This window comes from Dolichospermum circinale AWQC310F, from assembly GCF_000426925.1.
Taxonomy (GTDB): domain Bacteria; phylum Cyanobacteriota; class Cyanobacteriia; order Cyanobacteriales; family Nostocaceae; genus Dolichospermum; species Dolichospermum circinale.
Genome location: NZ_KE384696.1, coordinates 111,406 through 169,076 on the forward strand (window position 1 = coordinate 111,406; position 57,671 = coordinate 169,076).

Below are 57,671 nucleotides of genomic sequence, written 5' to 3' on the forward strand. Positions count from 1 at the left end.
GCTGTAAAACAAAAATGTTCTTCATCCTTTATTCTGATAGCACTGCGTGGCGTTAACTATACTCCTGAACTTCTGACAATCATAGGACTTACAGACGAAGCAATCAAAAACCTGATTCTTTCGTAGGGGTAATTCATGAATTACCCCTACTTTCGTGATGTTTTGCGTAAGTCCTGAATAAATCCAAAATCTAAAATCCAAAATTATCTATGATGCTTGTTTATGACCTAATTTGAGGAAAATGGTTTCTAGGTCTTCTTGGGTACAGTGAAACTCTGTGATGGGAATTCCTGTACTGACAAGCGATCGCAATAAATCCGCAGAATCTTCTGGTTTACCAGAAAAATTGACTCGCACACTATTTTTACTAGGTATTACCTCCCATTCTTCCACTAAAGGATGATTTTTAATTTCCCTCACTAATATATCTATATTGCCCAAAGTAGACACAAAAATCTGCTGTCGGGAAAGACGTTGATAAAGATGTTGGAGTGAAGAACTTTCTACTAAAAAACCTAGTTCCATAATACCCACGGATGTACACAACTCCGCTAAGTCGCTAAAAACATGGGAAGAAATTAAAATTGTCATTCCTGCTTCTTGCAAAGCTTTAATAATTTCCCGAAACTGCATCCGGGCAATGGGATCAAGTCCCGAAACAGGTTCATCTAAAAGGAGTAAAATTGGTTCATGAATAATAGTTCGGGCTAAACTTAATCGCTGTTTCATCCCCCGTGAGAGAGTAGAAATCATGGTATTGCGTTTATTACCCAGTTGAATGAGTTCTAAAACTTCGTGGAGGCGTTGGGTACGGTGTTTTCCTTGCAAACGATACAAACGGGCAAAATAATCTAAATAATCCCAAACTGTCAAATCTTCATATAATGGGTAGTCATCGGGTAAATAACCAAGACGACGTTTAAGTTTGAGATTGCTTTGATCTCCTAGAAGGCGATCGCCATTAATATAAATCTCACCTGTAGTCGGTTCTTCAGCAGTGGCTAACATCCGAATTAAGGTGGTTTTACCTGCACCATTGGGACCTATTAATCCGTAAACTTCACCCGTTTGGATTTCTAAGTCAACATCATTAACAGCAACCTGTCTTTCAAATTGCTTAGTTAGTCCGGTGGTGCGAATTGCTATTTCTTTTACCATCGTGGCTGGGTTGGGGCTTGTGTGCAATAGTTAACTTAAACTGTTTCTACAGTGGAATTAATTGGCCATTGTTTCGGAAATGGGAACAAAACAGTTGTAGGGGCGAAGCATTTGCAAAGTAGCCTGTGGTACAAACTAATAATTAATCGTCTGAATGCTTCGCCCTTACAGGAGTATAGCCAACGCCACGCTGTGCTATCAGGATTTGAGAATAAAGAATAGATAATTTTGCCTCTTGCCTATTCCCTCTTGCCCTCACTCAAACCCCCACAAATCAGTTAAATTAGCGGTATTAGGTTTATGCTGCAATTGAGTAACCAAAAAGGTTAATATGCCAAGAACACAGAAAAACGATAACTTTGTTGACAAATCCTTTACCGTTATGGCAGATATCATCCTCAAGATATTGCCAACCAACAAAAAAGCTAAAGAGGCATTTGTTTATTACCGAGATGGAATGTCCGCACAAGCAGAAGGTGAATATGCTGAAGCATTAGACTATTATACAGAAGCCTTGGAAATGGAAGAGGATCCCAATGATCGCGGTTATATTCTCTATAATATGGGGTTGATTTATGCCAGTAACGGTGATCATAATAAGGCTTTAGAGTTTTATCATCAGGCTATTGAGTTAAATCCACAATTACCCCAAGCTTTAAACAATATCGCCGTCATTTATCATTTTCAAGGTGAAAGAGCTAAGGAAAGCGGGGATCATGACGGTGGTGAAGCATTGTTTGATCAAGCAGCGGATTATTGGATTCGAGCAATTCGCATGGCTCCCAATAATTACATTGAAGCTCAAAACTGGCTAAAAACTACCGGGCGATCGCAAATTGACGTATTCTTTTAAGTTAGCCATGAGTCGGTTGTTAGTTTTATGACAACTGACCACTGACAACTGACCACTGACAATTAACAACTGATAAATTATGATTGATAGTCAACTAGTTCGTAAAGTTGCTAATCTCGCTCGTTTAGAATTGACAGCAGATGAAGAAACACAATTTACCACTCAATTAGGTAGTATTCTGGATTATATTCAACAACTAAATCAACTGGATGTTACTAATGTCGCACCAACAACCAGAGCTATTGATGTTAGCAATGTCACCAGAGAGGACATTCTCCACCCTTATCCTGAAAGAGAAGCAATCCTCAACAGTGCTCCTCAACAGGAAGGTGATTTTTTCCGAGTTCCTAAAATTCTTAATGCTGATTAGATAGGGACTAACTGGATTTTCGATTTTGGGTTGAAAATTCAATATCTAAAATTTCAGAAACCTGCAATATCAATATAAAAGAGTAGAGACGATCCGAGGAACGTCTCTACATCCCCGTAGGGACAGGGGATTAGGGGATTAGGTTTTTGGGTATGAAACTAATATAGCAGATGATCTTTTATTTGCCAAGTATTTTGACAACTTTTTTGTATACTGATGTTAAAAATCTCAGTTACCACTTGGTTATTATTCCTCTTGATTCACTAAAATCCATATTCCGCAGTTCATTACTTCATTTTCTAAGATGAAAATATTTCCGTAATTTCATTTTTTATTGTTTTTAAACATACATATTTTATAAAATATTTTCAGTTTTCATACGTAATCTTTTAACCCTTATTAAGAATAATTATTGAAAAGGCTTATACTTGATCATGAAGTGTGGAATGTGGGTAATCATTCTGCTGAAACAGCCAAACATATCCTTAAATAACTCAATACTTGCTATGTAGATGATGTACAGAAATTATAGAAAGGTGCGTTAGGCTAAAGCCATAACACACCATACTTAATTTAAATTAAAAGCATGACTAAGGATATAAACCCCTATCGGTTAAGGCTTGCGCGACCCTACCTACACCTAAAGTATAAGCAGCTAACCGCAGATTTACTCCCCTTACTTTTGACTCATGAATCACTTTACGGTAAGCTTGAACCATTAAATGTTCCATTTCTTTGTTAACTCGTTCTTCGTCCCAGAACAAGTAAGAAAGACCTTGTACCCATTCTAAATAACTTACCACTACACCTCCAGCATTGGTTAAAATATCTGGTAAGACGGTAACACCACGGGCTTCTAAAGCTCGGTTAGCTTCTAAAGTTACAGGACCATTAGCAGCTTCCGCGATAAATTGGGCTTTGATTTGATTAACATTCTCTTGAGTAATCTGGTTTTCTAATGCAGCGGGAATTAGCACATCACAGGACAGAGTTAGCAAATCTGCATTACTAATAGGTTTACCTTGGGGAAATCCCACTACACTGCGGCGGTTTTCAGTAGCATAAGCTTTAACAACGGAAATATCAAGACCCGCTTCAGAAAATATACCCCCAGCACCACTGGAAACAGCGATAATTTTCGCCCCTGCTTTATGTAGCAATTCTGCCGCAGCACCGCCTACATTACCGAAGCCTTGAATCGCTACCCGCGCTCCAGCCAAGGATTTACCATGATCTGCCAGGGATTCACGGATAATAATCATTACACCACGTCCTGTCGCCATTTCTCGTCCTAACGAACCACCAATCGATAGAGGTTTACCTGTAACTACTCCTGGGACAGAATGACCGACATTAACAGAGTAAGTATCCATCATCCACGCCATTTCTCGCGCTGATGTTCCCATGTCTGGAGCAAGTATATCTACTGATGGTCCAATGTCCTTAATTAATTCACTGATATAACGGCGGCTAATTCGTTCTAATTCCCCTACAGTGAACTTTTTAGGGTCTATGGGAATTCCCCCTTTCGCACCACCGTAGGGAATACCTAACAATGCACATTTCCAAGTCATGAGCATGGCCAGGGCGGAAACTTCCCGTAATGTCACCGCTTCATGGTAGCGAATACCACCTTTATATGGTCCTAAAATATCCGAATGTTGTACCCGGTGTCCTGTCAAAACCCGCACATCTCCATGATCCATTTTCACAGGTATAGAAACTGTGACAACCTTGCGGGGATAACTAAGTATTTCTAAGATACTTTGATCTAATTTTAATTCTTTAGCAGCCCATTGTAAATAGCTACAAGCTTGATCATACGGGCAAATATGCGCCGGAGAATCACTTTCCATAAGTGGGAGAGAGGTTGTTACCATAATATTTAGTCCTGAGTATAGTATCTTTGTCAACTGAATTCATAAGGTTAGCTTACCTTGTTTTTTGAGAAATATATGAATTTTGTAGTTTTTGTTACAATTGTATTTTTATTTGTATGATAAAGAACGGTTACTATACTGGGGAACAGGAAACAGACATAACAGACATAAATGTGATGTTGTTGGGTTTCGTCAACCCAACCTACGTTAAATGAATAAGTACCTGAGCAAAATTAATTGTACATTTGGGAAAACAAGAGAAATCTCTGTATCTCTTGTCTGTCCCCTGTCAACTGTCAACTGTCAACTATCAAATGAATATTTCTGGTGTAAAACTCCCATGTAAACCGTAGGGAATATGATGTTTTAGACGTAGTTTTGTAATTCTACCTTTTTCCAAATTCTGAGCATCTAAAATCACTATCTCTGAACGATGATTTTCTGCATTGTAAACTACAACTATAATCCAACCATCATCTTCTTGTTGAGAATGTGCGCGAGGAACAAAAATTGGTTCTCCTACAAATCCTCGCGGTGCTGTACTCCAAAGTTGTTTTTTTCCTGATTCTAAATCTACCTTAAAAATGGCTTGTAATGGTGCATTCAATGTTGATTTATGAGCCGCAGCACTGTATAAATAACGGTATGGTTTACCTAGGTGACGCGGGTGCATAGTGGGAAATTCAGTGGTACGAGTATCTATTAACTGATTTTGGACTTGATTCTTTAATAAATTGAGATGAAATCTCCATATTTGCGGAGGTGAATTTTTTTCAAAATCAGTTTTTCGATAATCGCTATTGGGTTCAACTTCCATTAATGATTCATAACAAATAGAATCAACGATAATTTCATTTTCTAGTTCAAAAGCATTAACATGATGGAAAATGAAACCCGCTTTGGTCTCTAAAATTTTGACTTTTTCAATGGGTGTATTTGTGGTGCGAGGAATAATGATGATTTTTGTGGGTTGATTTTTTTCAACTTTAATACATTCGGCTGCACCACATATTCCTAAAGCAAAAGGTATGGGGTTAAATTTAACGGGATTTTGGAAAAAGATACAGTAATTTTCTGTAATTACAAAATCATGAATAAAACAAAAACCAGGAACTTGATGATTTTTTTTGCTGGTAATTTCTCCCTGGGTATTCAATTCAAAGATGGTAATTGTGGTTAATAATCCGGGTTTTATGGCAAAGTTAACTAATATCCCACGGGGATCAATTCGTGGGTGGGCGCTAAAGGCTTCTCCCTTGGACAAGACACCGTTAAAATATTCATTTCCTAAGGTTTCTAAGCTGTGAGGATTGAGTAAATAGGGTTCGGCTGCTTCCCATAATGCTAGGAGTTTTTTACCCCAATAAATAACGTTGGTATTGGCAATATTTTTGAGTTTAAAATCGAAAATATTAGCTAACCAACCACCGGGTTTTTGTGTGCCAAAAACCCCCCGATAAAGAATTTTTTTTGCTTTTTGTTCTGCTAAATAACCTGCTGTTTGTACAAATCGGTTACGAAAATGAGCGCGGCCATTGATAAATGTAATGCGGCTGATCATGCCGTCACCATCAAAAGGATGGTGTAATCTTTCTCCATTTATATCTAATAAACCTGCTCCATTTCTAAATAATGTTCCGGCTAATTCTGGGGGTATTTCTCCTTCGATATCATCAATCCAATAGTCATATTCTTCGGGAAGGGATTCATATCCACCTTGCCAATCTTTGATGGTATAGGATTTTTCTAGAACTTGGTTATCTTGTTGGTGATCTTGGGTTTCTAATGTTTGCATTTTTTTGGTTGACTGTCCTGAAAGACTATAAAGACTATATTGATGAACTATCATCAATTTCTATTTTACCATCTGGTAGCCAATTAATAAAAAATATGGGAATTAAAGAACTCAAGTTAGTAATGATGATTAGTAACCATAATAAATCAAATTGATTTTCTGTGATTCCTAACCATTTCATCATCATAGATCCTAACCAATAGGAAACTGTTCCTCCCAAATTAAATACAGACATTATTAAGGCAAAAAATGTGGCTTCTATACCGGGAGGACAAAGCTTTGTTGCCAATACTAGGACGGGCATAAATACAATTTGCCCAATCACGGTAATAATTAAATTATCACCTAAACTAAACCAATGATCATTTATTCCTAAAAGTCTATTGGTATGAGTTACTAATAATAAGGTTGTCATTCCTAAAGCGGTGGATATAAGAATACCCCAAGTAAAGATAATTTTAAAGGAGATAGTTTTAAAGTAACGCTGAAAAGCCCACACTCCCACTAAAGAAGCAAAACTTGTTACTAATCTCACTCGTCCTAAAAATTCTGGTTGAAATTGTAGTTCCTTGGTTGTAAAATAGAAAAATGCTGATTCGGCATTTGGTGTAGCGTGCCAAACAAATATAAATACTGTTGGTAGTAAAACTGCTTTTTTTGTGATTGCTTGACGTATTTGTACTAATTGATATTTAATATGATCGTAATTGTTTTTTTTATCATCTTTGTTCAGGGGTTTTTCTGTAATTAACCAAGCGACAAATGAGGTAATTATAGGAAATAATGCTGTGATTAAAAATACTGTACGAGTGGTAAAGTATTCTAAAAGTAGGCCGCTAAAGTAAGCTGTACATAAGCCACCAATGGCTGAAATAGCCCAGCAAAGAGATTGTAAAGAACCTAATTTTTCTGCTGATTCTGATCTGGCTCTTTCCACTACTATGGAATCAACTATCACATCACTAAGAGCAACGGAAAAAGAAGAAAGGAGAATCATCATTGTTGCAGTTGAGGCACTATTAACTATTGTTCCTAAACTCAACCAAGCCGCACTTCCTATAATTCCCGATAAGAATATATAAGTTTTTCTATGGTAGCCAAATAATGGTAAAATATCAGAAATAAAACCATATAATGGCTTGATCATCCAAGGTATGGTACTGATACCGATAATTGCGGACATTTGTACTGGACTTAATAACAATTCATCTTTGAGAAAAAAGCTAACAGCTAACCGGGATAACATTAATATCCCTTGGACAAAATATATAGTCAGAATTGCAATTAACTCAGGAGTAAGTTTATTTCCTAAAAGAATTTGCTCGATTAGTGAATCTTTAAGTTTTGGCAATTTGGCAGATTCATTTAACATTGAAATCAATATTTTTTAATTTTCATTTACTTTTATATCATATCCAGATTTTCAAAATACTGTCTAAATTGACCTGAATCACATTCCACAAATCTCCGATAATATCTCCAAGGTTATAAAGTATACCAAGAACCATGTTTCCGCCCCTATTTTACCTCTTCATTGTCACAAAACCCCACCTCTAGCTTTTTCCCGGCCAGTGAGCAGGGGAAATAGATTTCCAAGAAATCTTTTCCCCTGATTGAAAACGCCCTGTTAAAAAAATGAGGGAGGAGTGGCAGCTTTTATGATTTTGGCTGTAAACCTAATTCGCAAAGTGTTTTTGCTTCGTCAAGAGAGTAATTTTGCTCTAATTCTATCTGTGGTTGTGTACACCAACCCTGCCTAAACCACTCATAGGAACGCTGTTTACTCCAAAAAGTTAAGTTTTGATCACTTTGTCTTTTATATGGACCTTCTGTGTGGGCGCTACATCCTTTGTCTTTCCAGCTTTTACCCTCTAGCCATCTTGTATCACTGTCACCTAAATCAACTAAGTAACGTCCATTAGATTTAAGTAACGTCCATTAGATTGGGAAACTGATTTGGCTACATATTTCTGACCAGTTAAATTTTTAACACAGTTGGCAAGATTAGTTTTTTGACACTGTGCTAATGCTGCATCAGGTGAAATGTTCAATTTAGTGTATTCTTTGACGCATTGAATAACTGTTGCTTCCTGGGCTTGAATGGTTGTTTCACTCAGCAAAAGAGCAATAAATAATCCTATGGCTGTGATAGTCATGAATGATTTATGAAATTTATTCATGGTGGTTTTCAAAGGTAGTAATTCGGACGACTTACCACAAATTAAAGGTAATAACCGAAAATTTACTATATTTCAATATCTTTGCCAATTTACGTATAAGTCTCAAGACTAATAAAATCATGACGATATCAGGAAAATTTTACCCAAGGTGTTGATATTTGTAAAGTAATATTACAAACCTTGGAAAAATATTGAGAAATTGCTCACCTGGCAAACATAGCTTTAAGGTAGTAGCTATAGAAGAGAATTAAGGCCAATTTATAAAATGAACAAAAATAATCTTCAAAACTATCGGTTTGCTTGTACCTTGACCTTTGGTGATATATATGGCCAAATTATTGTTTGGTTAATTACCATTACTATTAGTTTAGCATCTGCGTTAGCATTAATGGGCGCGAAACGACCTGTTTACGCTTTGGCTACGGTGGGTCTTGTGGTTCTCCTGTCTCTGCCTTTTTTACTTTTTGCCTTTGTGACAACTCTATTAAATAATATTGAATTGAATGCTGTAGAGCCGGAAACAAAGACTGAATCAACATAAACCAATGATTTGTTACCCTGTCTCTAGCAGGGCTTACGCAACTGGCATAATAGATGAAATCGTAGTCAGGAATTTAGTTCTATCTTTAGACCTGAATATCAACAAAAGATGATAACTTTTTGTGACATTTGCGTCAGCCCTAATCCAGGACGGGGAATTTTTTTATCATCTTTTATGATCTATCATCGGTGATTGACAATGCTAGAACATGATGTAATTATTGTTGGTGGTGGTTTGGCTGGATGTCGGGCTGCGCTGGAAATCGCCCGCATTGACCCTAATTTAAAGGTAGCGGTAGTTGCTAAGACTCACCCCATTCGCTCTCATTCTGTGGCTGCTCAGGGCGGTATGGCTGCATCTTTGAAAAATGTTGATGATCAAGATTCTTGGGAAGCACACGCTTTTGATACTGTTAAGGGTTCTGATTATTTAGCAGATCAAGATGCAGTCGCAATTTTAACCCAAGAGGCACCAGATGTGGTGATTGATTTAGAACATCTAGGGGTGTTGTTCTCTCGTTTACCTGACGGTCGTATTGCTCAACGGGCTTTTGGTGGCCATTCTCATAACCGTACTTGTTACGCTGCTGATAAAACCGGTCATGCGATTTTACATGAATTGGTAAATAATTTACGCCGTTATGGTGTCCAAATTTATGAAGAATGGTATGTAATGCGTCTGATTTTAGAGGACGGCCAGGCTAAGGGTGTGGTCATGTTTCATCTTGTAGATGGAGATGTTCAGGTACTACGAGCAAAGGCTGTGATGTTCGCTACAGGTGGCTATGGTCGCGTTTATAATACGACTTCTAATGATTATGCCTCCACTGGTGACGGTTTGGCAATGACCGCGATCGCTGGTTTACCTCTACAAGATATGGAATTTGTCCAATTTCATCCCACTGGTTTATACCCGGTGGGGGTGTTGATTTCCGAGGCTGTACGGGGTGAAGGAGCTTATTTAATTAACGCTCAAGGTGATCGGTTTATGGCTAATTACGCCCCTAGTCGCATGGAATTAGCCCCTCGTGATATTACCTCACGGGCGATCGCTTATGAAATCCGTGCTGGTCGTGGTGTAAATACTGATGGTAGTCCCGGTGGTGCTTTTGTTTACCTGGATTTACGCCATCTGGGTCGGGAAAAAATTATGAGTCGTGTTCCTTTTTGTTGGGAAGAAGCCCATCGTTTGGTCGGTGTGGACGCTGTAACTCAACCTATGCCGGTACGTCCCACGATTCACTATTGTATGGGTGGTATTCCTGTTAATACTGATGGTCAAGTCCGTAATAGTGCTGATGGTTTTGTTGAGGGGTTTTTTGCCGCAGGTGAGACAGCTTGTGTCTCTGTTCACGGTGCTAATCGTCTCGGTAGTAACTCTTTATTGGAATGTGTAGTTTATGGCAAGAGAACCGGAGCAGCGATCGCTAATTATGTCCAAAATCGTCAATTACCATCAGTAGATGAAGTACGGTACATCAGGGAATCCCAGCAACAAATTCAAGCTTTAATAGCACAACCTGGACAATATCGAATTAATCAAATTCGTCAATCTTTTCAAGATAATATGACTGAATATTGCGGCGTTTTTCGCACCGCAGAATTAATGGGTCAGGGTTTGGAAAAAATAGCCGAATTACAACAGCAATATTCACAAATATACTTAGATGATAAGGGAAAAAGCTGGAATACAGAATTAGTTGAAGCCTTGGAATTACAAAGTTTAATGGTAGTAGGACAAACCATTTTAGCGTCGGCCTTAAATCGTCAAGAAAGTCGTGGCGCTCATTTCCGAGAAGACTTTTCTCAAAGAGATGATATCAACTTTCTTAAACATACAATGGCCTATTACTCATCAACAGGTATTGATATTCAATATCGTCCAGTCACAATCACCATGTTCGCACCAAAAGAGCGAAAATATTAATTAAAGTTATCATTCATCTGTTTAGTACGGTAGTTGGTAATTGATGATTTACTGGTGCGAAAACATATCTTGCTTAATTTTTACATATTAATGCTAACACCCAATAATTATGGGTGTAGCATATTATAATATTTATAAGCGTAAAAAAAGCTGTTTTTGCAATAGTTAAATATCTTAGGAACTCCTAAAATGATAAAACTAACTAATTTACACCCAGCAACTAACTTTTGCAGTATATCTTTAGCTTATAACATCTCAAGCAAATTTTGTAGCCACCGAAATATGTTTATCTAAAACGCCGGTTACGTCTAATAGCAACTGCTTTACGTTTACGCTTTTCTAAAGGTGTTTCAAAGTGTCGCCGAGATTTTACATCAGCTAATATACCAGCTTGAGCAACTTGGCGTTTAAAACGACGCAAAGCCGAATCTATGCTTTCATTTTGTCCTAAAAGCACCTGAGTCATTCTTATCCTGCCCTTAATTGATTAATGATTTTCATTTTGAAAATTTTCATTCTCAACAAGCATTTTATCAAAAACTTGATTAGAAATAAACTCTTCACAAATTAGTTAGGTTTGGGTCTAAAATTCGGCAATTCTACGGACGCTAAAGATTTCCGTCCCTTGGGTGGTCGTTGGGGATAAATCAATGGTGAAGGTGATTTATTTTCAGATGTATCGGATGTATTATGATCCAAAGATTCATCATCTACAACATCTAACCAATAATCTTCCATTTCCACCTCTGTAGAAGTCATTGGTAACTCCGGCGCTGGTGATAATAGTAAATTATTCCTTGCATCATTTTCATTAGTAGCCAATGGATTAATTTCTAATTCCACATCCTGCTTAATTGTTATTTCTGTTTGTTCATTATCCTCCAGATTCAAGAGCAAATTTTTCCAAATAAATGTATCATCTTCATCAGGATGATGAATATTTACCTCTCTTGCTGTTGCTTGTGAAATTACTTCAGATAATGAACTAGCAAAAAACTGATGGGTGATATCATCCTGTGGCGGACTTTCCGGTAATATTTGAGAAGTAGATACAGTTTCTATGTTATTCGTTATGGGCTGGGAGATGAATGGTTCTTGCTCATGGCCATAGTGATCAGAAATATTTGCAGTTGGTGGAATCCAGGGATCATGTATAGAATCATCTTCAGAATCTGTAACTCCAGACCAAGGTTGAATAGGTTGAGCGTTGGGGAACAAAGATCGAGCTTTTCTAGAGAATCTAGTTTGTTTGTGAATAACATTGTATGGATGATGAATATGATCCTCTACATAATTTCCAGGACTAGGAATTGGTGTATCTAGACATTTTTCCAAGGCCGATTTAAATTGTAAAGTCTGTCGTTGTTGACGCATGAGTCTAGTTTGCAACTCACGACAAGTATTTTCCCATTGTAATAGCTGCTGGGACTCTTGACTGTAATTACTTTGTAGTAAAGAACATTCTCGTTCCAAACGCGCTAAACGTTGTTGGCTAATTTCCATAAGGGATTTATAACCCTCTATACAGAGTTCCTGACGTTGAACCGTTTGTACATATACCTCTAACTGTTGATATAGAGACTGAATTTGCTCACCGGCAGCAGAAAGCTCTTGAGATTGTTGTTTAAACATAGACTCAGTAACACTAGAGCGTGTTTTCTGCCATTGCAAAACCTTTTCCGCTTCAGCTAATTCCGTTTTTAACTGCTGTACTTGAATGTATAAATCATTATTAGCCGTGCGTAATTCTGTATTTAAATTTAGTAGTTGCTGAAATTCTAAATTGACCTGTGCGTGTTGATCAATGTCAAGTTCTACAATCAAGTCCTGTTGGTTGCTGTCTTCCAATTTTTCCATAACTACGGTTTCGTGTTTATCATCTGTACTTGGCCGATAGCGTCGCGTTCTCGAAGGCTAATGGGAGGTAAATTTGTTATAATCACTATGATTATAACCCACAAATACCTAACCGATATCATTTATTGACACAAACAAAATAGTCAATAGATATTAAATCTAGAAATTACGATTGTGAATTAGTTCCACCCTGAAAGAGCAAAGCTTGTACCGAAAACTCCCAATCTAAAATCTAAAATCTAAAATCTAAAATCTAAAATCTAAAATTTTTTGGTCAGTTGTCAATTAATTAAGGTAGCCAATGGGGATGAAAGCCGACGAGGGGTAATTGTTCTGGTTTAATATCAATGTTAGTATTATCAGGGATGGGTAGCAAGGGCATCAACCAAAGACTACTACTAGCAATCGGTTCACCATCCTCGGTTTTTAAGGTATTTGCGGGTAATGGTGTGGTATTATTGCTGATGGGAATTACTTGGTCAAATAATAAGCCTAAACCGTCAGGTGCTAAACTCGTTTGCACATTGCGTTGAGCAGCAGGTAACAGTAGTAGTGGTTTTTGCATTCCTGTTTTCAAATCAATGGCTAGTAAATAAGGCTGTTCCAGATATTGTTCCTGAGAAATAAGTTGTGTCAGTAAGCAGTAAAGAGTGGGGGATGCAGGATCAAACTGACAACTCAGAATAGAGCCTTTAGTCTTTAATAATTGCTTTTGTACACCTTGATTCGTAACCAAAAACAAATCTCGCGTATAATCGGTATTGAATTTAACCATTGCCGCCTGGGAGCCGTCTTTAGAAAAGGCCTGTACTAAGCCAAATTGGGGAAGAAAATCTAGGGGTTTGTTGCTATTACCGTCTAAAGAAACAATTGCTGTTCCCTGACCTTGGGAAACTGCTACGGCTTTGCTGTCCGGTGTAATCAAAAAATCCCCACCCGGTTGCCCTTGTAAACGTTTTGCAACGGGTTTTTCTGAATAAATATCATTGCTAGTAGGTAAATACCAGAGAGCGAAATCACCAGGGTTATCCCGTTTACCTCTTTGAATAACAATAGTTTCTCCATCTGCTGAAAGGTCAAATTTTAGATTTTGATATTCTTTGTTATCCAAAATTAAGTCAACTTTCCCTGCTGCTTTTTTCCTAGTACCAACCTGACTAGAAATACCCGTAGTAACACTATAAATTTGGGCTGAAAGTAGGTCGGGATTTTGAGAGGAGCGGGCGGAAAATACAATTTTTTCACCATTAGGGAACGGTTCAAAATCCATAACAATTAAGTCTTTAGGGGTAAGAACCTTTTTTTGTTCTTTGGTCAAATTATAAAGTACCAACTGTCCCGGAAATTCTTGATTAGTTCCAATATAAAGAATAACGCGATCGCGGGTGGTAAAACTACCATTAAAAGGCTGCATAACCCGGTTTTTTCCTTCTGCTTGGGAATATTTGTCTCTACCTTTTTCTAATTTAACTTGGTAAGTTGTGCCATAGGGGGCTGGTGTGAGCAGTGTATACACCATTCTTCTTCCTGCCCAACTAATTTTACCAGCCAAAGGTGGATCTATTTTCAGATTTTCCTCCACACTTTTGATATCCATAGGCCGACTAAAATTCAGAGAAAATGAAATATCATCCGCTCCAATTTGTTGTTTTTCCCAGGTAAAATTGCGGACAATAGGTTTGACAACATCACCTTTCCAGATGATTAACCCTATCAGCATACTTAATAGTAGCATCAGGGCGATCGCAATTCCATCTAATGGTTGAATAAATTTATAAGATCTGCTCATCTAACAATTTTGGATTTTAGATTTTGGATTTTAGATTTTGGATTTTAGATTTTGGATTTTGGATTTTGGATTTTAGATTTTGGATTTTAGGTTTTAGGACGACTATATGATTGTGTATTTAAGAAGCACAAGCAAAAGTTACAATCATCATCTACTCCTGATTAATAACTGTAAGGATTTTGAGGTTGGGGAATTTTTTTCAGAGAATTGGCCGCAATAGTTAATTGACGTTTCTCCCCAATAGTTTGAGTTGTCATTTGTCCTTCCACTTCTAACCATGTATCAGGTGGATATTGTTGACGAGACGAACTTGGTAACTGTACTGGTAATCCTACTGGATAAGCATCAGCCGCACAACAAGTGAGGATAAATCGGGCTAAAAATATATATTCTTGACTAACATTAGGTTGGTGAATCACAAATCCCTGCACCTTTACCTTTTGTCCCGTATATGCGTCCGGTTCAGGATATACATTTAGTGTTCTTACCCAGTCTACCAGCGATCGCTCCTCTGGACGAACCTGAGCGCGAAAAGCTTGGGGTTGAACACGAGTCGCACCAATTAATTCTGTTACTCCTCGGTCTAATGCTGTTTGACTAGCAAAAGCACGGGGTGTAATCATTAACCCTAAAATTGCGGCTGTTAATAGCAGGAAACTACCCCAACCAGGAGGAAATACATTAATGTGCAGTGCATTAGCCTTATCAGCTTGGTGACGGTGTTTCCACAGTTGTAAACCTTTAAAAAAACCAACAATTAACAAACCTATACCACCGACAATAGCTAACCAAAAGTAATCAGGATGAATTAACAAATAGAGTTTACCTGTTAGCCAGTATTTCAACATTAAAATACCCCAAGCTGCAATAGCGACCACATCTAACCAGGGTATGAATTTATTTGAGGCTTTGATTTGAGAATTTGACATTTTGTCAGTAATAGCTGAAGTGATAATATACGCAGAAATTACGGAATAATCAACCACATATCGAAACCAGGAAAAGCCGCACTAAAGACTAGCAACCCTAGTGATAGAAGCAGAAGACAGAGTTTGCGTAAGTCCCATGATCTCAGATTACGTGCAAATTCATGAATAAAGTGAATAAAAGCGTCAATTGTCCAGCTAAGAAAAAAAGATAGATCAGAGCTTTCGGCTTAAAAATGGATAACATTAAACCAACACCCTTAATATCAATCATTGGTCCGAATACCAAAAATGCCAATAACGACCCACTGGTAAAAGTAGAAGCAAAAGATAAAGCAAAGAAAGAATCAACCGTAGAACATATTGATACAACTCCCGCTAATACTAGCATGGCTAAAATCGAGCTAACAGGACCGGCTCCCAGACTGAGAATGAGTTCACGGGGGGCTAAAACTTGGATAGCAGCAGCTATGGCACTACCTAATACCATAACTCCACCTAATTCCCGCAATTCTTGGACAATATTATCTAATACAGACTGGAGTTTCTCTGGTAAAGGTTTACTAAAGTTAGGAATTGCAGCCACTTCACTGTAATAATCATCTATGCGTTTTGGTTTTCCCGTTGTTCCACCCAGAATATAAGTTCCCGATTGCAATAAACTAGGCCTACTGGTTTGCAGTTGTAATTGGGATTGTCTTCCCCCCCGTGTCGTTTTTGCTTGAGTAGGGGGATTAAATTTAAGGTAACGAGCTATACTTGGTTGCAGAAAGGGAATTAAGTCTGATTGAAAACTGAAAATAAAACCAATAATAGTAGCAATGGCCAGAGAAAATACCACCCTTAACACCACTATTTCTGGTTGATCACGAAATGCAGTCCAAGTTGACCAAATCACAATTGGGTTAATCGTCGGTGCGGCTAATAAAAAGCCCATTGCCACCGGTGTAGGTACTCCCTGCATCAACAGTCTCCTGGCCACAGGCACATTACCGCACTCACAAACTGGAAACAAAAGACCCATTGTGCTGCCGAATAAAGCCCCCAGTAGGGGATTTTTGGGCATTTTTTCAACCAATTTACTCTCATCAATAAAAAACAGTAGTACACTGGAGAAAAATACACCCAGCAGTAAAAAGGGCATGGCCTCAACTAGTAGACTGAGAAATAATGTAAAACCATTGTTCAGTTGATTCGTCATGCGTTGCAGTCAACAGCGGTTGGTGAGTTTTAGGGTTTTGTTTTGTCATATTACCCGATGGGGTAGCATCTGCCCAGGGTAGTCACCCCCCAGACGGGGATCAATAAATTAATAATAATAGCAGGGAATAGGCGATATGGAATAGAGTTGAAATTTTGAACTTGGTGATGTTATCATCCGGTTCTGAATAATCCCAAAAATTTAAAAAATACCTGGTTTAAAAATACCTGCGGAATGTGCGCTCAAAGTTTGTCCCTTTGCGTCTTGGCTCGAAACAAGATCCATACCGCCATTATGTAACACCGAAATTCTTTTACCTGAGCTTTTTACTGCGTTGGTGCATGAATCAAAGAAGGTATTAGGACTTACGCAAGTGTCACACCAAAAATCTGTTGTCGGGTGCGTCAGATATCAAAAATCTGCTTATTTGCAGGATTTATGCAGTAGTAAAGCACCCTACCAATGTGTCAGTTACGTAAGTTCTGGGTATATGAATTTGTCTGACCCAGAGGCGCAAAGGGAGAAAAAGTAAAAAAAGTAAGAGTTTGAAAATCAGCAATGTCGCAGTATCTTATCGTCTGACCAAGAAATTAAAGTACAAGTTGGGGATATGGGACAGGAGTCACAAATATCTGAAAATAAAAATCTAGTCTTCAGGACACTCTTTAACCTTGTTAGATACCCACTTTTTACAACCTAGACCCAAAAAACCCCCTCTTTCTTCACAATATCCTTTATCAACCTCTTGTTTTTCTCTAGGAATTTCTGACACTGTAGAACTTTGACGGACAGATGCAAAAAATTGTCCTCTCTCCACTACTGAATTATCTTGTTTAATCTCATATTCAAATTCATTTTTGTAATTTTGTCTGACAACAAATACACGATCACTATGCCTAGTTCCAGCACTTACTCTGGTGAACTCAGAGGATCTACCTTTACTATAATCCCGATCAGTGTACGGAAAATTATCAGGAGATATACCTCGTGAAACGTTTCTGATAATTACTCTTCTACCTTTTTTCGGCGGTTCACTTGAGGATGTAAACCAGGCTGTAGTGTCACCTATATAAGTTCGAGTGCTAGGACATTCACCCACATACTTATACAAAGGCAAAACTATTTGATTAAGTTCTGATTGTCCCTCAACTTCAAAACCAATTTCTGGCTGGGTAGAAGCAGATTGTCCCCAACTGGGAAAGGATTGCATTAATACTAATGGAGTGGATAATGCCAAGATTTTGATCAAATAGGATAGGCACGAGATTCTTTTTGACATTTTTTTTCACCGAATTTAAAGATAAAATCAGGAATTTATAGCCTATTTAGTCAATAAGCTGAAGTTATTGAACTCATAGACTAGTTGTTGAGTGGAAATCATCAGGATATACGCCTGCATTAGTTACAAAGCGACAATCATAAGGGGATTGATTATATCTTGCAACTATCTAAATAGGCAACAAATTTGCCCCAGACTGGTCCGTCTAAAAATGCTCTGGGAAGATGCCCTTTAGGAGCTTCTAAAGAATATTTAAGCTGATCACCATATAAGTATCTGCCTCGATAACGCCAGCCCAAATCAGTAGCAAAATCTTCAAAATGTTCGTTTGTTGGTTCAAATTTAGTACCAAATAAACTCTTCCATGTTTGTGCTTGTACTGAAAACCCAAAGCGTCCTTGGCTCTTATTTTGCCAAGCTCGATTAATAGCACTTAAATTTTCACAGGATAATCGAGAAATTGTTTTATCATTCAGCGATCCAGAAGCTTGGCTAATTTGTAACATTAAAGACTTTGTTTCTTGATCAGCCCCTTGCCAATTACCTTCAGATAATAATTGTTCCAATTTACCAGTAATGGAAAGGTCTACAGTATTACCTTTGGTTGCTATAAGGTCTACAGTTTTGCCTTTGCTTGGTATTTCTACTTCTTTCTTTGGCGCAATTCCAGTCCAAATAGGAGGTTTCTGATTAGTGATAATGTAAAAGGTATTAATGGGAATTGCGGCATTAAATCCTGTTTTTCCCTCAGCGGATGCTCCTGTTTCTTTTTGTCCAGGTGCTGGTTTTTTTACGGGTATGATTGGTTTCCGGTTGACTCTAGTTTCTGAACCTGTGGGATCACTCTTATCTCCTCCACTTAAATCAGCTTGTCCGTGAATACCGATAACTTTACCAGAATCATCAAACACTGGTCCGCCACTATTACCAGTTTTTGTAGCTGCATCATATACTAAGGTATAACCGTTCTTCACCCCGCGAGCAAAGGTAACTACTTTACCTCGTGTAACAGTATATGTTCTCTCCGTCCCCTGTTTGCCAAAAATAGTGGGAAAGCCGGCAACTTTAATATCTGCCTCAAGTTTTACCTCTTCAGAATTGCCTAAAGTGGCGACGGGATAATTTTCCTCTGCTTCAAATGTTACTGTAGCTAAATCCGGGTCATTGTCATTTTTCTGTAATACTTGACGGTCTTTAATAGGATAATCTTTACCGATGTGAGTACGAATTGTGTAAGTAATGTCTGTACTACAGATAACTTTTTTCCTTCCTATTATTGCATCACAAACGACATGATTAGCGGTTAAAACTGTGTAAGTTTTTCCTTTTTTGTCAATAATCACACCTGATCCACCGGGAGAAATATCATTTTGGGTATTGATTTGTACTGTAGTTTTTTCTAGGCTGTCCTGAACTCTTTCTGCTGCCACTGGTTTCAAAGATGTGACAGAGAAAAGTATGGAAATTGTGACTGAGAAGATAGAGTAATTATTTTTCAGTAGCTGGTAGGATAAATTCATATCTACACCTTTAATCACCTGAATACAAAGGTATCACACTTATTGTAGAAGATCAACAAGTCAGGTAATTTATTCCCTGTCTGATAGTTAAAATTCCTGAAAACTGGCTGCTTTTAGCAAAAAGATGATCTTTACTGATGAGGATTTCGCTAATTTATGAGACACAAGCGTGGGAAAGGAAATTTATCTATGAGCTTGGAATACTTACTTGATCTAATGCTATACTAGCTCCTCAAAAACAATATCCTCATAAACCGACTCAATGGGAAAACTTAAATCAATACTTCGTAGCTCGATATTATCCCCCGACTGATAATTAAAAATCTCCCAATTACCGCGATCATTTTTGCGGTATAAATCAATCGCTATTTTCTCAGCATCAACCAAAACATAATCTTGCAAACTAGGATTGCGACGATACAATCTAAATTTATCCCCTCGGTCATAATTGGCTGTACTCGGAGATAAAACCTCAACAATTAAACAGGGATATTGAATTGCTTGGGTTGCAGTGCGATCGCTATCTTCGCACGTAACGCTCACATCAGGATAAACATAATCGTTCGTTTCCAAAATATTTACACGACAATCGGAATTACCAACCTGACAACCACCACCCCGTAAATGACCTTTAACAATAAAAATAATATTACTAGCAATTCGTCCATGATTTTGAGTTCCCCCACTCATAGCGTAAACTTCACCATTAAGATACTCATGGCGAAGCAATTGTTTCTCTTCCCAGACAAAATATTCTTCGGGTGTTAACTTAGGAAACTTATCTTTTACAGCAATCATTTTTTGTTACCCCATCTGTAATAGACGCAAAGTAAAATCGTATTACCTACTTTTCCCTGACTTTTCTTAGCAGCTACTCAGCAGACCCCCCGCCCATTGTTGCTGTTAGGCGATCGCTAGTAATATTTCTGATTTTTAGGACAAAATACAACATCAATAATAGAAAAAATCCGAATCAACCGATTGTGACACCAGGGGTGGGGAATGTGGGTTTAATCATCATCCAAACTACTCAAAAACAGGCGACCAAATTTCCGAAATTGCCACTTCCCAACCAGGTAATAAATCAGGAAGAGTTAAAATATCACCATCTTTGAAAATTACTGTTTTTCCATGAGAAGAAACCTCTACAGTTCTTGTTTTGGGATTAATTAAAATTCCAACTTTTGCACCTAAATTCATAAAATCTTCAATCTTTTTTCTCAGTTTATCTAAAGAATCAGTTTTAGATTTTACTTCAACTACTAAATCAGGAACTAATTCTGCATAATCTTCCGTTGATTTTCTGAGGCGATGAGCACAAACAAAAGATACATCAGGCGCACGTAAATCAGAATTTGGTAATTTAAACCCCGCACTAGAACCAACTACACGCCCTAGTTTACGAGGTCTTACCCAGTTACCCAAAATTCGTGCAAACTCAGTACCTACTTCTTCCGATTCATAACCTGACGGACTCATAATAATGATACTCCCATCTACTAATTCCAGGCGATAGTCAGGATATGCTATCTGTATTTCTTCTAATTCTTTGACTGTAAAAGACATGATCGTTTTCTCCTGAAATACTACGGAAATACTGTCATATTAGGCATTCCTGAATTGAGGTATGAAAATCAAATATTCTAGTTCTTAAACTCTTACTCTCTGCGTCCTTCGCGCCTCTGCGTGAGAAAAAATCATACCTTCATTCACCAACGCCTCATATTATTCATCATGCCAAATTTCTTCCTTCACCCTCACAGGCAATTTCGCTAAATCTGGCAACTCCACCGCCTCCACATCTGTGATTTTATCTTTAATATTAATAGGTATATTCACTGGTTGACGTTCTTCCATCCAGCAACTAGCCACAGGTAAAGTTTCTTCTAACTCGTCTAAAGGACGAGGAATAACCATAACTGCATTTAACTCACCAATGCGTTCCGCTTCAAACATTCCTGCCTCTACTGCTACAGCTACATTAGCCACCGAACCACGAATGATGGCCGTACACAAACCAGCACCAATCTTTTCATAGGAGGCTAAATGTACATCAGCAGCTTTCAGCATGGCATCACAAGCTCCCACCATGGCTGGAAAGCCACGAGTTTCCACCAGTCCAATGGCTTGATTACTCAAACGGCTGTATCTACCATCTTCCATGAATTTAGTTAGGCGGTTAATCGGTAAAACTATATCTAAATTAGGATAGGGACGGGGAATAACCAAACTAGATACCAACTGTCCAAACTGTTCAGCAGTTTGTACACCTGCTTCTACAGCCAAGCGCACATCAGCAATACCACCTCGGACAATAGCGGTACAGTGACCACTACCAATTTTCTCATAACCAACTAAGTGGACTCCAGCCGACTTTAACATCATGTCAGCCGTGCCAACTATAGCGGGGAAACTGAGAGTTGAGACTAAACCTAAAGCAGTATCTTTGAGGCTGTCACGGCGACGTTCTGCATGAATATTGCTCAAAGCACTTTCATTATATGTTTCCATCTGCATTTTCCAGGATAAGGTTCGTATAGCGTCTTCAATCACAGAAGAATGAAAACTAGCATTTGAATATGGACTTGGGTTCACACTTCATACTTAACACTTAACCTGAAGAATTTTCAGAGTTTTGATTGCCCAAAGATTGTCTATGGGGGAATAATGTACTCAGCAGCCTATTTATGCTACCTTGTCCATAAATTTGTGTACCAAAAATATTGTGAGTTTCAAGATTCGACTCACTGGGTTTTAAGTTGTCAGAGCATTCTTCTGTAGACTGCGGAAGCTTAGTTTCTTCAGATGTAGAATCACTTATTACAGCGGTTTCTTCTACCGGAGGAGACTGGCTTTTCGGTGTGGGTGAAGGTGGAGATACGGGTGTAGATTGGTGTTTAAATTCCAGAAAAGCCGCCACCGAGAGTTGAGTTGAGGAAATTACTTGTTCCTGTTTCTCTGGTTTCTCTGGCTGAGAATTAGAAGACTCCGGTTCTTCTGCTGACGCTTCAACAACCTGCCGACTAGTATCCCCCAAAATTGAACCAGAGGCAATCACTTGTCCTGGCGCTACGGAATAGTTAAAAACTGTTGTTGCTGCACCAATACAGGCATTAGCCCCAATTTTACCTTGACCAACCATCAAAAAACCGGCTCCCAGGTTTGCTCCTGCTTCTATTTCTAGGATACCCTCGCTTACTTGGAGAATTGACCCCATACCCAGACATACCCCAGCGCCAATCACAATTCTACTGTTAGTAGCTGCTTGGAGAATTATTCCCGGAGCTAATACCGCACTGGGATGAATAATCACGTCGCCATAAATATGTGTATCAAATCTATCGCTCAATTGTAGCAGCGATATTGACATGAAATTTATTACCTCGGAAGCCGGAAATGGACGATATATTAGCTAATAGGTAATGGGTAATGGGTAATTGGTAATTGTTGCCTCCTGCCCTTTCCCTTTTCCCTACTCCTATGGACGCTGAATAATTGCTTCTAATACGCGGCGTTTTGCTTTGGGGTCTGTACCCACTAAACGCACATACTCGCCTGGATATTCAGAAACATACCCTTCTAAGGCTGCGATCGCTTCTCGTTCAGATGTAGTCTGAATTTGACCCGCAACTGTCCAAGTACCTGTGCGGAAGCGGCGCTGATCTACGTGTTCAACCGCAATTTTTGCACCACTAGACAACAATTGGCGCAATTGATCTACTGTTTCCGCGCTTAGACGGCTGCTGGTGACTGTCGCTGTTGCTGTTGCAGAATTTGTACTTGTAAATGATTTGCTGCTACCAGAAGAGGCTACGAGTCCGTTTGGTCTTTGGATAATTGCTTCCAATACGCGACGTTTGGCTTTGGTGTCAATGCCAATTAAACGCACATAATCACCTTTATGGGACTCTATACACTCTTCTAAAGCAGAAATAACTGCTTGAGTAGATGTAGATTGAATTGGTTCACAACTATTCCAAGAACCTGTACGGAAACGTCGTTCATCTACGTGTTCTGTGCCAATCTTGTAACCACTGGCCAAAAGTTGACGAATTTGATCTAAGGTTTCCGCACTCAATTTCCCACTACCAACGGCATTACCATTACCATTGTAACTGCCAGCAGATGCAGTAGCAGGAGCTTTAAAGCTAGATGTACCAGCAACTACACCATCAGGACGTTGAACGATTGTTTCTAATACCCGTCTTCTGTTGTTATCAATACCAAATAGACGCACATATTCACCGCTATGGTCTCGCAAACAGGATTCTATAGCCGAAACTGCCTCACCTAAAGACCGGGTTTCAATGGCTTGACAACTCTGCCAAGAACCCGTACGGAAACGTCTTTGGTCTACGTGTTCTGTGCCAATTTTAAATCCTTGTTCTAGTAGATAACGTAATTGATCTACTGTTTCTGTACTTAAGCTATAGCTGGCCACGTCACTGCTCCTTTCTAACTCTTCAATTTCAATGCTTGTATAAGATTTATATGCTGCAAGATTAAGTTCATCCCGAATGGGCGCAATACACTTGCTATCTGCGGCGCAGTGATAACCAGCCCGCAAAGCCTGATTAATTCCGACTACATGGTGAGCAAATTCTTGATCCTGCACCTGGACATCTGGTAATCTATCCGCTTGCTGCTGAGTAGTAATTATTGACCCAGAGGCTACGTATTTACCCGGTGGAATTTCCACATCTTGAATTAAGGCGTGCATCATAATAATGCACCCTGCACCCACTCTGGCATTAAATACCGTAGAACGAAAGCCAATAAAACAACTATCGCCAACGTAAGCAGGTCCATGAATTAGCGCCATGTGGGTAATGGAAGCACTTTTGCCAATCCATACTGAGTATTTCTGGCCATCATCACCAATAACTCGGCCTTGCTCCAACCCATGAATAACTACACCATCTTGAATATTAGTATTTTCACTAACACAAAAAGGTGTACCTTCATCTGCTCTAATGGAAGTTCCTGGAGCAATTATGACATTTGCACCTATATTGACATCACCAATTAGGTTACAAGAAGAGTGTACAAATGCAGTTTTATCGATATTGGGTTCGGCTAAACTCCTTGACCACGGGGTTGGGGGTGCCGCCGTGCTGCGGACTACCATTGCGAGATTCCTCCTGAAATAAGCTTTTTGTCAGTTGTCAGTTGTCAGTTGTCAGTTGTCAGTTGTCAGTTGTCAGTTGTTAGTTGTCAGTTGTCACCTATTACCTGTCACCTGTTACCTATTACCTGTCACCTGTCACCTGTCACTTATTACCTGTTCCTGACTATCTATACTGGTCTTTTTTGCTGTAAATGACACGATCTTCAACATAAATGGTATCTATAATTGCCACCACTGCTGCATCTAAGGGTCGTTGTTCATTGCCCAGCACTTGACGAGCAGCACTGCCGCGACTGACAAGTACCCACTCATTCACTCCTGCCCCCACACTATTATCGGCTGCTACCTCGTATACTGGCAGGAGATTGCCATTTTCATCTACCAATTGCAACATCAGCAGTTTCACACCCCGCAGACTGGGATCTTTTTGGGTGCTAGTTACTGTGCCACGAACTCTGGCAATTTGCATGATTAATTATGGTCTTCTACCGAAAGGGCGAATTGTGTTTACACCTTCCCGGAATTGTTCTACATCTTCTGTATATCGAATTGGTAGGACATATTCCAAGTTTTCGTGAGGACGCGCAATGATGTGTGTAGATAGGACTTGTCCACCGTTAACACGCTTCACTGATTCTACTCCAGCACCTACTGAAGCTTGAACCTCGGAAACGTCACCACGGACGATAACTGTCACCCGACCACTACCGATCTTTTCATATCCTACCAAGGTAACACGCGCAGCTTTCACCATCGCATCAGCAGCTTCTACTACTGCGGGAAAGCCTAATGTTTCTACCATTCCTACTGCAATTGACATTTTTTTGTCCTTAAATTAAATTTTTACCTGTACCAGATTTAATTTCAAACCACCAGTCTCGTTAATGATTTTCGTTTAAATGGTCAGCCTTTCCACAACTAGACTAAGCGCGAAACTGTTCTACTGCTTCTGTATAACGAATTGGCAAGACGTATTCTAAGTTCTCGTGGGGACGGGCAATGATGTGTGTAGACACTACTTCACCACCGTTGACTCTTTTGGCTGCTTCAATACCAGCCGCAACTGAAGCTTGCACTTCAGAAACATCTCCCCTCACAATCACTGTAACGCGAGCGCTGCCAATTTTTTCATATCCTACTAAAGTTACACGGGCAGCTTTTACCATGGCATCAGCAGCTTCTACTACTGCGGGAAAGCCTTTAGTTTCAATCATTCCAACTGCAATTGGCATCGCAGAACTCCTCAAAAATTAATCGTTTTAGAACTAGCGGTGGAAATTTTGTCCGGGGATGCTCACTTTCCAAAATACCGCCATATTTAAGCTTATGAAACCTTAGCATCCTTGGCAACATAAATTACTATAATAGTTTGTCATAAAATATATTTAAAAAACTTAACAAAACTTTATACTGTCCTTTGTGGTCTTCAAATTCACTGATCCCTAGAGTGACAGCTTATGCTTTATAATTTCTTTATCACTTTTAGAACCACTACAGTTTACAGCCTAAGCTAATTCTTTGATAAGGAGGACTGGCATAGGCTAGGTATGTGATAGATGGGCTATTGGCTAGATCTTTTACTTGGCTATTTTCATAAATACTGGGTGAAAATTCGCAAATTTTACAAATGTACATGAAAAACTAATTTAAAACAGCAGGAAAGGAAAAATGTTCTTTAATAAGAGAATATATAAAATATGACAGCATTATTTAATGACTCGATCAAAGGCTATTTTCAAGCAAATATGCCTAAGATATTTAGCTAAAAAAGTTAAGAAAACATAGATTTTCTCGGAAAATTTTGTTTTTGAGCAAAGGATTATTTAAAGGCTGTTTAAGAGAATGGAAACTCAGTTGTCAAGGAAGATTTTAAATGAATGAATTTCTATTTTTAACAAGTTGGTTCGTGCCTCTTTATAGTTTACTAGGGGCAATTTTAACTTTGCCTTGGAGTATAGGAATTATCCAACGCACAGGACCTAGACCTGCTGTATACTTGAACTTGCTGACTACCATCTTAGGTTTTATTCACAGTCTATTAGTATTTAAAGATGTTTGGAATCGAGAGCCAGAACATCTACTAATAACTTGGTTTCAAGCTGCTGATTTCCAATTATCCTTCGCTTTAGAAATTTCTGTGGTCAGTGTGGGAGCAACTGTTTTAATTACCGCACTAAGTCTATTAGCACAAATTTATGCCCTAGGCTACATGGAAAAAGACTGGTCTTTAGCCCGATTTTTTGGTTTATTAGGATTTTTTGAAGCCGCTTTGATTGGTTTAGCAATTAGTGATTCCCTCTTTCTCAGTTATGCTTTGCTGGAGGTTCTCACTCTTTCTACCTATTTACTCGTAGGATTTTGGTATGCTCAACCTTTGGTAGTTACAGCAGCACGAGATGCCTTTTTGACGAAACGGGTAGGCGACCTATTACTATTAATGTCCGTTGTCACCCTTTCTACTCTGGCTGGTAGCTTAAATTTTTCGGATTTGTATGAATGGGCGCAAACTGCTGATTTAAACCCAGTTACATCCACTTTACTCGGCTTGGGTCTAATTGCCGGTCCTGCTGGTAAGTGCGCCCAATTCCCACTGCATCTGTGGTTAGATGAAGCTATGGAAGGTCCAAACCCAGCTTCGGTTATGCGAAACTCTTTGGTGGTAGGTGGAGGCGCTTATATTCTCTACAAGATTCAACCATTATTATCTTTATCCCCTATTGCTTTGGATACTTTAGTGGTGGTGGGAATAATGACAGCAGTGGGCGCAACATTGGTATCTATCGCTCAAATTGATATTAAGCGATCGCTCTCCCATTCTACTAGTGCCTATATGGGATTAGTGTTTTTGGCAGTGGGTTTAGAACAGGGCGGGGTGGCCTTAATGTTACTCCTAAGTCATGCTATGGCCAAAGCCCTATTATTCATGAGTTCTGGTTCTGTTATCTATACCACCCAAACCCAAGACTTAACAGAAATGGGGGGTTTATGGTCAAAAATGCCAGCTACAACCACAGCCTTTGTTGTCGGTTCAGCAGGTATGGTGACACTACTACCATTAGGCAGTTTCTGGGCAATGTTAGCATGGGCTGATGGACTAGTCAAGGTTAGCCCCTGGGTAATTGTGGTTTTAATCTTAGTTAATGGCCTTACAGCTTTGAATTTAACTAGGGTATTCCGCTTAGTTTTCTGGGGAAAATCTCAACCAAAAACCCACCGCGCCCCAGAAGTCGCCTGGCCAATGGCATTACCAATGGTGACTTTAACTATACTAACATTATTGTTACCATTAATGCTACAACAATGGTATTTATTACCTAGCTGGGAAAGTTTAGATGGGTATATAGTTGCTTCTCTATTCGCTTCCACTCTGGCTGGAGTAACTCTTGGCGCTACCATTTATCTTCACAAAGCTTGGTCAAGATCCAGAATTTTAATCTGGAGATTTTTACAAGACTTATTAGGCTATGATTTTTACATAGACCGCATTTACCGCTTAACGATTGTAAGTGCTGTAGCGCTGTTATCCAAGATATCCGCGTGGAGCGATCGCTTTTTGGTAGACGGTTTAGTCAACTTAGTCGGCTTTGCGGCAATTTTTAGCGGACAAAGTTTGAAATACAGCATTTCTGGTCAATCCCAAGGCTATATGCTGACAATTATCTTCGTTATTAGCATCCTGGGTTTTTTCATTAGTTTCTCCTTGGGTTTATTCGATAAATTGCCTTTTTAAGTCAATTGTCAGTTGTCCGTTGTCGGTTGTCGGTTGTCAGTTGTCAATTGTCAGTTGCAAAAGAATATTTCTCTCCTGTCTTCCCTGTTCCCTGTTCCCTGTTCCCTGTTCCCTCTTCCCTCTTCCCCTATGCTCAGTACATTGATTTTACTGCCGTTAATTGCTGCGGCTTTCTTTGGTTTTTATCCTTCTACTATTTCTGGTAAACTCGCCCGCATCATAGCTTTAGTTTTTAGCGTTGTTATTTTTCTATGGAGTATTTTCATAGCCATTCAGTTTAACCCCGGAGACGTTACTCAACAATTTGCAGAATCTCTACTGTGGGTAGATGCCATTGGCTTAAATTACAATCTGGGTATAGATGGTTTATCCCTGCCGTTATTACTTCTGAATGGACTATTAACTTGTATTGCTATTTATAGTAGTGATGAATCTCAACAACGTCCTAGATTTTACTATTCCTTAATTTTTCTCTTAACCACTGGGGTAATTGGAGCATTTTTAGCACAGGATTTATTATTATTTTTCCTGTTTTATGAGTTGGAATTAATACCCCTGTATTTGCTAATTGCTATTTGGGGAGGTGCAAGACGAGGTTATGCAGCCACGAAATTTCTCATTTATACCGCTTTTTCGGGAATCGTCATTTTAGCTAGTTTCCTGGGTATAGTTTGGTTAAGTGGTTCTTCCAGTTTTGCACTCTCGACCTTAAATAGTCAAAATCTGCCCTTAGCTACCCAAATTTTACTCCTTGTAGGCATTTTGGTCGGTTTTGGCATTAAAATCCCCCTCTTTCCCTTCCATACTTGGCTACCAGATGCCCACGTTGAAGCTTCTACACCCATATCTGTTCTCTTGGCTGGCATACTATTGAAGTTAGGGACCTATGGCCTACTGCGATTTGGCATGAATTTGTTACCAGATGCTTGGGCTTATTTAGCCCCTTACTTAGCTACATGGGCAGTAATTAGTGTCTTATTTGGCGCTTCTTGTGCGATCGCCCAAACGGATATGAAAAAAATGGTGGCTTATAGTTCTATTGGACACATGGGCTATGTCTTGTTAGCCGCCGCCGCATCTACTCCTCTAAGCGTATTAGGGGCAGTTCTGCAAATGATTAGTCACGGATTAATATCCGCTATGTTATTCCTGCTAGTAGGAGTTGTCTATAAAAAAACTGGTAGCCGGGATTTAAACGTGGTTCGAGGACTACTCAACCCAGAACGCGGTTTACCCCTGATTGGTAGTTTAATGATTATGGGAGTCATGGCTAGTGCAGGTATACCCGGAATGGTGGGATTTATTGCCGAATTTATCGTTTTTCGCAGCAGTTTTGCAGTTTTCCCCCTCCAAACATTGTTGGGAATGTTAGGAAATGGTTTAACTGCCGTTTATTTCTTAAATCTTGTCAATCGTGCCTTTTTTGGACGGTTATCAGAGGAACTTTACAACCTACCTCGTGTTTACTGGAGCGATCGCCTTCCTGCTATTATTTTAGCTGTATTTATCGTCATTTTCGGCATTCAACCCACCTGGCTGGCACATTACACCGAAACCACAATTACCACCATGGTAAACACCAATAATCTAGTACACAACAGTGAGCATAAAATAGCTATTCAAAATAGTTAAAAGGCCTATGATTCAGCCTTTTAACTGGTAGAGTTCTAATTCAATTACAGGAGAAACACTAATGGTGAAAACTGAAAAAAAGCCCGCTTACAACCCCCTATCTGAATATCTTGAACGCTTACAAAATGGTGGTGCATTACTCAAAGATAGCCCCGAAAACGTTTTAGAAGTTGTTGGCATTCTCAAAAGTTATGGTATAGTTTTAGATGCTTATTCTAAAAACCTCATTTACATCGCTGAACATCAATTTTTAGTGTTTTTTCCCTTCTTTAAATATTTTGATGGTGATGTTTCTTTAGCTAAATTAATCCGTCATTTATGGCATGATCGGATTAATTTTGAATATGCTGAATATTGCATGAAAACCATGATGTGGCATGGTGGAGGCGGTTTAGACGCATATTTAGATACTCAGGAATTTCAAGATAGAGCAAAAACCGTTATTGCTGCTAAATTTAAATATAATCCCCTGCTGTTGGGATTAAATCAACTATTTCCTGAATTTTTAACGGAACAGTTACGAGTTTCAGCTTATTACACTGGTTTAGGTCAATTTTGGCGAATTATGGCTGATATGTTTCTGAATTTATCAGACCGCTATGACAATGGCGAAATTAAATCTATTCCCCAAGTTGTAGAACATATTAAACTAGCTTTAGTGGCAGATGCAATTAAACCAATTACATACAGCGTCAAAATTGGTGGTAAAGTCTATGATATTATTCCTAAATCAGTTGGTTTAACCTTCCTTGCAGATACCGCAATTCCCTATGTAGAATCAGTATTTTTTAGAGGAACACCATTTTTAGGAACAGTTTCTTTAAACGCCCAAGCATATCAAGTTCCTCCAGATCAATCTCGATTCCAATATGGTGCATTATACGCCGATCCTTTACCTATTGGTGGTGCAGGGATTCCGCCAACTTTATTAATGCAGGATATGCGTCATTATTTGCCAGAATATTTACATAGTATTTATCGTCGCAGTCTCAGGAGTGAAGATGATTTACGAGTACAAATTTGTATGAGTTTCCAAAAATCCATGTTTTGCGTCACCACGGCCGCAATTTTAGGACTTTTACCTTATCCATTAGATACTCAAGATCCATCTGAAAAAAAAGCCATTCAAGTTTATTTAGAAAAGTGGCTGTCAAGATTAGAAAACTCCCGGTTATTAGAAGTCAATAAATAGGCTAATATAACTACCCTATCATATTGCCAAAAAATAATTTTTGCGGATTTAAAAGAAAGAAATCTCTTGACACGAAGCTAGGACTGTGTTATCATAGTACCGACGAGGAAGAACTATCTTCGCTGCATAAGCAATTTTAAATACCATTAAATAAAACAAGACTAATTGAGAGTTAGTTATAGATGACTCTTCTGGTTGTTGTCTGTGTCTGGAGTGGTTAGTTAAAAACCGCTTCAGGACTAAAATTGGTGTAGCATCAGCAGTTGCCACAAATACGTAGTATGAGTTATCATACTAATATTGTCTTTAAAAGTATTATTACCAGCTTGGATTTTTAAATTCCAGATTGGATCTGAATAACAGTCACTTATTGATAGGACTGGTTTTTGCGTCATGAGCTATTGTATCAACCCGCACTGTCCCAAACCCATTGACCTAGCAAATGCAAATAATCCTATTTGTCGTAACTGTGGGTCACAATTACTGCTGCAAAATCGCTATCGGGTACTTAAACAACTAGGACAAGGTGGTTTTGGGAACACCTTTGAAATTGACGACGGTGGAGAAACCAAAGTTTTAAAAGTGCTGACTGAAAATAATCCCAAAGCCGTGGAATTGTTTCAACAAGAAGCTAAGGTTTTGAGTCAATTAAACAGTGCAGGTATTCCCAAAGTCGAAGCAGATGGTTATTTTACGGTTTTACCTAAAAATAGTTCTGTACCATTGCATTGCTTGGTAATGGAGAAAATCGAAGGAGTAAATTTAGAGCAATGGATGGAATTTCGTAATTATCAAACTATTTCTGAAAAAGAAGCTCTTAATTGGTTAAAACAAATAATAGAAATTCTGGCTTTAGTCCACGCTCAAAAATATTTTCATCGTGATATTAAACCTCAGAATATCATGCTGCGACCAAGTGGGCAACTTGTGTTAATTGACTTTGGTGCAGTGCGACAAATCACGACTACAATTTTAGTGGGAAATTCCCATACTAGAATTATTTCTCAAGGTTATTCATCACCAGAACAACAAAATGGTTATTCTGTACAACAGTCAGATTTTTTTGCCTTGGGACGGACTTTTATATTTTTGCTCACAGGTAAAGAACCACAGGATAAAGCTATTTATGATCCTCTGACTAATGAGTTACATTGGCGAAAATATGCAGTTAATATTTCTCCGCTTTTAGCAGATTTAATTGATAATTTAATTGCCCATAAAGCAAATCAGCGTCCTGAAAATACGAGAGTTATTTTCCAGAGATTGCAGAAAATTGAAAAGGCTTTAAATCAACCGCACATTTTCGGAAATACCACCAATATTCAATCAAAAAGTAGTTTTTTACCGACGGTTTCTGTTAGTCCAGGTAAACCCGTACAACTTGCAGCTAAACTAAATCAGAAAAATCGCAAAAAGAGGAGAAGAATTAGACATCAGTGAAAATTCTTTAGCTGTTAACTTAGGTTTAACTTATTCTACTATTCAAGGAATTATTGCAGGTAAACTTAAAATGACAGCAGATATAGATTTACGTCTTTGTCGCTATTTTAGACTTTCAGATGGTTATTTTTAAGATTACACAATGCTTATGAAATAATGGCAGCAAAAAGAAATTTAGGAGAAATTTTAAATCAAATTATTCCTTATTAAAACCGAGGTTCTATCATGACTTTATCTTATATAGTATTATAAGGTAATAAAAACCAATAAATTCTAGAAAAATTACTGCCTAAAAATTTAATTCAAGATGTGAAAATAGTAGTAGGTGACAGTCAGTATGAAGTAAGATCATTAGCAAGTTCCCTCATTGCTACTAGACATATTCCTGTAATCTTAATTTTAGATGCTAATACAGATAACGAATCTCAAATATTTGAAAGAAGGGATTTAGTTAATTATTTATTACGTCGTGCTGCGGCTAAAACCCCTTTTCAAGTATCTTTATCTATTCCCGAAATAGAAATTATATTTCTCCAAAATAAACCATTAATTGAAAAAATAGCACAACGTCAATTTAATGATTTAGAATGGCAACTAGCGCAAAGTAAACCTAAAGAATTTTTAGAGACAGTTTTAGGTAAAGAACAATCAATCAATGAGAAAATATTTAGTAATATCAATGATGAAGAAATTAAGATATTACAAGAACATCCGTTAATACAAGAAATAATGATTTTCTTATCATCCCTTAATGTATCTTCTGTTGCAATTAACTAACCATATAACTAACCATATATTTGTAGGTTGGGTTGACGCAAGGAAACCCAACAACACCAACTATAATCAATCGTTTTTTCTAGTAATGGCAGAAAATGACAAAACCTGCCATAATATAGAAAATAACATTCACGGAAATCACCTCATGAAAAGTATGAATATTTCCTTACCTGACACCATGCGAGCTTACGTAGAACAACTGGTAGCACAAGGTGGTTACAGCAGTGTTAGTGAATACTTTCGGGAATTAGTACGACAAGACCAAAAACAAAGAGCAAAAGAACAACTACAAACCATGCTTTTAGAAGGATTAAATTCTGGAGAAGCTACAGAAATGACAGCACAAGAATGGGAAGATATTCGTCAAGCAGTCAGAGACAAAATTAACAACCGTCAAGGTGCAATTTAGCTGTGATGTTTGAAATTAAAAAAAGACCTCAAGTTATCCGTGACTTGATAGATTTAGCAACCTACATAGCAGAAGATAATTTAGATGTTTCTGACCGCTTTTTAATAGCAGCAGAAACAACATTTAAACAATTAGCTAAAACTCCAGCTATGGGAAAAATTTGTCAATTTTCTCATCCTAATTTAACAGATATTCGACAACAATCAATTAAAGGATTTAGAAAATATCTGATTTTCTATCGCATTTTTGAATCAGAAATTGATATTTTGCGAGTTATTCATAGTGCAAGAGATATCGGAACAATATTAGATGAGGATTTACAATTATGAACGTAGGTTGGGTTGACACAAGGAAACCCAACAATAATCAATAACACCGTAACGTAGAATTAATGATAATAAATAATTAAAAGTAATGATTGTTTCCTTAATTAAGTTTAGGGTGCGTTACGCTGTCGCTAACACACCCTACGGATCTAAACCTCCACAAAAGTGGGAATATTTACCATTATATTCTCCCTTTTCTCCCGAATTTCCCTGGAAAAATGCTTATCTATTAAATCTGCAACCTGTTCGGCTTTAACTTTACTATAACGAGTTTTATCAGGCATAACTAAATTGGGACCAGCTTTACAGTTTTTCATACAGCCAGTACCTTTAATAGCGACTGAATTTTCTAAACCATGATTTGTTAATTCTGACTCCAAAGCTTGACACAAAGCTTTACCACCGCGTTTCATACAATCAGATTTTTGACAAACTAAAATTGTTTGCACTTTGTCCGGTTTCGTCTTAGCTAGATTTTGGGCTGTAACTGTTCCCATATCAGCACTTGCAGCCATAACTCGTTCCGCTACCAATGTTACCTGATCTTTTTTGGCGTTGTATTGTTTTGTTCCCACAACTTGTAACCAAGTCCCTTGAAGTAAACGCAAATCAAAAGCACTCCGTAAATGTTTGGCTAATTTTATATAACATTCACCTTCGGAAGTCCATAATAACAAGCCTTTTAGCTTATATCCATCCTTGATGACAAAATCCAAAAATCTGCCCTCAAAACAAAATTCTGTTACTTCTGAATTAGTATATATACTCATTTTTCCCTATCTAACTAAAATTTTTGGTAACGAATACGCCAACTATTTTCAATGTTTTCAATCAAGTCTTGACGAGAAGCACTGAATTGTTGAATTACACTCCAGAGTTGAATAGCTGCGGTGGGGTTATTTATTTCTACCATTAAAGGCTGGTTAGTCTCACAAACACAAATTACATCTAATTCTTGTAAGCGTTGATAAACCTGCCAACGGTCTGCCCAATCTATATCAATAACGTGCTTTTTGTCTGTTTCCGAGCTAGAAGATTTCAAGTAGATAGCCCCCAAAATGCCATAAAATTGCAGTTAAACTAGAAACTCACAGCCTAAATTTACAACTTAGTGGGAGTTTAGCCTCTTTCTCTAGAATACACTAAGTGCAAAATATTGTCATTAATTTTGAGAAAAAATCTCATCTTTTTAAATTGAGGGATATGCACATTTTGCGATTTAAGTCAATATATATAGCTACAAAGGCAGATATATTACAAAAATTGATGATTGCAATTACTAATAATGTCAAAGTTTTTAATATTTAGTAGCCTTATTTTTATTTTAAAAATGCTAAGATGTTAAAAGTAAGCAGTTAAAAACTATAACTCTTAAAAAGAGAGGAAAACCATGTCTGATACGCAAACTATATTACACAACTTTGGTCAGGTTTATGACAATTTTGTATTATTAGATCACAGTGTAACCGCACCAGTTGTTGAAGGATTCAATGTCGTATTAGCTAGTTTTCAGGCATTGTATCTACAATATCAAAAACATCATTTTGTAGTTGAAGGTGCAGAATTTAATTCCCTGCATGAATTTTTCAATTCCAGCTACAAAGAAGTACAAGATCACATTCATGAAATCGGCGAACGTTTAAATGGTTTGGGTGGAATACCAGCAGCGAGTTTTAGTAAATTAGCTGAACTATGCTGTTTTGAAACAGAAGCAGATGGTGTATTTTCGGCGCGAAAGATGGTAGAAAATGATTTAGTAGCCGAACAAGCATTAATTGGTGTAATTCGCCGTCAAGCTTCACAGGCTGAGAGTTTGGGCGATAGAGGTACAAGGTATTTGTACGAGAAAATCCTCTTAAAAACCGAAGAAAGAGCGTATCATTTAGCTCACTTCTTAGCAAAAGATAGTTTAACCTTGGGTTTTGTCCAACGGGCTGAAAAATAAACTTTTCGTAATCTCAACTCAACTAAACTTCAATAGTAAAAATTTTTAGTAATTGAGAACTTTACAAAATTAATCCTTTTGGCAGAAAAGTGTAAATTATCCTTTCTGCCATTTTTTATAATGGCATATTTTCCATATTTAGCTAATTAAAAATTTTCTCATTTATCCATGTAAATATAAATGCAAATTTTCAAATATTTGACATATATCTAAAAATAACTTATTGATAATCTATTTAAAAAAATAATTAAGCAAATAAAAATATTTTGCAACAAATTGATCATTATAACTTATAACCAATAAATAAACACCTAACCTCTCTGCGTCTTTGCGCCTCTGCGAGAGAAAAAAATATGAAAACTAGTCAGAAAAATCCTCCATATCCATAATTCTTTCCCCTGTTAGCAATCGCTACCCGGAAAAGTTGATAATGAATGGCATGATGGGGGGTAAAGACCCTTAAAATAGTCCAAGATTTGTATTTTTGTCATCTAAGGTAAAAACTATGCCCCGTCGTCAAGACCTCAAAAAAATTCTCCTGTTAGGTTCAGGACCCATTATCATTGGCCAAGCCTGTGAATTTGATTATTCTGGAACTCAAGCCTGTAAAGCCTTGCGAGAAGAAGGCTATGAAGTAGTGCTGGTAAATTCCAACCCAGCGACAATTATGACTGACCCCGAAACAGCGAACCGCACTTATATTGAACCGCTGACACCGGAAATAGTGGAAAAAGTTATCGCCAAAGAAAGACCAGATGCTTTATTACCAACTATGGGCGGACAAACCGCGTTGAATTTAGCTGTGGCCTTGGCAAAGAATGGCGTTTTGGAAAAGTACAATGTCGAGTTAATTGGTGCGAAATTACCAGCCATTGAAAAAGCCGAAGATAGGAAACTGTTTAACGAGGCTATGGCGAAAATTGGCGTAGCAGTGTGTCCCAGCGGTACAGCTTCTACTTTAGAAGAATCTAAAGCGATCGCTTTAGAAATTGGTACATATCCCCTAATTATTCGTCCAGCCTTTACAATGGGGGGGACGGGGGGCGGTATCGCCTATAATCAAGAAGAATTTGAAGAAATGGCCCAGGTGGGTATTGACGCTAGTCCGGTTTCCCAAATTCTTATTGACCAGTCTTTATTGGGCTGGAAGGAGTATGAATTAGAGGTAATGCGAGATCTAGCCGATAATGTTGTTATTATCTGTTCTATTGAAAATCTCGACCCCATGGGGATTCATACAGGAGATTCTATCACGGTTGCCCCCGCTCAAACTCTCACCGATAAGGAATATCAACGGCTGCGGGACATGGCCATTAAAATTATCCGGGAAATTGGTGTAGAAACCGGTGGTTCTAATATCCAGTTTGCAATAAATCCCGAAAATGGTGATGTAGTCGTAATTGAAATGAATCCCCGTGTATCTAGAAGTTCGGCTTTATCTTCCAAAGCTACGGGTTTTCCTATCGCCAAAATTGCGGCTAAGTTAGCGGTGGGTTATACTTTAAATGAACTACAAAACGATATTACCAAGAAAACTCCCGCTTGTTTTGAACCGACCATTGACTATGTTGTCACAAAAATTCCCCGTTTTGCATTTGAAAAATTCCCCGGTTCTGACTCGGTACTCACGACACAAATGAAGTCAGTGGGTGAAGCCATGGCCATTGGCCGCACATTTAATGAATCTTTTCAAAAGGCTTTGCGGTCCCTGGAAACAGGCCGCGCTGGTTGGGGTGCTAATAAGGCCGAAAAATTGCCCAGCGGTGAACAAATTCGCTCCCAGTTGCGGACACCAAACCCAGAAAGGATATTTTCTGTACGTCATGCTATGCAATTGGGAATTAGTAATGAGGAAATTTACGAATTAACAGCTATTGACCCCTGGTTTTTAGATAAATTACAAGAACTGCTAGAAATAGAAAAGTTTCTCAAACGCACTCCCTTAAAGCAGTTGACAAAAGAACAGATGTATGCAGTCAAAAGAAATGGCTTTAGCGATCGCCAAATAGCATATTGTACTAAAACTAAGGAGGACGAAGTTCGCGCCTATCGCAAATACTTAGAAGTTATCCCTGTTTACAAAACCGTTGATACCTGCGCGGCGGAATTTGAGGCGCTGACTCCATACTATTATTCTACTTACGAAGAAGAAACGGAAGTATTACCCAGCGATAAACCCAAGGTGATGATTTTGGGAGGTGGTCCCAACCGTATTGGACAAGGGATTGAGTTTGATTATTGTTGTTGTCATGCTGCGTATTCTTTACATGATGCCGGGTATGAAACTATTATGGTCAATTCTAACCCAGAAACGGTTTCTACAGACTATGATACCAGCGATCGCCTCTATTTTGAACCGTTAACAAAAGAAGACGTTCTCAATATCATCGAAGCGGAAAATCCCCAGGGGATAATAGTCCAATTTGGTGGTCAAACACCATTAAAATTAGCTGTACCATTGCAAGAGTATTTACAAGGAACAGGGAATAGTATTAATACAAAGATTTGGGGAACATCACCTGATTCTATTGACATGGCGGAAAACCGAGAACGGTTTGAAAAGATTCTTCAAGAATTAAATATCGCTCAACCACCCAATGGTATGGCTAGAAGTTATGAAGATGCTTTAATTGTTGCCAAGCGTATTGGATATCCAGTGGTGGTACGTCCTAGTTATGTACTAGGAGGACGAGCAATGGAAATCGTTTATTCTGATACTGAATTAGAAAGGTATATGACCTTTGCAGTTCAAGTAGAACCAGAACACCCCATTTTAATTGATAAATTCCTGGAAAACGCCATTGAAGTAGATGTAGATGCGATCGCAGATCACACTGGTAACGTTGTTATTGGTGGCATCATGGAACATATCGAACAAGCGGGTATTCACTCAGGTGATTCCGCTTGTACCTTACCTTCTATATCCCTATCTCCAGCAGTGCTAAACCAAATCCGTTTATGGACAGTACAACTAGCACAAGCTCTATCCGTAGTGGGATTAATGAACATTCAGTTCGCCATAGTTGGTAATAATAGTTATTCTCCCCAGGTGTATATTCTGGAAGCTAACCCCAGAGCATCACGGACTGTTCCTTTTGTATCTAAAGCTACAGGCGTACAATTAGCCAAACTCGCATCCTTAGTTATGTCGGGTAAAACCTTAGAGGAATTAAAATTCACCAAAGAAGTCATTCCCTCACATATAGCCGTTAAAGAAGCCGTTTTACCATTTAGTAAATTTCCGGGTACAGATACCATATTAGGTCCAGAAATGCGCTCAACAGGGGAAGTAATGGGCATTGATAGGGATTTCGGCCGCGCTTTTGCTAAAGCAGAATTAGGTGCAGGGGAAAAACTACCGCTTCAGGGAACTGTATTTGTGTCTATGAGTGATAGAGATAAACCTTTAGCCGCTGATGTGATTAAAGAGTTTATTAAATTAGGCTTTACAATTATGGCCACCCAAGGTACACGCCAAATTCTGCAAAAAGCAGAGTTAGATGTGACATCAATTCTTAAACTCCATGAAGGTCGTCCCCATGTCCTTGATGCTATCAAAAATGGAAACATTCAACTCATTATTAACACACCCTCTGGAGAAGAAGCCCATGCAGATTCTAAGTTAATTCGTCGCACAGCTTTAGGTTATAAGATTCCCATTATTACCACCATTGCTGGCGCTAGGGCTACAGTCGCTGCTATCCGTTCTCTGCAAAATACTACTTTAGATGTCAAAGTTATCCAGGAATACTGTCATCAAAGTTAATGTCAATTGTCAGTTATTTTTTGAGGATTTCAGCCCCAGTGACGAGATAATGAACCACATTCTAGAAATAGAAGCGTTCAGCGAGGGTGTTGTCAAAGGATAGGACAGGAAGGAAAAAAGTAGGTTTCAACCGGATTTTACCTTTACCTCAGTCCTATTTTCTTAACCACTAAGCATTGACATAAACATTAAGCAATTATTACAAGAGAATAATTATGGTTATTATTGAGATATTTTAACAAATATGAGGAAGGAATTTTTTTGGGAAAAATTTGGCTCAAATCCTTTAAATGTAAGATGTTCAGCAACTTGAGATTTTGAGGTGATGTCAGTTGGCTGGGAAAGTGCGGATTTTGCGGTAGTCAAATTATTCTCATAAATGTTACAATTCTTAACAACGCTAAAAACGCAAAAAATATCTGACTTGCTACCCTGTATCTAAGCCCTAGATACTTGTAAAAACCAGGATATAATTGTAGTATTTAGCAGTAAGATACCTAATTTCCCAAAAGATGAGCAACAGTCTTTGACTAGGCGCTTTTGTTGTCAACCATCATCAGGGTTTCTAGTCCAATTAGGTAGCAACCTCCCAATATGATGATTCGGTTCACGAGTCTATCAACACACAGCACACAATAGTGTAACCCACCATTACCAAAGAGTAGCGCCATGAAGACCGCTAAAACAGCCACCGACCTCGTGCGGACTTACCTGCGTGAGATTGGCCGTGTGCCACTCCTCACCCACGAAGAAGAGATTTTTTATGGTAAACAGGTGCAACGATCTACTGCCTTGCATGAGATCCGGGAAGGTCTTGCTACCCGGTTGGGTCATCCACCAAGTTTAGAAGCATGGGCAGCAGCATCTGATTTAGAAGTATCAGAATTAAATCAGGCCATTTCCCAAGGTGAAATAGCTAAACGGAAAATGGTAGAGGCCAATCTCCGATTAGTTGTTTCCATTGCCAAAAAGTACATTAAGCGCAATGTTGATTTACTTGACCTCATTCAAGAGGGCAGTATTGGTATGCAAAGAGGTGTAGAAAAGTTTGACCCCACTAAAGGCTATAGATTTTCTACTTATGCTTATTGGTGGATTCGTCAAGCTATTACCCGTGCTATTGCGGAAAAAGCCCGGACCATTCGCCTACCTATTCATATTACCGAAAAACTCAATAAAATTAAAAAAGCCCAGCGTCAACTATCCCAAGGTCTGGGACGTGCGCCTACAATAGCTGAATTATCCCAAGAATTAGACCTCACACCTAAACAGGTGCGAGAATATCTAGAAAAGGCTCGTCTGCCATTATCTCTAGATTTGCGTTTAGGAGATAATTATGATACTGAACTTGGGGAAATGTTAGAAGATACAGGTGCAACACCGGAAGATTTTGTCATGCAAACTTCCCTATCTTATGACTTAGAGCGGATGATGTCAGAACTCACCCCCCAACAACAGGATGTAATTAGTCTCCGCTTTGGACTAAAAGATGGACAATCCTTGACTTTGGCTAAAATTGGTGAAGTTCTGAATATTAGCAGGGAACGGGTTCGTCAAATTGAACGCGAAGCTTTAAGTAAACTTCGCAAATCTAAAGCCACTATGAATGAATATCTTGCCAGTTAGTCCCTTGTTTTCTGCTTTATGGGTGGATTTTCCCCACCCATACTAACCATACTCATAGGTGAAAAAAACCCCCATTTCTAGTACGGTTAAACCGACTACCTCAAAAGGAATAATCTGCTATATTAGTTAATATCATCTGTATAATAGTCAACTAAATCAAAGCAACAATACTATCAGTTATTTCAGTCACAAACCCCATTCTTAGCAGTGACACTATAGGAGGTCAAGCGTGAGTAATCAATCTAACCGAGTATCAGAATTTTTTAATAGTGAGTCGGAAACCAGTAATTTATTATGGCAATACGTTAAATCATTAAGTCCAGATACAATTACTCAATTATCCAAACCCAGTTCCCACGAAGTTTTACAGGTCATGGAACGTAATATTATTGGACTTTTAGGAAATCTACCTTCTGAACAGTTCGGTATTACTATTTCTACCAGTCGAGAAAGTTTGGGTCGCTTATTAGCATCTGCGATGATCAGTGGTTATTTTCTACGGAATGCAGAACAAAGAATGGGTTTTGATATGGTCGTACAAGCAACAGAAGCGAATAATAGCGTTGAATAATATTATTGTAGCTTAGGAAAATTATCAAAACAAAGATCAACTCGGTAGAGATATAATTAATCTACCGAGTTTTTTGATTATTTATTGGTAGTTGATAAGTAATACAGCACTACAAGAGTGTTATGAGGTACATATCTAGCCTGCACCACAAGAGTTTCATGATTCAACTTTGTACCTCATCAAAGCGGAAAACGCTGTATTGTATTAAGTAGGTGAACAGAAAAAAACCGACATAAGTAACGAAAATTCAAGTTGCCCAAAACCTGTTCCCTGTCCCCTGTTCCCTGTTCCCTTGTCATAACGACATTTAACGCCAACCTACTTATATGACTGAAACCAATTTTTCTATTCCTCATAAAATTATTGGTGTTGCTGTTATTTGGAATGACCAAAAACAGATTTTAATTGACCGTCGGCTTCCCCAAGGTACAATGGGTGGTTTATGGGAATTTCCAGGAGGAAAAATCGAAATTGGTGAAACTATTCAAGAATGTATTAAACGCGAAATATCGGAAGAGTTGGGAATAGAAATTGCAGTTGGAGAACATTTAATTACTATTGATCATACTTATGCTCATTTACGGGTGACTTTAACGGTACATCATTCTCGACATTTAACAGGTATTCCCCAAACTATAGAATGTGATGAAATTCGCTGGGTAAGTTTGGACGAATTAGATAATTTTAATTTCCCAGAAGCGAATGGGGAAATTATCACAGCTTTAAGGAAATATCAATTTTAACAAAAACCTGTTCCCTGGCATTTTTGACATTTGGAGGATCTGCGTGAACCATAAGGTTAGATTCTCCCTGTACCTTGACAGGAAGAACATTCAATTTTCTCGTTTTTGTGAGTAGACAAAACCCCACTATACTGATCTCAATTGACGTACACCCACGTATTCCCTATATTTGCACTGAGAGAATTTTGATTTTGCCTGGGATTCCCTCAAATTGCCCTAAGATTGCCCTGAAATAAACGGTAAATTAGCGATCGCAGCCAAGCACTAGGTCGTATAATTAGATCAGGAAAATTAGCACCTGTATTGAAATTGTGAGACTTTCAACTGAATCACCTATTATTACTTCATCAATTTTGCGGTGTGAAGAAGTCATAGCTATCTTGCGTCCTCAGCATGACGCGATTCGGGCGTTTCACGTTGCATCACTGTTTTTATTTGGTTCAGTGGCACGAAATGAAGCTACGCCTAGTAGTGATATTGACTTGTTGGTTGAATTTTCTAAACCCGTCGGGATGTTTACCTTTGCGCGGCTACAAATTTATCTGGAAAAATTGTTAGGTTGTGCGATTGATTTAGGTACGCCGGACTCCCTCAAGCCTTATTTAAACGATGTTGTCATAGCTGAGGCGAAACGTGTCTTCTAGAAGTTTGCAACAGAGATTACGGGATATTCTCGAACAGGCTGAAGAGATTTTAGTTTTTGCCGATGGTTTGGACTTTGAGGCTTTTTGTGCTGATGCCAGGACTGTCAAAGCGATTCTATATGATTTAGCGGTTATTGGTGAGGCTGCACGCAGTCTTCTTCCAGATATTCTTGACATATATCCCAATCTACCTTGGCAAGAAATGCGTGCTTTAAGAAATCTCGCAATTCATGAATATTTTCGAGTAAGTTTGTCTATTGTTTGGACAACAATCAATGAAGATTTGCCACCGTTAATTGAGCAAATTCGTGAGTTGATTAATAGAGTTTAAGGAGGGTATTTTGATGAATTGGGCTGAGTTTATAAAAGAAATTGCACGTCAAAAATTACATAAAGAGGCGCATCGGTTGACTTTTCTTGAAATATTTGGAGACAACGAATCACCAACAATAGATAAAACAATAATGCTAAATTAGTTGAGGCGATCCCTGTACGTGGAGATATTTATGGTTTTAATTAATTAAAAATTTAGACTTTTATGGTATAATGGCATTGCTAAAAATGCTTTTTCAACAAAAGCAACATTTATTTTTAAAATGAAAAGTAACAATCTATTAACACTATTTATTTGTTACTAATAATTTTCTACAATGGTTAAAAAGACTTTTATTAAAGGTGTAGGTAAAAAATGTCTAAAACCGTTGCTGACGTGATGAGTCGTGATCCTATACTCGTCCGTCCTCAAACTCCATTAAAAGAAGCTATCCAGATTTTAGCAGAAAAACGAATTAGTGGTTTACCTGTAATTGATGATGCGGGTAAATTAGTGGGGATTATATCAGAAACAGACTTGATGTGGCAAGAAACTGGTGTAACCCCACCCGCTTATATTATGATTTTGGATAGTGTGATTTATTTACAAAATCCCGGTACTTATGAACGAGATTTACATAAGGCTTTAGGACAAACTGTAGGAGAAGTTATGAGTAAAAATCCCGTGGCTATTTCTCCTCAGAAATCATTAAAAGAAGCAGCACAATTGATACAAAATCACAAGGTTCAGCGTCTCCCTGTTCTTGATAATGGGGGTAACGTCATTGGTATTCTCACTCGTGGTGATATTATTCGTGCTATGGCTGCTGAGTAGGAAGCACAGAAGAGAAATATTTTTAAGCAACAACTGACAACTAACCACTGACCACTGACAACTAACCACTGACAACTAACCACTGACAACTGACCACTGACAACTGACCACTGACAACTAACCACTGACAACTAACCACTGACAACTGACCACTGACAACTAACCACTGACAACTAACCACTGACAACTGACCACTGACAACTGACCACTGACAACTGACCACTGACAACTGACCACTGACAACTGACCACTGACAACTGACCACTGACAACTGACCACTGACCACTGACATAGGATAATTAAATGGCTGTTTCTGCTGATACTATCAAAACATCACTAGATTCTGACAATTTGGGCGATCGCTTACGTGCGGTTAATCAAATCCGCGAAATAGAACCACATATCGGTTTAGAATTAATACAGATTGCTATAGGTGATAGCAGTGCGCGGGTACGTTATGCTGCTGTCAGTCAAATGGATACCCTGGGAAAACAAGATTTACCATTATCCTTGACAATATTACGGGGTTTACTTTATGATCCCGAAGCAGATGTCCAAGCAGCCGCAGCAGACTGTTTAGGTGCGCTAAAATTACATGATGCTTTTGAGGACTTACAAAAGCTTTACCAAGAAACATCAGAATGGTTAGTCCAGTTTAGCATCATTGCCACATTAGGAGAATTAGGAGATATCCGAGCCTTTGAATTACTTACCCAAGCACTCACTTCCGATAATGGCTTAATTCAAACTGCGGCCATTAGTTCTTTTGGTGAGTTGGGAGATACAAAAGCAGTTCCTCTCCTGATTCCATACTGCACTAATCCAGATTGGCAAGTACGTTACAGAGTTGTTCAAGCTTTAACTCGCTTAGGCAATGATGAAGCTAAATCTATTTTAGCAACTTTAGTGAATGATGAAGTAGAGGCTATTGCTAATGAAGCTAAAAAAGCCTTACAGTTAGTTTAGCCTAGTAGTTGCGTTTATTCGATAAAGCGCAACTGCTGAACTCATCTTTCTAAATAACTTGATTTTTGATTGATATAAAAAACTTGGTCATTTAGACACCTGGTGAAAATTAAAAAATTAAATATGTGTTATCTGTAACTCTTGTAGAAACCTTCCATGGAACGTCTCTACATTTTTTGTTTTATTTTTAGAGAAAATTTCCCTTAACCTCCATATACCTGCGGCCAAGTTGTCAGTAAAAATACTATAACTGCGCTGATAGCTAGGACACCTTGAATCAAATTTCCCACCACCGTTCCCACAGTAATTCCGATACCAGCTTTTACAGCAGGCCATAATCGTCTTTGGTAAAGCAACTCACCCACAATTGCACCAAATAATGGTCCAAATAGAATACCTAATAATGGTCCACCAAAGGGTAAAGCAGGTAATAATCCAAAAAATCCCATTAATAAACCCACAAAAGCGCCAATTTGTCCCCACCTACTAGCACCGGCTTGTTTTGCACCAATGTAACCAGCAAGGAAATCAACTCCCGTACTTAGAAGTAAAACAATGATTGTCACAATCAGGGGAATTTTAATAGCAGCAAAGGAATGACTGACGATTCCCCAGATGATAATAGATATTAAAATCAGGCTGCTTCCAGGGATAGCAGGAACTACAGCACCAATAATTCCCACCAACATTATAGCCAATAATAGCCAATAAATAATCTGCATAATTAATTTAGGAGTTGGAAGTTAGGAGTCAGAAGGAAGAAAAAAATTACTCATTACTAAAAATGACAGCTAAATTAGCTATGCAAAAACCATTTATTTTGACTTATAAAAATGTGATGATCGAAAACCTGGGTTGAGAACAGGGTCTCTTGAGAGGGGGAGAGTCTCAAAATTACCCACTTCTCCATCATAAATATACATCTTAATTACTTCTTCGCGCTTTTGGTTCTGCGCGTCTTAGTGGGAAACCTTGATCAAAAATAAAGCATAATTAACCATTATCAAACCAAGAAAAAACATTATGAACACACAGCCCCTCCCCCTCCGCGTCGGAGTTCTCGGTTTTGGTGGACTTGGCCAAGCAGCGGCCAAACTCCTTTCCAGTAAACAGGAAATGATTCTCGTCGCAGCCGCAGACCAAAAAGGTTACGCTTACTCTAGAGCAGGCTTAAACACCCAAAGTTGTATCACAACCTACCAAAATCAAGGTACAGTAGGTTATTTAGAATCCTTTGGGACTTTAAGTGACAACAGTATTCAAGATCTAATCGCCACCAGTCAGCCCGTAGATGGTTATTTTCTGGCTTTACCCAACCTTCCTAATGATTTTATCCCTTCAGTAGCTAAACAGTTCATTCAAGCCGGTTGGCGCGGTGTCCTGGTTGATGCTATAAAACGCACCAGTGCCGTAGAACAACTTTTGGCTATGAAAGATGAACTACAAGCAGCGGGAATTACTTATATGACTGGCTGTGGTGCTACTCCCGGACTCTTAACCGCAGCGGCCGCTTTAGCTGCCCAAAGTTACGCTGAAATCCACAAAGTAGAAATTACCTTTGGTGTAGGAATTGCTAACTGGGAAGCTTACCGTGCTACTGTGCGGGAAGATATTGGCCACATACCCGGTTATACGGTAGAAACTGCTAGAGCCATGACAGACCCAGAGGTAGAAGCACTACTAGATAAAACCAATGGTGTGTTAACTTTAGCGAACATGGAACACGCCGATGATGTGATGTTAGAAATAGCGGGTATTTGTTCACGGGATAGAGTCACCGTTGGTGGTGTTGTTGATACCCGCAATCCGCAAAAACCTCTCAGTACAAATGTGAAAATTACCGGACGCACCTTTGAGGGAAAAATATCCACTCACACCTTCACCTTAGGGGATGAAACCAGTATGGCGGCGAATGTGTGTGGTCCAGCCTTTGGTTATCTTAAAGCTGGTCAAGAATTGCATAATAGGGGCATTTCTGGCTTATTTACCGCAGCGGAAATTATGCCAAAGTTTGTCAAATAGACATCTGGTGAAAAATATTGTAGAGACGTTCCATGGAACGTCTCTACAAGGGTTGTAAGTCACGCACATTTAATTACCTCCAGATGTCTAATAGGTGATTGGTAAAAAACAAAATCCCTGACTTCTTTAAGGAGTCCGGGATCTTCTCCAGATACAGCACTTCCCGGTGTTATGAGGTACATATTTAGCGGGCAAGATGCCCGCAATACAAGAGTTTCATCATTCAACTTTGTACCTCATAAGAGCAGAAACCGCTGTATTTAGCCCAAGTCCTAACCTATACTATCATATACCTTGAACATAGGCAGATACATAGCCAGCAAAATTGTCCCTACCATTCCCCCCACGACCACAATCATCAGTGGTTCTAAAATACTAGTGAGTGCTTTTACGGCCTGTTCGACTTCATCTTCATAAAAATCAGCAATTTTCATCAACATTGCATCTAGTTGACCTGTTTCTTCACCGATAGTCATCATCTGAATTGCCATAGCTGGAAAAACGGCTTTTTTGAGTAAAGCAATACTAATCATACCCCCCTGTTGCACCTCTTCACGAGCAGCGTCAATAGCATTAGCAACAACCTGATTTCCTGACGTATCCCGCACAATTTCTAAAGAGGTTAAAATGGGTACTCCAGAGCGGGTTAAAGCCCCAAAAGTGCGACTAAAACGAGCAATGGATGATTTTTGAATCAAATCACCAAACAAAGGTATTTTTAGGGAAATAGTGTCAATACTTAACTTGCCAACTGGGGTTTTATAATACTGCTGATAGAGAAACCACAATGCAAATAAAGCCCCAATTACTAATAGAGATAAATAACTTCGTAATACTTCACTACAAATGAGCAAAAATTGCGTCAGTGCCGGTAATTCTGCTCCCAAATCTTTAAAGATATTTGCAAAAATGGGAATGAGAAAAACTGTCATCCCTACAAAAATAGCAGTTGCTAAAAAACCCACAACTGCTGGGTAAGCCAAAGCTGATTTAATTTGGTTTTGTAACCTGGCCATGTCTTCTAATAATTTAGAGAGACGATTTAAGACCTCATCTAATACACCACCAATTTCTCCAGCGTCTACCATACTCACATACAAACCATCAAAACAATCAGGATGTTTACTCATGGCATCTGAGAGGTTAACGCCAGATTGAACATCAGCACTAATTTCCATCAAAGCCGCTTTGAGTTTAGGATTATTACACTGTTCAGATAGTACACCCAAGCTTCTAACTATCGCCACACCTGCATTTACTAAAGCAGCAAATTGACGAGAAAAAACCGCTCTATCTTTAACAGAAACCTTAACAAAGGAATTCTGAATTTTCTTTATATCCAACCGAGAAGCCAGGGTTTGAAATTCTTTGATATTCTGGATAACAAAACCTTGATTTCTCAAATTGAGCCGGGCTTCAGTCAAGGAATTAGCGATAAATTTTTCGCTTCTGGATTTTCCTTGGGAGTCACGAATACGAGCAACGTAAGTAGGCATAATACTAATTGAGTTATTTGTTGGTTGTTAGTTGTCATTGAAAAAATCATCTTCTCATATTACCCATTACCTATTCCCATTACCCATTTACAGCACTTCCCGATGTTATGAGGTACAAGAACCCCACCCCCAACCCCCTCCAATATCAAAAGTTTATCCTTTTCTTCCCCCCGCTGCGGGGGGATTGAGGGGGGTGCGAGGAGGGGGCTTAAGATGTACCTCATAAGAGCGGAAACCCCTGTATTTTAATTTACTTTAGCTCCTGCTGGGGCTGTTGCGCCAATTAGACGGTGCAATTCATCTGGTTTAGAGGTTTTAGACATTGCTGCTTGGAAAGAAATAGCTCCAGCTTTATATAAATCAGCTAAAACTTTCTCTAAAGTTTGCATTCCCAATTTACCTCCAGTTTGAATAGCTGAGTAAATTTGTGCTGTTTTTCCTTCTCGAATCAAGTTAGAAATAGCCGGAGTAATAATCATAATTTCTTGGGCCATTACTCGTCCATATTCACCTGGTTTAGGATTTTTTGTAGGTACTAAAGTTTGACTAAAAACTGCTATTAAAGAGTTGGACAACTGTACCCGCACCTGAGTTTGTTTTTCTGCTGGGAAAACGTCAATAATCCGGTCAACGGTTTGTGAAGCAGAACTAGTATGTAATGTACCAAATACTAAATGACCTGTTTCTGCTGCGGTAATTGCCAGAGAAATGGTTTCTAAATCTCGCATTTCTCCGACTAAAATAATATCAGGATCTTCCCGTAAAGCTGCTCTTAAAGCATTAGCAAAACTTTTAGTATCTTCTCCTAATTGGCGTTGATGAACCACACTTTTAATTGGTTCATAAACAAATTCAATGGGGTCTTCAACTGTTATAATGTGTTCCGCCCTAGTGCGGTTAATTAAGTCAATCATGGCCGCTAGGGTAGTGGTTTTTCCCGAACCTGTCGGACCTGTAACCAGAATTAGCCCTCTGGGTTTATTTGACATTTCCCGAACGACATCTGGTAAACCTAATGTATCAAAGTTGGGGATTTTAGAACTTAAAGCCCGTAAACAAGCAGCATAAGCACCACGTTCTTTATAGACATTCACCCGGAAACGAGCCAACCCCCTGACACCGTAAGAACAATCTAATTCCCATGTCTGTTCTAAGGTTTTGCGCTGAGTATTATTAAGCATACTGAAAATTAGCCTTTGACACTCATCCGCTGTGAGGCTGTGGTCGCCAATGGGTGTAAGATGGCCACTGATGCGGAAATAGGGCGGTAAACCAGCGGATAAGTGCAAATCTGACCCGCCCATATCAATCAGTTGTTCCATCAATTCTTCAATCATGATTTCCATACTTTGACTTTGCTCCTATTAAAAATTAAAAACCTCAAACTAAAACCCCACACTGACTGTACTTAATTCGTAAATCGAGGTGTCGTACAGTAAGGACAATCTAACCATTGTGGTTGTAATTCTGCGCTACAAGTACGACAAGTCAGACCACTTTTCCGTTTAGCCTTTAATTCAGCCTCTACAGCACTATCTGTAAATGTTACCCGTTCTACTTCCTCTAAAGTAGTTATACCTTGACGAACTAAATCTAAACTGTAAGCGAGTAAAGTTTTCATACCCTCTTCCACAGCCAGTTCTTTAATCCGTTCTGTGGACGCTTCTTTGTTAATCAGAGTTTGTAAGTTTTCAGTAATTCGCATCACTTCGTAAACACCACAACGCCCCTTATAACCCACACCATGACATTTTGGACAAATATTTGCACTATGGGCAGGTATTTCTTCTGGTGGTATGGTATTAGCTTTATAGAAAGTGGTGGAAATTTCTTGGGAAACTGATAAACCATAACGAGCTAGTTCTTGGCTAGTAGGAGTATAGGGAATGCGACATTCAGAACAAACACGACGGACTAGACGTTGTGCTAAAACACCAATTAGAGAACTGGAAATCATGAACGGTTCAATCCCCATTTCTCCTAAACGAGCGATCGCTCCGGGTGCATCATTAGTGTGTAAAGTAGTTAATACCAAGTGACCTGTTAATGCTGCTTCAATGGCCGTTTTCGCTGTTTCCCTATCCCGTGTTTCCCCCACCAATAGCACATCTGGATCTTGACGCAAAAAAGCCCGCAAAGCCGTAGAAAAATCTAACCCCTTTTGACGAATTACTTGGACTTGAGTAATCCCCGGTAAACTGTACTCAATAGGATCTTCCACAGTACTGATATTAATCCCCGGATCATTCTTTTCCGATAGTGCTGAATACAACGAAGTAGTTTTACCCGAACCTGTCGGTCCTGTCACCAGAATCAATCCGAATGGCTTGCTCACCATATCTTTGACGATATTTAAGGTTTCTGCATCAGTAATTAACTTATCCAAACCCAATTGGGTGGAAGAGTTATCTAAAATCCGAATCACCACTTTTTCTCCGTACCGACTAGGTAGGGTACTGACCCGGAAATCCACCTTTCGTCCTTCAAAAATACGGCGAATACGTCCATCTTGAGGTAAACGTCTCTCAGCAATGTCTAAATTAGAGATAATTTTAAACCGAGCTATGACTGCCGAAATAATTCTTTTCGGCATATTTTCAAAGGCCTCACGTAATACCCCATCCTTGCGGAAACGAACTCGCAGATGTTCTTCTTGAGGTTCGACGTGAATATCAGAAACACCCTCATTTAAAGCCTTGAGCAAAATCCGATTCACAAGTTTAATAATTGGTGCATCCTCAGCCCCCTTCACTGCTGAACTCAGATCAAGATCCTGCTCAGAACTTTTATCTAATTCTAGAGTGCCTAAATTATCTAAATCCTCTTTAACATCATATGTTTTTTGCTGATCTAATATCTTTTGTTGTACAGCTTGTTGATCTAAATATTGATTAATGATTTGCTGGTAATCTTCTAGGGTAATTACCATGCGCCGCCAGGACAAGCCTTGAGAACGAAATATTCGGTTTAGTTCATCACCAGCTTCCAAGTTATCTGGATTAACCATCGCTACCAAAATCTGCGGTGGGTTTTCATAATCATTTCTTGACCATGGGACTAACTGATACCGACGACAAATCTCAACAGGAATCAGGGTCTGAATTAAACTACTGATCTGTTTGATCTCAATTTCCTGAACTTCTAAATCCAAAGGCTCAACGCCGTATAAAATTTTCAGTTCAAATAAATTTTGTTTTCTGTATTCCCTGGAAAACTCAGGTGATAGTTTTCGCCCAGTGATAGACTCCAATACTTCCGTTAGTTGTCGGCCAGACTTGCGGCTTTCAATCACAGCCCGCTTCATCTGCTCATTATTGATATAGCCAGATTGTATCAGTTTACTGCCAAAAGCCGAAAACTCAGTTCTTGGAGTCAGCGCGGTACTGCGTTCTTGCGATGATGAGTAAGTCATAAATAATTGGCCAGGGTTGAAAATAGTTGCTTAAAATCTAGTTATATCTATAGATATAACCTGGTATGATTAGCAATCAGGCTGCTCTTTACCTAATTTAATCAGCAAAACCAAATTTTTGTGGAGTCCTGATGGCTGATACCTAGAAAAGTAATTCACTTGAGCTTTGTGCTTCAGTCCAACAAAGCGAAAAATGACACAGCTATTGGTCAGTTATTTCTCTATGCTTGTACTCTGTTTCATTTACATTATCTTTTGTGATTTTTTGTGACTAGAACTCGTGAACCTTTAGTTAGTTTAGCACTGTATCACGCCTTTAAGTGGTCGGTGGTTAGCCCCTTGCTACACACATACTTCCGGGGCAAAATTTATGGCGCAGAAAATGTCCCCCAAAGCGGTGCTGTGATCATAGTTAGTAATCATGCTAGTTATTTTGACCCCCCTATAGTTTCCAGTTGTGTCCGTCGTCCAGTCGCTTATATGGCCAAGGAAGAATTATTTAAAGTTCCTGTTTTAGCACAAGCAATTAAATTATACGGTGCTTACCCCGTTAGTCGCGGTAGTGCTGACCGCAATGCTATCCGTGCGGCTCTAGAATATTTAGAGAATGGTTGGGCTGTGGGTGTATTTTTAGAAGGTACACGCACTCCAGATGGTCGCATAAGTGACCCAAAAAGAGGCGCAGCCCTCCTAGCAGCTAAGGCCAAAGCTCCTTTTTTACCAGTGTGTTTATGGGGAAGTGAACAAATTTTACAACCTGGTTCTTCTTTACCTCGTCCAGTGCCTTTAACTATTAGAATTGGTCAATTAATTGACGCTCCCACTTCTACTAATAAGGAAGAATTGGAAAGAGTGACTCAACAATGTGCAACGGTAATTAATGAAATGCACGATTTGGGCAGGTAAAATTTAAAAAGGAGATGCACTATAGCATTTCCTTTCTCAGTCAGATACAAGAATCAGCTAGTAGGGTGCGTTACTTTATCACTAACGCACCATTTTAAGTTGTAGGTTGGGTTAAGCGCAACGCAACCCAACAGCACATCTTGAATATTATTATCAATGTTGGGTTTCACTTCGTTCTACCCAACCTACACAATTTATAATTTGTATAAGTTTAGCTTCGTAATGACCAAAGCTAACCTGTTTTTTTTACACACCTCTAAATATTTGAGTTATGTAACTGATTTAGCAGTTGTAATGCTTACCGCAGCTATATTTATGATGGGTTTCCAAACTATCTACACCTGTTGGTATACCTAATCTATTTAAAGATGCTAAACAATATCCTAGAATGAAGCTACCACCAAAAATCACAATTGCAGATCACTTTAAAGATTTAGAAGATCAAAGAGTGCAGAGAACAAAAAGGCATAAATTAATAGATATAGTTACCATTGCGATTTGTGCAGTAATATGTGGAGTAGTAGGTTGTTATATTGTAAAATCAAATTAGTAACTAAAAAAGTGGAAAGTGGGAAATCATGTCGGAATTACGAGAAAAATTACAGCAAAATCTTGATGAAGCAGAATGGGAATGGTTAATTCCCCATGTTCAAAAAGATGTAGTGGTTCTGGTAGCAGAAAATTTAGACTTACTAGATGTGGGAGAAGCGATCGCTAGTGATAATATTCTTTCAGTACAACATTGGATAGATGAACAATTATTAGCTAAACCTACAGTAGACCAAGTGGGAGAATGGAATTTACACCGCAACAAACGATTTAATGCTCTGATCATTGAACCCTATGTGTTAGTAAAAGAAATAATTACTCCCATTTCGTAAATTATTAATTTAATTCTAATTAAAACCATAAGTTTTAATTTACTGTTAATGTAGTTAACTTATGCCAGTTTTTGAAATATAGACAACATAAAATCAGTTTTTTCTTCAGCTTGGCTAAACTTGACAAGTTAAACCTAAACTAATAATGGTTAGGAATACCCATAACTGATATCTTCTCCCTTGATAAAAGTTGGAAAATTAGTGATCTCTTTGTGATTTCTTCAAGAGAAGATCACTTTTCTTTTCTTCTTTAAATCGGACTTTCAAAACCCCCTGGAATCGTAACCAGGGTAAAAATTACCGGATACCACTTTTCGCACATCCTCCTATGATTTAATTCTCTACAAAAATCAATTTTAATTACTAATCAACTCTACAGCATCTCGGCCATCAATATCTTGTAAATAAACTTTGACAATTTCTTCTTTTGCTGTTGGTAATTTTTTCCCCACGAAATCTGGATGAATTGGTAACTCTCGATGACCTCTATCTACTAATGCAGCTAAACGAATCACTTCTGGTCTACCATATTCATTGACTGCATTTAAAGCAGCACGAATAGTTCTTCCTTTAAAAATGACATCATCTACAAGTACCACAGTTTTACCAGTCAAATCAAAAGGAATATCCGTTTTCTCTGGAGTTCTCAAGCCAATTTTATCAAGATCATCACGATAAAATGTAATATCCAAAGCACCTACAGCAACAGTAATATTTTCCAGAATTTCTATTTGTCGTGCTAATGAATAAGCTAAAGGAACTCCTCTAGTGCGAATACCCAGAAGTAACAACTGAGATAAATCTCGCGTTCTTTCCACAATCTGAGAAGCCATACGAGTTAATGTCCGACGCAGTTCTTCTGATGAAAGGATTTCAACTATTTTAGTAGACATAAAATTAGTAAATGGTAAATGGTAAATGGTAAATGGTAAATGGTAAATGGTAATTAGTAATTGGTAATTGGTAATTTTTGATCATCTCGTTCCTATACTCTGGATGGGAATGAGATACTGGAAGATAACTAAGAGGATGTTTTAAAAGTGGTATCCCGTAATTTTCATTACATTTTTACCCCACGAAAGTCCCCCTTTATGAAGGGGGGAAACAAGAAAATCCAGTTCCCTCCCTTTAACAAGGGGAGGGTTAGGGAGGGGTCAAAAATATTTGATACATCAATCATGACTTTTCACACACCCTTTAAGCTATTAAAAATATTGCTATTGCTAGTCCTAACCACAATAAAAACGCATATCGAGTTAAATTTAAGGCTTGATCAATAGAATCTGGTGTAATGGGATAAATAGGATCTCCTAAAAGTGGTTTATGTTTAGCTACCCCACCATACCAATTTACACCTCCCATTTGTACACCTAAAATTGCAGCATAAGCGCATTCACTCCAACCAGAATTAGGACTAGGGTCTTTAATTGCGTCGCGGCGGCATATTCGCCAAACATTGACAGGTTTGGTGGATAATAATGATAAAGTTATCACTGTTAGGCGACAGGGCAACCAAGTGAAACCGTCTTCCCACCGCGCACTAAACCAACCAATGTAAGTATAAGGTGCTTGCTTATAACCGATCATTGAATCTAAAGTGCTACTAGCTTTATATGCTAATGCCAAAGGAACAGGACCGATAACAGGGATAAATGTACCAATAATAGTATAAAAAAGAGGAGCCATTACTCCATCCGTAGCATTTTCCGTAACAGTTTCCAAAACTGCTCGGAGAATTTCCACTGGGGAAAGATTAGCTGTATCTCTCCCCACATAATTGCTGAGAATTTGTCGTGCTTGAGCTAATTCTCCCTTACTTAAAGGTTGTAGAACTTCCATAGCTGCATTTCTTAAACTTTTGAGAGCGAAACAACTAGCTAGAAGAATGCTTTGTACAGTAATTCCTAAAAATGGATGTACCCCCTGGGCGATTTTAACCATGATCCACCCTACCAACCCACTGCCAATCATAACACTAATCCCCAGTACAATGCCCGCGAGACGCTGAGAAAAAGGATTTTGACAATATTTGAGGGAGATATTATTCAAACGAGAAATTACCCAGCCTATCACCCGGACTGGATGCGGCCAACCCCAAGGATCACCTATTAAGTAATCTAACAATGCAGCTAAAATCAAAACGGCAGCAGATATCATTTATTATTCCTTCTTTCCCTATTGCGACCCCTGTTAAAACTAACGACTAAACCACAAAATTGACTTCTTCACCAAGAGATGCTTGCCAACTGCGAGCATCATAATAAAGGTCAGCCAGGGTAATATTGTATAAAGCTTCTTTGAGCTTTTGATTGAGCCTGTTCCAGAGAGAGGATGTTACCCAATCCGCCGTTTGAGAAGGTGTAGGATGATTGAGAGGTAAATTAGTGATATTTTCACCAACAGCCTCCAAGATTTGTCCAATAGATATTTGTGCAGGTTTTCTGGCCAACTTGTATCCACCAACGCTACCACGAATTGAAGTTACTAAACCAGCCCGACGCATTTCTATAAGTAGCTTTTCCAGATAGGGAGCGGGAATATCTTGACGTTTAGCGATCGCTTTAACCGATTCAGGACCATATTTTGGCTGTAAACTCAAATCTAGCAGAGCCTTCACACTGTAGTGTCCTCTAGTCGTTAGTTTCATCTATAGTATTCCTAAGTATTGCCATTTAATCATGAAAATGACTGATCAACAAGCAGAAAAGGGGAAGGGAAAATCCCAGAAAACAATCATCTAGTTAACAAGATATTTTTAGGACTGAGCCAAAATATCTCTCAAAGCCGGATTTCTTCGTGTTCTTCGCTCCTTCGTGGTTGATTATTCATTAACCTGTGTGTAGTTACTGATCTTTCTTAGAGAATTTCTCAAAAATATTGATGATAGTACAACAATTTTGTCCATGAGTGTAATATACTTGGCTAGACTGATGGAAAAATTAAAGGAATCCTTTCCTATTAGTTCAATGTCAGCTAAAATAAAATTCACTTAACAACTTCAACAATTCGTTTTCGACCCAAGTTAATGCCTAAACAGAAAAAAATTGAACCCCTAGTTGGCGAAGAACTGATCACAAAAGTCAGAGAGCTAGAAACCCTCAGCAAAGACGAAAAAGCTAAAGAGTGTGGCTACTATACTGTTACAAAAAATGGTGTAGAGCGTGTTAATATGATGAAATTCTTGAATGCCCTAATTGATGCAGAGGGTATTCAATTAGATAGTTCCCCAGGTGTTAATGGGCGTGGTGGTCGCAGTGCCAGCTATAGAATTAGTGTGCAATCAAATGGCAACTTGCTCATTGGTTCAGCCTACACAAAACAGATGAATCTTAAACCTGGAGATGAGTTTATTATCACCTTGGGCAAAAAACACATTCGACTGCGGCAAGTAGATGCAGAATCTCTAGAAGATGCGGAAGTAGAAGCTACAGTTTAGTTCAGTTCTGAGTTGTCAGTTGTCAGTGGTTGAGTTTTACTGTTGATTAACCCCTGACGGCTGCACACTGATCTTCAATGTCCCTGTTTCTCTATACCTCTATATTGTTAACAGGTAGAACTGGTAAATAGCTATGGAGTGCTTTAGTAATTGCTGTAATATTACAAGTTAATTCCAGTTCCCTAAATTCTAGTAAACCCA

Annotated in this window: 57 protein-coding genes and 1 pseudogene (1 of these 58 running past the window's edge); 26 read left to right on the forward strand and 32 right to left on the reverse strand. The window is 38.6% G+C overall.

Annotated features, from left to right (window positions below):
- Positions 1-207 precede the first annotated feature (207 nt).
- Positions 208-1,158 carry an ABC transporter ATP-binding protein gene (locus ACIR310F_RS0115880; RefSeq protein ID WP_028084677.1) on the reverse strand — a complete coding sequence of 317 codons (951 nt, stop codon included), beginning with the start codon at positions 1,156-1,158 and terminating at the stop codon, positions 208-210.
- Between the two features lie 331 nt (positions 1,159-1,489).
- On the opposite strand from ACIR310F_RS0115880, the gene ACIR310F_RS0115885 reads away from it, so the two are divergent.
- Positions 1,490-2,011 (forward strand): photosystem I assembly protein Ycf3, encoded by a 522-nt coding sequence (locus tag ACIR310F_RS0115885; RefSeq protein WP_028084678.1) that lies wholly within the window; start codon positions 1,490-1,492, stop codon positions 2,009-2,011.
- 79 nt (positions 2,012-2,090) lie between these two features.
- Positions 2,091-2,381 (forward strand): Asp-tRNA(Asn)/Glu-tRNA(Gln) amidotransferase subunit GatC, encoded by a 291-nt coding sequence (gene gatC / locus ACIR310F_RS0115890; protein ID WP_028084679.1) that lies wholly within the window; start codon positions 2,091-2,093, stop codon positions 2,379-2,381.
- Positions 2,382-2,971: 590 nt separating this feature from the next.
- Here the strand turns inward: gatC and ACIR310F_RS0115895 are convergent.
- The 4 genes from ACIR310F_RS0115895 to ACIR310F_RS0115910 form a co-directional block, all read right to left on the reverse strand.
- On the reverse strand, positions 2,972-4,261 hold the full coding sequence (locus ACIR310F_RS0115895) for a Glu/Leu/Phe/Val family dehydrogenase (RefSeq protein ID WP_028084680.1): 1,290 nt from the start codon (positions 4,259-4,261) through the stop codon (positions 2,972-2,974).
- Between the two features lie 310 nt (positions 4,262-4,571).
- Complete coding sequence (locus ACIR310F_RS0115900; protein WP_028084681.1) at positions 4,572-6,056, reverse strand: carotenoid oxygenase family protein; 1,485 nt, start codon at positions 6,054-6,056, stop codon at positions 4,572-4,574.
- A gap of 34 nt (positions 6,057-6,090) precedes the next feature.
- Positions 6,091-7,428: a folate/biopterin family MFS transporter gene (locus tag ACIR310F_RS0115905; RefSeq protein WP_028084682.1), complete on the reverse strand. Its 1,338-nt coding sequence runs from the start codon at positions 7,426-7,428 to the stop codon at positions 6,091-6,093.
- Between the two features lie 532 nt (positions 7,429-7,960).
- The gene (locus tag ACIR310F_RS0115910; RefSeq protein WP_155963866.1) at positions 7,961-8,236 is read right to left on the reverse strand and encodes a hypothetical protein; all 276 of its coding nucleotides are present in this window, start codon (positions 8,234-8,236) and stop codon (positions 7,961-7,963) included.
- A gap of 265 nt (positions 8,237-8,501) precedes the next feature.
- On the opposite strand from ACIR310F_RS0115910, the gene ACIR310F_RS22800 reads away from it, so the two are divergent.
- Positions 8,502-8,777 (forward strand): hypothetical protein, encoded by a 276-nt coding sequence (locus ACIR310F_RS22800; RefSeq protein ID WP_051289692.1) that lies wholly within the window; start codon positions 8,502-8,504, stop codon positions 8,775-8,777.
- A 198-nt stretch (positions 8,778-8,975) separates the two neighbouring features.
- Positions 8,976-10,703: a succinate dehydrogenase/fumarate reductase flavoprotein subunit gene (locus ACIR310F_RS0115920; RefSeq protein ID WP_028084684.1), complete on the forward strand. Its 1,728-nt coding sequence runs from the start codon at positions 8,976-8,978 to the stop codon at positions 10,701-10,703.
- 286 nt (positions 10,704-10,989) lie between these two features.
- Here ACIR310F_RS0115920 and rpsU read toward each other — a convergent pair whose 3' ends face one another.
- The 12 genes from rpsU to ACIR310F_RS0115980 form a co-directional block, all read right to left on the reverse strand.
- A complete protein-coding gene (gene rpsU, locus ACIR310F_RS0115925) occupies positions 10,990-11,169 on the reverse strand; it encodes a 30S ribosomal protein S21 (RefSeq protein WP_028084685.1) in 180 nt (59 codons plus the stop codon).
- A gap of 101 nt (positions 11,170-11,270) precedes the next feature.
- On the reverse strand, positions 11,271-12,560 hold the full coding sequence (locus ACIR310F_RS22805; protein ID WP_051289694.1) for a hypothetical protein: 1,290 nt from the start codon (positions 12,558-12,560) through the stop codon (positions 11,271-11,273).
- 289 nt (positions 12,561-12,849) lie between these two features.
- On the reverse strand, positions 12,850-14,349 hold the full coding sequence (locus ACIR310F_RS0115935) for an Ig-like domain-containing domain (RefSeq protein WP_028084686.1): 1,500 nt from the start codon (positions 14,347-14,349) through the stop codon (positions 12,850-12,852).
- 161 nt (positions 14,350-14,510) lie between these two features.
- Positions 14,511-15,278 carry a TIGR03943 family putative permease subunit gene (locus ACIR310F_RS0115940; RefSeq protein ID WP_028084687.1) on the reverse strand — a complete coding sequence of 256 codons (768 nt, stop codon included), beginning with the start codon at positions 15,276-15,278 and terminating at the stop codon, positions 14,511-14,513.
- Between the two features lie 142 nt (positions 15,279-15,420).
- Entirely contained in the window at positions 15,421-16,476 is a 1,056-nt protein-coding gene (locus ACIR310F_RS0115945) for a permease (RefSeq protein WP_028084688.1), read from the reverse strand.
- A gap of 646 nt (positions 16,477-17,122) precedes the next feature.
- Complete coding sequence (locus ACIR310F_RS0115950; protein WP_155963868.1) at positions 17,123-17,713, reverse strand: hypothetical protein; 591 nt, start codon at positions 17,711-17,713, stop codon at positions 17,123-17,125.
- A gap of 194 nt (positions 17,714-17,907) precedes the next feature.
- A complete protein-coding gene (locus ACIR310F_RS23755) occupies positions 17,908-19,275 on the reverse strand; it encodes a GUN4 domain-containing protein (protein WP_081677609.1) in 1,368 nt (455 codons plus the stop codon).
- Positions 19,276-19,494: 219 nt separating this feature from the next.
- Positions 19,495-20,073 carry a Uma2 family endonuclease gene (locus tag ACIR310F_RS0115960; RefSeq protein ID WP_028084690.1) on the reverse strand — a complete coding sequence of 193 codons (579 nt, stop codon included), beginning with the start codon at positions 20,071-20,073 and terminating at the stop codon, positions 19,495-19,497.
- A 228-nt stretch (positions 20,074-20,301) separates the two neighbouring features.
- Positions 20,302-20,841, reverse strand: a complete 540-nt coding sequence (locus ACIR310F_RS0115965) for a Uma2 family endonuclease (RefSeq protein ID WP_028084691.1) — start codon at positions 20,839-20,841, stop codon at positions 20,302-20,304.
- Between the two features lie 159 nt (positions 20,842-21,000).
- On the reverse strand, positions 21,001-21,786 hold the full coding sequence (locus ACIR310F_RS0115970) for a BMC domain-containing protein (protein ID WP_028084692.1): 786 nt from the start codon (positions 21,784-21,786) through the stop codon (positions 21,001-21,003).
- Positions 21,787-21,886: 100 nt separating this feature from the next.
- Positions 21,887-22,645: an LbetaH domain-containing protein gene (locus ACIR310F_RS0115975; RefSeq protein WP_028084693.1), complete on the reverse strand. Its 759-nt coding sequence runs from the start codon at positions 22,643-22,645 to the stop codon at positions 21,887-21,889.
- Positions 22,646-22,753: 108 nt separating this feature from the next.
- Entirely contained in the window at positions 22,754-24,403 is a 1,650-nt protein-coding gene (locus ACIR310F_RS0115980) for a ribulose bisphosphate carboxylase small subunit (protein WP_028084694.1), read from the reverse strand.
- A gap of 34 nt (positions 24,404-24,437) precedes the next feature.
- Here ACIR310F_RS0115980 and ACIR310F_RS27400 point away from each other — a divergent pair, with 34 nt between their 5' ends.
- Positions 24,438-24,566 (forward strand): hypothetical protein, encoded by a 129-nt coding sequence (locus ACIR310F_RS27400; protein ID WP_269208379.1) that lies wholly within the window; start codon positions 24,438-24,440, stop codon positions 24,564-24,566.
- Here ACIR310F_RS27400 and ACIR310F_RS0115985 read toward each other — a convergent pair whose 3' ends face one another.
- From ACIR310F_RS0115985 to ACIR310F_RS0115995, 3 genes are all read right to left on the reverse strand, one after another.
- Entirely contained in the window at positions 24,567-24,872 is a 306-nt protein-coding gene (locus ACIR310F_RS0115985) for a EutN/CcmL family microcompartment protein (RefSeq protein ID WP_028084695.1), read from the reverse strand. It abuts the gene before it with no gap.
- A gap of 6 nt (positions 24,873-24,878) precedes the next feature.
- Positions 24,879-25,223, reverse strand: coding sequence for a carbon dioxide-concentrating mechanism protein CcmK (locus ACIR310F_RS0115990; RefSeq protein WP_015080435.1), 345 nt, complete (start codon positions 25,221-25,223; stop codon positions 24,879-24,881).
- 103 nt (positions 25,224-25,326) lie between these two features.
- Positions 25,327-25,635: a carbon dioxide-concentrating mechanism protein CcmK gene (locus ACIR310F_RS0115995; RefSeq protein ID WP_027401081.1), complete on the reverse strand. Its 309-nt coding sequence runs from the start codon at positions 25,633-25,635 to the stop codon at positions 25,327-25,329.
- 641 nt (positions 25,636-26,276) lie between these two features.
- Here ACIR310F_RS0115995 and ACIR310F_RS0116000 point away from each other — a divergent pair.
- From ACIR310F_RS0116000 to ACIR310F_RS0116010, 3 genes are all read left to right on the forward strand, one after another.
- Positions 26,277-28,133 carry an NAD(P)H-quinone oxidoreductase subunit F gene (locus ACIR310F_RS0116000; RefSeq protein WP_028084696.1) on the forward strand — a complete coding sequence of 619 codons (1,857 nt, stop codon included), beginning with the start codon at positions 26,277-26,279 and terminating at the stop codon, positions 28,131-28,133.
- A gap of 129 nt (positions 28,134-28,262) precedes the next feature.
- Positions 28,263-29,765, forward strand: a complete 1,503-nt coding sequence (locus ACIR310F_RS0116005) for an NADH-quinone oxidoreductase subunit M (protein ID WP_028084697.1) — start codon at positions 28,263-28,265, stop codon at positions 29,763-29,765.
- 61 nt (positions 29,766-29,826) lie between these two features.
- Positions 29,827-30,957 (forward strand): CO2 hydration protein, encoded by a 1,131-nt coding sequence (locus ACIR310F_RS0116010; RefSeq protein ID WP_028084698.1) that lies wholly within the window; start codon positions 29,827-29,829, stop codon positions 30,955-30,957.
- 48 nt (positions 30,958-31,005) lie between these two features.
- Here the strand turns inward: ACIR310F_RS0116010 and ACIR310F_RS25735 are convergent, their stop codons facing one another.
- Entirely contained in the window at positions 31,006-31,227 is a 222-nt protein-coding gene (locus ACIR310F_RS25735) for a hypothetical protein (protein ID WP_155963870.1), read from the reverse strand.
- A 123-nt stretch (positions 31,228-31,350) separates the two neighbouring features.
- Here ACIR310F_RS25735 and ACIR310F_RS22815 point away from each other — a divergent pair, with 123 nt between their 5' ends.
- From ACIR310F_RS22815 to ACIR310F_RS0116030, 4 genes are all read left to right on the forward strand, one after another.
- Entirely contained in the window at positions 31,351-32,397 is a 1,047-nt protein-coding gene (locus ACIR310F_RS22815) for a serine/threonine-protein kinase (protein WP_231387568.1), read from the forward strand.
- Positions 32,398-32,706: 309 nt separating this feature from the next.
- Positions 32,707-33,174 (forward strand): hypothetical protein, encoded by a 468-nt coding sequence (locus tag ACIR310F_RS22820; RefSeq protein ID WP_231387570.1) that lies wholly within the window; start codon positions 32,707-32,709, stop codon positions 33,172-33,174.
- A gap of 85 nt (positions 33,175-33,259) precedes the next feature.
- Entirely contained in the window at positions 33,260-33,583 is a 324-nt protein-coding gene (locus ACIR310F_RS0116025; RefSeq protein ID WP_228036400.1) for a type II toxin-antitoxin system ParD family antitoxin, read from the forward strand.
- 5 nt (positions 33,584-33,588) lie between these two features.
- The gene (locus ACIR310F_RS0116030; RefSeq protein ID WP_035368182.1) at positions 33,589-33,912 is read left to right on the forward strand and encodes a type II toxin-antitoxin system RelE/ParE family toxin; all 324 of its coding nucleotides are present in this window, start codon (positions 33,589-33,591) and stop codon (positions 33,910-33,912) included.
- A 146-nt stretch (positions 33,913-34,058) separates the two neighbouring features.
- Here ACIR310F_RS0116030 and ACIR310F_RS0116035 read toward each other — a convergent pair whose 3' ends face one another.
- Positions 34,059-34,679, reverse strand: coding sequence for a (2Fe-2S) ferredoxin domain-containing protein (locus ACIR310F_RS0116035; RefSeq protein WP_028084701.1), 621 nt, complete (start codon positions 34,677-34,679; stop codon positions 34,059-34,061).
- Positions 34,680-34,693: 14 nt separating this feature from the next.
- Positions 34,694-34,951: an Asr1405/Asl0597 family protein gene (locus ACIR310F_RS0116040; protein ID WP_028084702.1), complete on the reverse strand. Its 258-nt coding sequence runs from the start codon at positions 34,949-34,951 to the stop codon at positions 34,694-34,696.
- Positions 34,952-35,299: 348 nt separating this feature from the next.
- On the opposite strand from ACIR310F_RS0116040, the gene dpsA reads away from it, so the two are divergent.
- The 8 genes from dpsA (at position 35,300) to ACIR310F_RS0116085 (ending at position 44,351) form a co-directional block, all read left to right on the forward strand.
- Positions 35,300-35,854 carry a DNA starvation/stress protection protein DpsA gene (gene dpsA, locus ACIR310F_RS0116045; protein ID WP_028084703.1) on the forward strand — a complete coding sequence of 185 codons (555 nt, stop codon included), beginning with the start codon at positions 35,300-35,302 and terminating at the stop codon, positions 35,852-35,854.
- A 505-nt stretch (positions 35,855-36,359) separates the two neighbouring features.
- Entirely contained in the window at positions 36,360-39,620 is a 3,261-nt protein-coding gene (gene carB / locus ACIR310F_RS0116050; protein WP_028084704.1) for a carbamoyl-phosphate synthase large subunit, read from the forward strand.
- A 669-nt stretch (positions 39,621-40,289) separates the two neighbouring features.
- Positions 40,290-41,246: an RNA polymerase sigma factor, RpoD/SigA family gene (locus ACIR310F_RS0116055; protein ID WP_028084705.1), complete on the forward strand. Its 957-nt coding sequence runs from the start codon at positions 40,290-40,292 to the stop codon at positions 41,244-41,246.
- A gap of 229 nt (positions 41,247-41,475) precedes the next feature.
- The gene (locus ACIR310F_RS0116060; protein ID WP_028084706.1) at positions 41,476-41,817 is read left to right on the forward strand and encodes a DUF760 domain-containing protein; all 342 of its coding nucleotides are present in this window, start codon (positions 41,476-41,478) and stop codon (positions 41,815-41,817) included.
- A gap of 326 nt (positions 41,818-42,143) precedes the next feature.
- Complete coding sequence (mutT, locus tag ACIR310F_RS0116065; protein WP_028084707.1) at positions 42,144-42,560, forward strand: 8-oxo-dGTP diphosphatase MutT; 417 nt, start codon at positions 42,144-42,146, stop codon at positions 42,558-42,560.
- A 311-nt stretch (positions 42,561-42,871) separates the two neighbouring features.
- Entirely contained in the window at positions 42,872-43,204 is a 333-nt protein-coding gene (locus ACIR310F_RS0116070) for a nucleotidyltransferase family protein (protein ID WP_231387571.1), read from the forward strand.
- Entirely contained in the window at positions 43,194-43,535 is a 342-nt protein-coding gene (locus tag ACIR310F_RS0116075) for a HepT-like ribonuclease domain-containing protein (RefSeq protein ID WP_028084709.1), read from the forward strand. The genes ACIR310F_RS0116070 and ACIR310F_RS0116075 overlap by 11 nt, the downstream gene beginning before the upstream one ends.
- 357 nt (positions 43,536-43,892) lie before the next feature.
- Positions 43,893-44,351 carry a CBS domain-containing protein gene (locus ACIR310F_RS0116085; RefSeq protein ID WP_028084710.1) on the forward strand — a complete coding sequence of 153 codons (459 nt, stop codon included), beginning with the start codon at positions 43,893-43,895 and terminating at the stop codon, positions 44,349-44,351.
- 61 nt (positions 44,352-44,412) lie between these two features.
- On the opposite strand, the gene ACIR310F_RS22825 is transcribed toward ACIR310F_RS0116085, so the two are convergent.
- Positions 44,413-44,643, reverse strand: a complete 231-nt coding sequence (locus ACIR310F_RS22825; RefSeq protein ID WP_071604837.1) for a hypothetical protein — start codon at positions 44,641-44,643, stop codon at positions 44,413-44,415.
- Positions 44,644-44,654: 11 nt separating this feature from the next.
- Between ACIR310F_RS22825 and nblB the strand changes: the two genes are divergently transcribed.
- Positions 44,655-45,317, forward strand: a complete 663-nt coding sequence (nblB, locus tag ACIR310F_RS0116095; protein ID WP_028084711.1) for a phycobilisome degradation protein NblB — start codon at positions 44,655-44,657, stop codon at positions 45,315-45,317.
- A gap of 203 nt (positions 45,318-45,520) precedes the next feature.
- On the opposite strand, the gene ACIR310F_RS0116100 is transcribed toward nblB, so the two are convergent.
- Entirely contained in the window at positions 45,521-46,039 is a 519-nt protein-coding gene (locus ACIR310F_RS0116100; protein WP_028084712.1) for a DUF456 domain-containing protein, read from the reverse strand.
- 301 nt (positions 46,040-46,340) lie between these two features.
- Between ACIR310F_RS0116100 and bioU the strand changes: the two genes are divergently transcribed.
- Entirely contained in the window at positions 46,341-47,339 is a 999-nt protein-coding gene (gene bioU / locus ACIR310F_RS0116105; RefSeq protein ID WP_028084713.1) for a (S)-8-amino-7-oxononanoate synthase BioU, read from the forward strand.
- A gap of 272 nt (positions 47,340-47,611) precedes the next feature.
- On the opposite strand, the gene ACIR310F_RS0116110 is transcribed toward bioU, so the two are convergent.
- From ACIR310F_RS0116110 to ACIR310F_RS0116120, 3 genes are all read right to left on the reverse strand, one after another.
- Complete coding sequence (locus ACIR310F_RS0116110; RefSeq protein ID WP_028084714.1) at positions 47,612-48,835, reverse strand: type II secretion system F family protein; 1,224 nt, start codon at positions 48,833-48,835, stop codon at positions 47,612-47,614.
- 245 nt (positions 48,836-49,080) lie between these two features.
- Positions 49,081-50,181, reverse strand: coding sequence for a type IV pilus twitching motility protein PilT (locus ACIR310F_RS0116115; RefSeq protein WP_028084715.1), 1,101 nt, complete (start codon positions 50,179-50,181; stop codon positions 49,081-49,083).
- Between the two features lie 62 nt (positions 50,182-50,243).
- Positions 50,244-52,247, reverse strand: a complete 2,004-nt coding sequence (locus ACIR310F_RS0116120) for a GspE/PulE family protein (RefSeq protein WP_028084716.1) — start codon at positions 52,245-52,247, stop codon at positions 50,244-50,246.
- Positions 52,248-52,514: 267 nt separating this feature from the next.
- Here ACIR310F_RS0116120 and ACIR310F_RS0116125 point away from each other — a divergent pair, with 267 nt between their 5' ends.
- The 3 genes and pseudogenes from ACIR310F_RS0116125 to ACIR310F_RS0116135 all read left to right on the forward strand — a co-directional run bounded on the left by ACIR310F_RS0116125 (position 52,515) and on the right by ACIR310F_RS0116135 (position 54,034).
- The gene (locus ACIR310F_RS0116125) at positions 52,515-53,153 is read left to right on the forward strand and encodes a lysophospholipid acyltransferase family protein (protein ID WP_028084717.1); all 639 of its coding nucleotides are present in this window, start codon (positions 52,515-52,517) and stop codon (positions 53,151-53,153) included.
- A gap of 388 nt (positions 53,154-53,541) precedes the next feature.
- A pseudogene (locus ACIR310F_RS24445) lies at positions 53,542-53,673 on the forward strand (transposase family protein); the annotation flags it as partial.
- 58 nt (positions 53,674-53,731) lie between these two features.
- On the forward strand, positions 53,732-54,034 hold the full coding sequence (locus ACIR310F_RS0116135; protein ID WP_028084718.1) for a DUF2288 domain-containing protein: 303 nt from the start codon (positions 53,732-53,734) through the stop codon (positions 54,032-54,034).
- Between the two features lie 356 nt (positions 54,035-54,390).
- Here ACIR310F_RS0116135 and pyrR read toward each other — a convergent pair whose 3' ends face one another.
- The 3 genes from pyrR to ACIR310F_RS0116150 all read right to left on the reverse strand — a co-directional run bounded on the left by pyrR (position 54,391) and on the right by ACIR310F_RS0116150 (position 56,681).
- Positions 54,391-54,927, reverse strand: a complete 537-nt coding sequence (gene pyrR / locus ACIR310F_RS0116140) for a bifunctional pyr operon transcriptional regulator/uracil phosphoribosyltransferase PyrR (RefSeq protein ID WP_028084719.1) — start codon at positions 54,925-54,927, stop codon at positions 54,391-54,393.
- Positions 54,928-55,231: 304 nt separating this feature from the next.
- Complete coding sequence (gene cbiB, locus ACIR310F_RS0116145; RefSeq protein WP_028084720.1) at positions 55,232-56,191, reverse strand: adenosylcobinamide-phosphate synthase CbiB; 960 nt, start codon at positions 56,189-56,191, stop codon at positions 55,232-55,234.
- 46 nt (positions 56,192-56,237) lie between these two features.
- The gene (locus ACIR310F_RS0116150; protein WP_028084721.1) at positions 56,238-56,681 is read right to left on the reverse strand and encodes an Rrf2 family transcriptional regulator; all 444 of its coding nucleotides are present in this window, start codon (positions 56,679-56,681) and stop codon (positions 56,238-56,240) included.
- A 378-nt stretch (positions 56,682-57,059) separates the two neighbouring features.
- On the opposite strand from ACIR310F_RS0116150, the gene ACIR310F_RS0116155 reads away from it, so the two are divergent.
- The gene (locus ACIR310F_RS0116155) at positions 57,060-57,470 is read left to right on the forward strand and encodes an AbrB family transcriptional regulator (protein WP_028084722.1); all 411 of its coding nucleotides are present in this window, start codon (positions 57,060-57,062) and stop codon (positions 57,468-57,470) included.
- Positions 57,471-57,561: 91 nt separating this feature from the next.
- Here ACIR310F_RS0116155 and ACIR310F_RS0116160 read toward each other — a convergent pair whose 3' ends face one another.
- Positions 57,562-57,671, reverse strand: partial view of a chloride channel protein gene (locus tag ACIR310F_RS0116160; protein WP_028084723.1) — the 3' end only. Its footprint extends 1,789 nt past the window's final position; only the last 110 of its 1,899 coding nucleotides appear in the window; its start codon lies off the right edge, out of view — the gene reads right to left on this strand; its stop codon occupies positions 57,562-57,564.

Coding starts and splice junctions, on each gene's coding strand:
- ACIR310F_RS0116150 (WP_028084721.1), bottom strand. CDS start 56,681: ATGAAACTAACGACTAGAGGACACTACAGTGTGAAGGCTCTGCTAGAT.
- ACIR310F_RS0116005 (WP_028084697.1), top strand. CDS start 28,263: ATGCTCAGTACATTGATTTTACTGCCGTTAATTGCTGCGGCTTTCTTT.
- ACIR310F_RS22825 (WP_071604837.1), bottom strand. CDS start 44,643: ATGTCAGTGGTCAGTGGTCAGTTGTCAGTGGTCAGTTGTCAGTGGTCA.
- ACIR310F_RS0115970 (WP_028084692.1), bottom strand. CDS start 21,786: ATGGAAACATATAATGAAAGTGCTTTGAGCAATATTCATGCAGAACGT.
- ACIR310F_RS22805 (WP_051289694.1), bottom strand. CDS start 12,560: ATGGAAAAATTGGAAGACAGCAACCAACAGGACTTGATTGTAGAACTT.
- ACIR310F_RS0116110 (WP_028084714.1), bottom strand. CDS start 48,835: ATGCCTACTTACGTTGCTCGTATTCGTGACTCCCAAGGAAAATCCAGA.
- mutT (WP_028084707.1), top strand. CDS start 42,144: ATGACTGAAACCAATTTTTCTATTCCTCATAAAATTATTGGTGTTGCT.
- ACIR310F_RS0115885 (WP_028084678.1), top strand. CDS start 1,490: ATGCCAAGAACACAGAAAAACGATAACTTTGTTGACAAATCCTTTACC.
- ACIR310F_RS0116100 (WP_028084712.1), bottom strand. CDS start 46,039: ATGCAGATTATTTATTGGCTATTATTGGCTATAATGTTGGTGGGAATT.
- nblB (WP_028084711.1), top strand. CDS start 44,655: ATGGCTGTTTCTGCTGATACTATCAAAACATCACTAGATTCTGACAAT.
- bioU (WP_028084713.1), top strand. CDS start 46,341: ATGAACACACAGCCCCTCCCCCTCCGCGTCGGAGTTCTCGGTTTTGGT.
- ACIR310F_RS22800 (WP_051289692.1), top strand. CDS start 8,502: ATGAACAAAAATAATCTTCAAAACTATCGGTTTGCTTGTACCTTGACC.
- ACIR310F_RS0115960 (WP_028084690.1), bottom strand. CDS start 20,073: ATGATTGCTGTAAAAGATAAGTTTCCTAAGTTAACACCCGAAGAATAT.
- carB (WP_028084704.1), top strand. CDS start 36,360: ATGCCCCGTCGTCAAGACCTCAAAAAAATTCTCCTGTTAGGTTCAGGA.
- ACIR310F_RS0115975 (WP_028084693.1), bottom strand. CDS start 22,645: ATGTCAATATCGCTGCTACAATTGAGCGATAGATTTGATACACATATT.
- ACIR310F_RS0115980 (WP_028084694.1), bottom strand. CDS start 24,403: ATGGTAGTCCGCAGCACGGCGGCACCCCCAACCCCGTGGTCAAGGAGT.
- ACIR310F_RS0116120 (WP_028084716.1), bottom strand. CDS start 52,247: ATGACTTACTCATCATCGCAAGAACGCAGTACCGCGCTGACTCCAAGA.
- ACIR310F_RS0116055 (WP_028084705.1), top strand. CDS start 40,290: ATGAAGACCGCTAAAACAGCCACCGACCTCGTGCGGACTTACCTGCGT.
- ACIR310F_RS0116155 (WP_028084722.1), top strand. CDS start 57,060: ATGCCTAAACAGAAAAAAATTGAACCCCTAGTTGGCGAAGAACTGATC.
- ACIR310F_RS0115990 (WP_015080435.1), bottom strand. CDS start 25,223: ATGTCAATTGCAGTAGGAATGGTAGAAACATTAGGCTTTCCCGCAGTA.
- gatC (WP_028084679.1), top strand. CDS start 2,091: ATGATTGATAGTCAACTAGTTCGTAAAGTTGCTAATCTCGCTCGTTTA.
- ACIR310F_RS0116085 (WP_028084710.1), top strand. CDS start 43,893: ATGTCTAAAACCGTTGCTGACGTGATGAGTCGTGATCCTATACTCGTC.
- ACIR310F_RS0115935 (WP_028084686.1), bottom strand. CDS start 14,349: ATGAGCAGATCTTATAAATTTATTCAACCATTAGATGGAATTGCGATC.
- ACIR310F_RS0115940 (WP_028084687.1), bottom strand. CDS start 15,278: ATGTCAAATTCTCAAATCAAAGCCTCAAATAAATTCATACCCTGGTTA.
- ACIR310F_RS0116035 (WP_028084701.1), bottom strand. CDS start 34,679: ATGAGTATATATACTAATTCAGAAGTAACAGAATTTTGTTTTGAGGGC.
- ACIR310F_RS0115900 (WP_028084681.1), bottom strand. CDS start 6,056: ATGCAAACATTAGAAACCCAAGATCACCAACAAGATAACCAAGTTCTA.
- ACIR310F_RS22815 (WP_231387568.1), top strand. CDS start 31,351: ATGAGCTATTGTATCAACCCGCACTGTCCCAAACCCATTGACCTAGCA.
- ACIR310F_RS0115905 (WP_028084682.1), bottom strand. CDS start 7,428: ATGTTAAATGAATCTGCCAAATTGCCAAAACTTAAAGATTCACTAATC.
- dpsA (WP_028084703.1), top strand. CDS start 35,300: ATGTCTGATACGCAAACTATATTACACAACTTTGGTCAGGTTTATGAC.
- ACIR310F_RS0115995 (WP_027401081.1), bottom strand. CDS start 25,635: ATGCCAATTGCAGTTGGAATGATTGAAACTAAAGGCTTTCCCGCAGTA.
- ACIR310F_RS0116010 (WP_028084698.1), top strand. CDS start 29,827: ATGGTGAAAACTGAAAAAAAGCCCGCTTACAACCCCCTATCTGAATAT.
- rpsU (WP_028084685.1), bottom strand. CDS start 11,169: ATGACTCAGGTGCTTTTAGGACAAAATGAAAGCATAGATTCGGCTTTG.
- ACIR310F_RS0115965 (WP_028084691.1), bottom strand. CDS start 20,841: ATGTCTTTTACAGTCAAAGAATTAGAAGAAATACAGATAGCATATCCT.
- ACIR310F_RS0116135 (WP_028084718.1), top strand. CDS start 53,732: ATGTCGGAATTACGAGAAAAATTACAGCAAAATCTTGATGAAGCAGAA.
- pyrR (WP_028084719.1), bottom strand. CDS start 54,927: ATGTCTACTAAAATAGTTGAAATCCTTTCATCAGAAGAACTGCGTCGG.
- ACIR310F_RS0116025 (WP_228036400.1), top strand. CDS start 33,260: ATGGCAGAAAATGACAAAACCTGCCATAATATAGAAAATAACATTCAC.
- ACIR310F_RS0116115 (WP_028084715.1), bottom strand. CDS start 50,181: ATGGAAATCATGATTGAAGAATTGATGGAACAACTGATTGATATGGGC.
- ACIR310F_RS0116000 (WP_028084696.1), top strand. CDS start 26,277: ATGAATGAATTTCTATTTTTAACAAGTTGGTTCGTGCCTCTTTATAGT.
- ACIR310F_RS0115920 (WP_028084684.1), top strand. CDS start 8,976: ATGCTAGAACATGATGTAATTATTGTTGGTGGTGGTTTGGCTGGATGT.
- ACIR310F_RS23755 (WP_081677609.1), bottom strand. CDS start 19,275: ATGAATTTATCCTACCAGCTACTGAAAAATAATTACTCTATCTTCTCA.
- cbiB (WP_028084720.1), bottom strand. CDS start 56,191: ATGATATCTGCTGCCGTTTTGATTTTAGCTGCATTGTTAGATTACTTA.
- ACIR310F_RS0115945 (WP_028084688.1), bottom strand. CDS start 16,476: ATGACGAATCAACTGAACAATGGTTTTACATTATTTCTCAGTCTACTA.
- ACIR310F_RS0115895 (WP_028084680.1), bottom strand. CDS start 4,261: ATGGTAACAACCTCTCTCCCACTTATGGAAAGTGATTCTCCGGCGCAT.
- ACIR310F_RS0115985 (WP_028084695.1), bottom strand. CDS start 24,872: ATGCAAATTGCCAGAGTTCGTGGCACAGTAACTAGCACCCAAAAAGAT.
- ACIR310F_RS0116030 (WP_035368182.1), top strand. CDS start 33,589: ATGTTTGAAATTAAAAAAAGACCTCAAGTTATCCGTGACTTGATAGAT.
- ACIR310F_RS0115880 (WP_028084677.1), bottom strand. CDS start 1,158: ATGGTAAAAGAAATAGCAATTCGCACCACCGGACTAACTAAGCAATTT.
- ACIR310F_RS0115910 (WP_155963866.1), bottom strand. CDS start 8,236: ATGAATAAATTTCATAAATCATTCATGACTATCACAGCCATAGGATTA.